This window comes from Kitasatospora sp. NPDC059646 (assembly GCF_042734615.1).
In the GTDB taxonomy this organism is placed as follows: domain Bacteria; phylum Actinomycetota; class Actinomycetes; order Streptomycetales; family Streptomycetaceae; genus Kitasatospora.
The window spans coordinates 55267-111416 of the sequence record NZ_JBHWDS010000001.1 but is presented as its reverse complement, the minus strand read 5'-3'; the positions used below and the strand labels follow the sequence as shown (position 1 = coordinate 111416).

Annotated in this window: 52 protein-coding genes (2 of these 52 only partly in view); 20 read left to right on the top strand and 32 right to left on the bottom strand. The window is 73.9% G+C overall.

What is annotated here, in order from left to right; translation table 11 throughout:
• Nucleotides 1-248 carry the beginning of a DUF6183 family protein gene (locus tag ACFV1L_RS00525; protein WP_380361576.1) on the bottom strand. The gene continues 865 nt to the left of window position 1, outside the view, so the window shows 248 of its 1113 coding nt (coding positions 1-248); its start codon is at nt 246-248; its stop codon lies beyond the left edge, outside the window.
• A gap of 41 nt (nt 249-289) precedes the next feature.
• Nucleotides 290-1741: an aminopeptidase P family protein gene (locus tag ACFV1L_RS00520; protein WP_380361574.1), complete on the bottom strand. Its 1452-nt coding sequence runs from the start codon at nt 1739-1741 to the stop codon at nt 290-292.
• Between the two features lie 218 nt (nt 1742-1959).
• On the opposite strand from ACFV1L_RS00520, the gene ACFV1L_RS00515 reads away from it, so the two are divergent.
• The 6 genes from ACFV1L_RS00515 to ACFV1L_RS00490 all read left to right on the top strand — a co-directional run bounded on the left by ACFV1L_RS00515 (nt 1960) and on the right by ACFV1L_RS00490 (nt 9586).
• The gene (locus ACFV1L_RS00515) at nt 1960-3699 is read left to right on the top strand and encodes an ABC transporter substrate-binding protein (RefSeq protein ID WP_380361572.1); all 1740 of its coding nucleotides are present in this window, start codon (nt 1960-1962) and stop codon (nt 3697-3699) included.
• A 16-nt stretch (nt 3700-3715) separates the two neighbouring features.
• Entirely contained in the window at nt 3716-4687 is a 972-nt protein-coding gene (locus ACFV1L_RS00510; protein WP_380361571.1) for an ABC transporter permease, read from the top strand.
• On the top strand, nt 4684-5673 hold the full coding sequence (locus ACFV1L_RS00505; protein WP_380361569.1) for an ABC transporter permease: 990 nt from the start codon (nt 4684-4686) through the stop codon (nt 5671-5673). The genes ACFV1L_RS00510 and ACFV1L_RS00505 overlap by 4 nt, the downstream gene beginning before the upstream one ends.
• Nucleotides 5670-6656 carry an ABC transporter ATP-binding protein gene (locus tag ACFV1L_RS00500; RefSeq protein WP_380361567.1) on the top strand — a complete coding sequence of 329 codons (987 nt, stop codon included), beginning with the start codon at nt 5670-5672 and terminating at the stop codon, nt 6654-6656. The genes ACFV1L_RS00505 and ACFV1L_RS00500 overlap by 4 nt, the downstream gene beginning before the upstream one ends.
• Nucleotides 6653-7669, top strand: coding sequence for an ABC transporter ATP-binding protein (locus tag ACFV1L_RS00495; protein WP_380361565.1), 1017 nt, complete (start codon nt 6653-6655; stop codon nt 7667-7669). The genes ACFV1L_RS00500 and ACFV1L_RS00495 overlap by 4 nt, the downstream gene beginning before the upstream one ends.
• Nucleotides 7670-7801: 132 nt before the next feature.
• On the top strand, nt 7802-9586 hold the full coding sequence (locus tag ACFV1L_RS00490; RefSeq protein ID WP_380361563.1) for a glycoside hydrolase family 36 protein: 1785 nt from the start codon (nt 7802-7804) through the stop codon (nt 9584-9586).
• A 14-nt stretch (nt 9587-9600) separates the two neighbouring features.
• Here ACFV1L_RS00490 and ACFV1L_RS00485 read toward each other — a convergent pair whose 3' ends face one another.
• From ACFV1L_RS00485 to ACFV1L_RS00450, 8 genes are all read right to left on the bottom strand, one after another.
• On the bottom strand, nt 9601-9975 hold the full coding sequence (locus ACFV1L_RS00485; RefSeq protein WP_380361562.1) for a hypothetical protein: 375 nt from the start codon (nt 9973-9975) through the stop codon (nt 9601-9603).
• Between the two features lie 94 nt (nt 9976-10069).
• Entirely contained in the window at nt 10070-10459 is a 390-nt protein-coding gene (locus ACFV1L_RS00480; RefSeq protein WP_380361560.1) for a roadblock/LC7 domain-containing protein, read from the bottom strand.
• A 79-nt stretch (nt 10460-10538) separates the two neighbouring features.
• Entirely contained in the window at nt 10539-11576 is a 1038-nt protein-coding gene (locus tag ACFV1L_RS00475) for a transcriptional regulator (protein ID WP_380361558.1), read from the bottom strand.
• A complete protein-coding gene (locus ACFV1L_RS00470; protein WP_380361556.1) occupies nt 11576-11959 on the bottom strand; it encodes a hypothetical protein in 384 nt (127 codons plus the stop codon). The genes ACFV1L_RS00475 and ACFV1L_RS00470 overlap by 1 nt, the downstream gene beginning before the upstream one ends.
• Nucleotides 11960-12136: 177 nt before the next feature.
• On the bottom strand, nt 12137-13435 hold the full coding sequence (locus tag ACFV1L_RS00465) for an MFS transporter (RefSeq protein ID WP_380361554.1): 1299 nt from the start codon (nt 13433-13435) through the stop codon (nt 12137-12139).
• The gene (locus ACFV1L_RS00460; RefSeq protein ID WP_380361552.1) at nt 13432-14013 is read right to left on the bottom strand and encodes a winged helix-turn-helix domain-containing protein; all 582 of its coding nucleotides are present in this window, start codon (nt 14011-14013) and stop codon (nt 13432-13434) included. The genes ACFV1L_RS00465 and ACFV1L_RS00460 overlap by 4 nt, the downstream gene beginning before the upstream one ends.
• Before the next feature lie 73 nt (nt 14014-14086).
• Entirely contained in the window at nt 14087-16444 is a 2358-nt protein-coding gene (locus tag ACFV1L_RS00455; protein ID WP_380361551.1) for an immune inhibitor A domain-containing protein, read from the bottom strand.
• 65 nt (nt 16445-16509) lie between these two features.
• A complete protein-coding gene (locus ACFV1L_RS00450; RefSeq protein WP_380361549.1) occupies nt 16510-18594 on the bottom strand; it encodes a prolyl oligopeptidase family serine peptidase in 2085 nt (694 codons plus the stop codon).
• A 53-nt stretch (nt 18595-18647) separates the two neighbouring features.
• Between ACFV1L_RS00450 and ACFV1L_RS00445 the strand changes: the two genes are divergently transcribed.
• Nucleotides 18648-19868 carry an aminotransferase class V-fold PLP-dependent enzyme gene (locus tag ACFV1L_RS00445; protein WP_380361547.1) on the top strand — a complete coding sequence of 407 codons (1221 nt, stop codon included), beginning with the start codon at nt 18648-18650 and terminating at the stop codon, nt 19866-19868.
• A 20-nt stretch (nt 19869-19888) separates the two neighbouring features.
• On the opposite strand, the gene ACFV1L_RS00440 is transcribed toward ACFV1L_RS00445, so the two are convergent.
• From ACFV1L_RS00440 to ACFV1L_RS00425, 4 genes are all read right to left on the bottom strand, one after another.
• Nucleotides 19889-20416, bottom strand: a complete 528-nt coding sequence (locus ACFV1L_RS00440; protein WP_380361545.1) for a Uma2 family endonuclease — start codon at nt 20414-20416, stop codon at nt 19889-19891.
• Nucleotides 20417-20517: 101 nt separating this feature from the next.
• Nucleotides 20518-20847: an ArsR/SmtB family transcription factor gene (locus ACFV1L_RS00435; protein WP_380361543.1), complete on the bottom strand. Its 330-nt coding sequence runs from the start codon at nt 20845-20847 to the stop codon at nt 20518-20520.
• Between the two features lie 44 nt (nt 20848-20891).
• A complete protein-coding gene (locus ACFV1L_RS00430) occupies nt 20892-21266 on the bottom strand; it encodes a hypothetical protein (protein WP_035868922.1) in 375 nt (124 codons plus the stop codon).
• A gap of 624 nt (nt 21267-21890) precedes the next feature.
• Nucleotides 21891-22622, bottom strand: coding sequence for a hypothetical protein (locus tag ACFV1L_RS00425; protein ID WP_035868924.1), 732 nt, complete (start codon nt 22620-22622; stop codon nt 21891-21893).
• A 385-nt stretch (nt 22623-23007) separates the two neighbouring features.
• Between ACFV1L_RS00425 and ACFV1L_RS00420 the strand changes: the two genes are divergently transcribed.
• On the top strand, nt 23008-25857 hold the full coding sequence (locus ACFV1L_RS00420) for a DEAD/DEAH box helicase (protein WP_380361540.1): 2850 nt from the start codon (nt 23008-23010) through the stop codon (nt 25855-25857).
• A 65-nt stretch (nt 25858-25922) separates the two neighbouring features.
• Here the strand turns inward: ACFV1L_RS00420 and ACFV1L_RS00415 are convergent, their stop codons facing one another.
• Together ACFV1L_RS00415 and ACFV1L_RS00410 are read right to left on the bottom strand one after the other, a co-directional pair.
• A complete protein-coding gene (locus ACFV1L_RS00415) occupies nt 25923-26825 on the bottom strand; it encodes a 5'-3' exonuclease H3TH domain-containing protein (RefSeq protein WP_380361835.1) in 903 nt (300 codons plus the stop codon).
• A gap of 135 nt (nt 26826-26960) precedes the next feature.
• On the bottom strand, nt 26961-28067 hold the full coding sequence (locus tag ACFV1L_RS00410) for a cation diffusion facilitator family transporter (RefSeq protein ID WP_380361538.1): 1107 nt from the start codon (nt 28065-28067) through the stop codon (nt 26961-26963).
• 177 nt (nt 28068-28244) lie between these two features.
• Here ACFV1L_RS00410 and chrA point away from each other — a divergent pair, with 177 nt between their 5' ends.
• On the top strand, nt 28245-29435 hold the full coding sequence (gene chrA, locus ACFV1L_RS00405) for a chromate efflux transporter (protein ID WP_380361536.1): 1191 nt from the start codon (nt 28245-28247) through the stop codon (nt 29433-29435).
• A 43-nt stretch (nt 29436-29478) separates the two neighbouring features.
• On the opposite strand, the gene ACFV1L_RS00400 is transcribed toward chrA, so the two are convergent.
• Complete coding sequence (locus ACFV1L_RS00400) at nt 29479-30207, bottom strand: gamma-glutamyl-gamma-aminobutyrate hydrolase family protein (RefSeq protein WP_380361535.1); 729 nt, start codon at nt 30205-30207, stop codon at nt 29479-29481.
• A 218-nt stretch (nt 30208-30425) separates the two neighbouring features.
• Here ACFV1L_RS00400 and ACFV1L_RS00395 point away from each other — a divergent pair, with 218 nt between their 5' ends.
• Nucleotides 30426-31574, top strand: coding sequence for a DUF2510 domain-containing protein (locus ACFV1L_RS00395; protein ID WP_380361533.1), 1149 nt, complete (start codon nt 30426-30428; stop codon nt 31572-31574).
• Nucleotides 31575-31602: 28 nt separating this feature from the next.
• On the opposite strand, the gene ACFV1L_RS00390 is transcribed toward ACFV1L_RS00395, so the two are convergent.
• From ACFV1L_RS00390 to ACFV1L_RS00370, 5 genes are all read right to left on the bottom strand, one after another.
• Nucleotides 31603-32754, bottom strand: coding sequence for an RNA polymerase sigma factor (locus ACFV1L_RS00390; RefSeq protein ID WP_380361833.1), 1152 nt, complete (start codon nt 32752-32754; stop codon nt 31603-31605).
• Nucleotides 32755-32807: 53 nt separating this feature from the next.
• Nucleotides 32808-33218, bottom strand: coding sequence for a YciI family protein (locus ACFV1L_RS00385; protein ID WP_380361531.1), 411 nt, complete (start codon nt 33216-33218; stop codon nt 32808-32810).
• Between the two features lie 132 nt (nt 33219-33350).
• A complete protein-coding gene (locus tag ACFV1L_RS00380) occupies nt 33351-34571 on the bottom strand; it encodes an alanine racemase (protein WP_380361529.1) in 1221 nt (406 codons plus the stop codon).
• Nucleotides 34572-34718: 147 nt separating this feature from the next.
• Nucleotides 34719-35753: an ABC transporter substrate-binding protein gene (locus tag ACFV1L_RS00375; RefSeq protein WP_380361528.1), complete on the bottom strand. Its 1035-nt coding sequence runs from the start codon at nt 35751-35753 to the stop codon at nt 34719-34721.
• A 122-nt stretch (nt 35754-35875) separates the two neighbouring features.
• The gene (locus tag ACFV1L_RS00370; protein ID WP_380361527.1) at nt 35876-36187 is read right to left on the bottom strand and encodes a hypothetical protein; all 312 of its coding nucleotides are present in this window, start codon (nt 36185-36187) and stop codon (nt 35876-35878) included.
• A gap of 161 nt (nt 36188-36348) precedes the next feature.
• Between ACFV1L_RS00370 and ACFV1L_RS00365 the strand changes: the two genes are divergently transcribed.
• Together ACFV1L_RS00365 and ACFV1L_RS00360 are read left to right on the top strand one after the other, a co-directional pair.
• Nucleotides 36349-37083, top strand: a complete 735-nt coding sequence (locus tag ACFV1L_RS00365) for an SseB family protein (RefSeq protein WP_380361525.1) — start codon at nt 36349-36351, stop codon at nt 37081-37083.
• A gap of 142 nt (nt 37084-37225) precedes the next feature.
• On the top strand, nt 37226-37579 hold the full coding sequence (locus tag ACFV1L_RS00360; protein ID WP_380361524.1) for a beta/gamma crystallin domain-containing protein: 354 nt from the start codon (nt 37226-37228) through the stop codon (nt 37577-37579).
• Nucleotides 37580-37637: 58 nt separating this feature from the next.
• On the opposite strand, the gene ACFV1L_RS00355 is transcribed toward ACFV1L_RS00360, so the two are convergent.
• Complete coding sequence (locus ACFV1L_RS00355) at nt 37638-40754, bottom strand: phosphocholine-specific phospholipase C (protein ID WP_380361522.1); 3117 nt, start codon at nt 40752-40754, stop codon at nt 37638-37640.
• A 232-nt stretch (nt 40755-40986) separates the two neighbouring features.
• Here ACFV1L_RS00355 and ACFV1L_RS00350 point away from each other — a divergent pair, with 232 nt between their 5' ends.
• Nucleotides 40987-41688, top strand: coding sequence for a GNAT family N-acetyltransferase (locus ACFV1L_RS00350; protein WP_380361520.1), 702 nt, complete (start codon nt 40987-40989; stop codon nt 41686-41688).
• 246 nt (nt 41689-41934) lie between these two features.
• On the opposite strand, the gene ACFV1L_RS00345 is transcribed toward ACFV1L_RS00350, so the two are convergent.
• Together ACFV1L_RS00345 and ACFV1L_RS00340 are read right to left on the bottom strand one after the other, a co-directional pair.
• A complete protein-coding gene (locus tag ACFV1L_RS00345) occupies nt 41935-42126 on the bottom strand; it encodes a DUF5999 family protein (RefSeq protein ID WP_380361518.1) in 192 nt (63 codons plus the stop codon).
• 349 nt (nt 42127-42475) lie between these two features.
• Nucleotides 42476-43174, bottom strand: coding sequence for a hypothetical protein (locus ACFV1L_RS00340; protein ID WP_380361517.1), 699 nt, complete (start codon nt 43172-43174; stop codon nt 42476-42478).
• Between the two features lie 360 nt (nt 43175-43534).
• Here ACFV1L_RS00340 and ACFV1L_RS00335 point away from each other — a divergent pair, with 360 nt between their 5' ends.
• The 3 genes from ACFV1L_RS00335 to ACFV1L_RS00325 all read left to right on the top strand — a co-directional run bounded on the left by ACFV1L_RS00335 (nt 43535) and on the right by ACFV1L_RS00325 (nt 46274).
• Entirely contained in the window at nt 43535-45034 is a 1500-nt protein-coding gene (locus ACFV1L_RS00335) for a glutamate--cysteine ligase (RefSeq protein ID WP_380361515.1), read from the top strand.
• 105 nt (nt 45035-45139) lie between these two features.
• Entirely contained in the window at nt 45140-45928 is a 789-nt protein-coding gene (locus ACFV1L_RS00330; RefSeq protein ID WP_380361513.1) for a CPBP family intramembrane glutamic endopeptidase, read from the top strand.
• A gap of 43 nt (nt 45929-45971) precedes the next feature.
• The gene (locus ACFV1L_RS00325; RefSeq protein ID WP_380361511.1) at nt 45972-46274 is read left to right on the top strand and encodes a hypothetical protein; all 303 of its coding nucleotides are present in this window, start codon (nt 45972-45974) and stop codon (nt 46272-46274) included.
• Nucleotides 46275-46281: 7 nt separating this feature from the next.
• On the opposite strand, the gene ACFV1L_RS00320 is transcribed toward ACFV1L_RS00325, so the two are convergent.
• The 6 genes from ACFV1L_RS00320 to ACFV1L_RS00295 form a co-directional block, all read right to left on the bottom strand.
• Entirely contained in the window at nt 46282-46800 is a 519-nt protein-coding gene (locus ACFV1L_RS00320) for an HAD domain-containing protein (protein ID WP_380361510.1), read from the bottom strand.
• Between the two features lie 81 nt (nt 46801-46881).
• Nucleotides 46882-48138 carry an MFS transporter gene (locus ACFV1L_RS00315; RefSeq protein WP_380361508.1) on the bottom strand — a complete coding sequence of 419 codons (1257 nt, stop codon included), beginning with the start codon at nt 48136-48138 and terminating at the stop codon, nt 46882-46884.
• 165 nt (nt 48139-48303) lie between these two features.
• Nucleotides 48304-48996, bottom strand: coding sequence for a dienelactone hydrolase family protein (locus ACFV1L_RS00310; protein WP_380361507.1), 693 nt, complete (start codon nt 48994-48996; stop codon nt 48304-48306).
• Nucleotides 48997-49071: 75 nt separating this feature from the next.
• Nucleotides 49072-50433: a sugar porter family MFS transporter gene (locus tag ACFV1L_RS00305; RefSeq protein ID WP_380361506.1), complete on the bottom strand. Its 1362-nt coding sequence runs from the start codon at nt 50431-50433 to the stop codon at nt 49072-49074.
• A gap of 155 nt (nt 50434-50588) precedes the next feature.
• Nucleotides 50589-51236 (bottom strand): FMN-binding negative transcriptional regulator, encoded by a 648-nt coding sequence (locus ACFV1L_RS00300; RefSeq protein WP_380361504.1) that lies wholly within the window; start codon nt 51234-51236, stop codon nt 50589-50591.
• Nucleotides 51230-51895 carry a pyridoxamine 5'-phosphate oxidase family protein gene (locus ACFV1L_RS00295; RefSeq protein ID WP_380361503.1) on the bottom strand — a complete coding sequence of 222 codons (666 nt, stop codon included), beginning with the start codon at nt 51893-51895 and terminating at the stop codon, nt 51230-51232. The genes ACFV1L_RS00300 and ACFV1L_RS00295 overlap by 7 nt, the downstream gene beginning before the upstream one ends.
• 34 nt (nt 51896-51929) lie before the next feature.
• Here ACFV1L_RS00295 and ACFV1L_RS00290 point away from each other — a divergent pair, with 34 nt between their 5' ends.
• Nucleotides 51930-53273, top strand: a complete 1344-nt coding sequence (locus ACFV1L_RS00290; protein WP_380361501.1) for an aminotransferase class I/II-fold pyridoxal phosphate-dependent enzyme — start codon at nt 51930-51932, stop codon at nt 53271-53273.
• Nucleotides 53273-53626 (top strand): hypothetical protein, encoded by a 354-nt coding sequence (locus tag ACFV1L_RS00285; protein WP_380361499.1) that lies wholly within the window; start codon nt 53273-53275, stop codon nt 53624-53626. Before ACFV1L_RS00290 ends, ACFV1L_RS00285 begins: the two co-directional genes overlap by 1 nt.
• Nucleotides 53627-53679: 53 nt before the next feature.
• Here the strand turns inward: ACFV1L_RS00285 and ACFV1L_RS00280 are convergent, their stop codons facing one another.
• Nucleotides 53680-55038, bottom strand: a complete 1359-nt coding sequence (locus ACFV1L_RS00280; RefSeq protein ID WP_380361498.1) for an NAD(P)/FAD-dependent oxidoreductase — start codon at nt 55036-55038, stop codon at nt 53680-53682.
• Nucleotides 55039-55157: 119 nt separating this feature from the next.
• On the opposite strand from ACFV1L_RS00280, the gene ACFV1L_RS00275 reads away from it, so the two are divergent.
• Complete coding sequence (locus ACFV1L_RS00275; protein ID WP_380361496.1) at nt 55158-55913, top strand: HipA family kinase; 756 nt, start codon at nt 55158-55160, stop codon at nt 55911-55913.
• Nucleotides 55913-56150, top strand: partial view of a DUF3037 domain-containing protein gene (locus tag ACFV1L_RS00270; protein ID WP_380361494.1) — the 5' portion only. 158 nt of this gene lie beyond the right edge of the window; the window shows 238 of its 396 coding nt (coding positions 1-238); its start codon is at nt 55913-55915; its stop codon lies beyond the right edge, outside the window. Before ACFV1L_RS00275 ends, ACFV1L_RS00270 begins: the two co-directional genes overlap by 1 nt.

The following is a 56150-nucleotide window of genomic DNA, read 5'->3' as shown; positions in this document are numbered from 1 at the left end:
AGCCGCAGCGCCTGGTGGACGGTCCCGGCGCCGGGCGTGGTGGCGAGCAGCCGGAGCATCCGGTCGAAGACGCTCCGGTACTGCCACACCCGCCCGGTGGGGTCGATCCGTCCGGCGAGGGCGAGGCCGAGGTCGGCGGGGAACGCGGCGTCGCCGTTCCGGAGCCGCTGCTCGGCCTCCTCCTCGATGCCGGTGACGCTCGTCAACTGCGGGAGTTCGGCCACGATGCGGGCGATGCGGTCGGTCATGGCAGCCGAGCCTACGGGCCCGCGGGCCCGGCCTCATCCGGTCATCGGTCCGCCAGCAGCCCGCCCATCCAGGACTCGATGCCGTCCACGGTGCGGGGCAGCGCCCCGGACATCAGCCGGGCGCCGTCGGCGGTGATGACCAGGTCGTCCTCGATCCGGATGCCGATGCCGCGCAGCGCCGGCGGCAGGGTGAGGTCGTCGGGCTGCAGGTAGAGGCCCGGCTCGACGGTGAGCACCATGCCCTCCGCCAGGACGCCGTCCAGGTACGTCTCCGCGCGGGCCTTCGCGCAGTCGTGGACGTCCAGGCCGAGCATGTGGCCGCTGGCGCACAGGGTGTAGCGGCGGTACAGGCCGGACTCCTCGCGCAGCGCCTCCTCGGCGGGCACCGGGAGCACGCCCCACTCGGCGAGGCCCTCGGCGATCACCCGCATCGCGGCGCGGTGGAAGTCGCGGAAGGAGGCGCCGGGGCGCAGCGCCGCGATGCCGGCGTCCTGGGCGGCGAGGACGAGTTCGTAGGCGTCGCGCTGCGCGGAGGTGAAGGTGCCGGACAGCGGCAGGGTGCGGGTGATGTCGGCGGTGTACAGCGTGTCGGTCTCCACGCCCGCGTCGAGCAGCAGGAGCTGGGTCGGGTCGAGCGGGCCGTCGTTGCGGATCCAGTGCAGCACGCAGGCGTGCGCGCCGGAGGCGACGATGGTCTCGTAGCCGGTGCCGTTGCCCTCGGCGCGGGCCCGGGCGTTGAACGCGCCCTCCAGGACGCGCTCGCCGCGGTGGTGGCGCAGCGCGGCGGGCAGCGCCCGGACCACGTCGGCGAAGCCGGCGGCGGTGTGGTCGACGGACAGCTGCAGCTGCTCGACCTCCCAGGCGTCCTTGATCAGCCGCAACTCGGAGAGGGCGGCCGCGAACCGGCCGTCGCGCCCGGTGTGTTCGGCGGCCGGGCGGCCGGCCAGCGCGTCCAGGACGGGGTCGACGTCGGCGAGGACGCGGGTGGGGACGGCGGTGGTGAACAGCTTCGGCAGGTCGTCGAGGTGGGCGGTGCGCAGGCCGGTCAGGCCGGCGGCCTCGGCGAGGTCGGCGCGCCGGCCGACCCAGAACTCGCCGTAGCGGCGGTCCCGGTAGAACTCGGCGGAGCCGCCGGCCCGGTCCGAGCGGGGGCGCAGGTACAGCACCGGCTCGCCGTCCGGCTCGATCACCAGCACGTGGCCGACCTGCTCCTCGCCGGTCAGGCCGGTCAGGTGCGCGTAGGCGCTGTGCGGGCGGAAGCGGTAGTCGCAGTCGTTGCTGCGGACCTTCAACTGTCCGGCGGGGACGAGCAGTCGCTCGCCGGGGAAGGCTTCGGCGATCCGGGCCCGGCGGGCCGGGAAGTACGCGTGGCCGGGCACGCGCTGATCCGCCGGCAGCGGGGTGGCGGCCCACTGGTCGGCCATGAAGGCTTCGAGGGCGGGTGAGACGGGGAGGTCGTGGCTGCCGGTGTGCAGGGTGGGCTGGTCGGCCATCGTCGGGGCTCCTTAGAGCTGGGTCCAGGGACAACGGGCTTGGGGGCAGGGGAAGTTGCACTGCCGAGCGGCAGGCAATGACACGGCTCGGTAACGGTCCGCCCGCCTCATTGCGTAGTGCAATTTCACATTACTATGTTACGGGTCACATCTCAGAGCGGGCCAGTCCCCGGCGGCACGGATCCCCGGTTGAGCGGCCCCCGGTACCGGAGTCGGACATGAACAGGCGTACCCACACCGCCCTCGCGGCGGCCATCGCGGCTTCCCTCACCCTCGGCCTCGGCGCGTGCACCAGCGCCGGCAGCGGCGGCGGTGACAACGCCGGACAGCAGGGCGTCACCACCGCCGGCGACGGCATCATCGGCGGCACGCCCGTCAAGGGCGGCACCCTCACCATCCTGTCGAACCAGGACTTCGACCAGCTCGACCCCGCCCGCAACTGGACCATGCCCGTGATGGACGTCGGCGTGCGCATGCTCTACCGCACCCTGACCACCTTCCGGGCCGCCCCCGGCGCCGAGGGCCTGAAGATCGAACCCGACCTGGCCACCGACCTCGGCACCCCCAGCGACGGTGCGAAGACCTGGACCTTCCACCTCAAGGACGGCCTCAAGTACGAGGACGGCACCCCGATCGTGGCCGACGACATCAAGTACAACGTCGAGCGCTCGTACTCCCCCGAACTGCCCGGCGGCCCGGACTACGCGGTCCGCTACCTCAACGCCCCCGACGGCTACAAGGGCCCGCTGACCGGCGAGCGGCTCGGCAAGGAGGCCATCGAGGTCCCCGACGCCAAGACCATCGTCTTCCACCTCAAGCGCCCCGTCGCCGAGTTCGGCTACACCGTCACCCTGCCGACCTTCGCGCCCGTCCCCAAGGCCAAGGAGGCCGGCGCCAACTACTCCAACCACCCGGTCTCCTCCGGCCCGTACAAGATCGAGAGCTACGACCGCGGCAAGCGCATGGTGCTGGTCCGCAACACCAACTGGGACCAGGCCTCCGACCCGGTCCGCAAGGCCTACCCCGACCGGATCGTGGTCGACCAGACCCTCAAGAGCACCGGCATCGCCGACCGCCTGATCGCCGACCAGGGCGACGACAAGAACGCCATCTCCTACGTCGACCTGACGCCCTCGAAGATCTCCGAGGTGCTCACCAATCCCGAGGTGAAGAAGCGCCTGATCAGCGAGAACGCGGGCTGCACCACCAAGCTGGACATGAACAACACCAAGGCCCCGTTCGACAACGCCAAGGTCCGCCTGGCGATGCAGTACGCGGTGGACAAGGAGTCCTTCGCCGCCGCCATGGGCGGCCCCGCGTTCAACGACATCGCCACCACCTACCTGCCGCCGGTGCTCACCGCCGGCGCCCCCGTCGACCACTTCATGATCAAGCCGGCCGGCGACCCCGAGAAGGCCAAGCAGCTGCTCGCCGAGGCCGGCTACCCGAACGGCTTCGCCACCGAACTCGTCACCTCCACCGGCGGCAAGCCGCAGGCCGAGGCCATCCAGGCCGCCCTGAAGCGGGTCGGGGTGAACGTCACCATCACCACCGTCGACCCCACCGCCGTCAACTCCGTCGTCGGCGACAAGGACAAGCAGCCCGGCCTCACCAGCCTCGGCTGGTGTCCCGACTACCCGTCCGCCGCCACCTTCCTGCCGATGATCTTCGACGGCCGGGCCATCAAGGACAAGGGCAACAACGGCAACATGACCCGGTTCAACGACCCGGCCGTCAACGCCGAACTCGACCGGATCGCCGGCATGGACGACCTGCAGAAGGCCAACGCCGCCTGGCTCGCCCTGGACGCCAAGATCATGGACGCCTCGCCCGCCGTCCCCCTGGTGTGGCAGAAGAAGCCGCTGCTGGTCGGCTCCAACATCGCCGGCGCCTACGCCCACCCGGTCTGGGCCGGCCAGATCGACTACGCGGTCATCGGCCTCAAGTCGGCCAAGTAGAGCGGGAGCTGACACCATGACCACCCCGCTCGCCCCGGCCCCGGCCGGGGGAGCGGGGGCCCCGGAGACCCCCGAGGCCCCCGCCACCGCCCCCGCCTCCCCCTGGGCCCTCGCCCTGCACCGCCTGCGCCGCCAGAAGACCGCCCTCGTCGGCGCCGGCATCATCGCCTTCTTCGTGCTCGCCGCGCTCCTCGCCCCGGTGCTCACCGCGATCAGCGGCACCCGCCCCGACACCGTCGACAAGAAGGCCGTCGACCCCTACCTCGGCGGCCTGCCCCGGGGCTCCCTCGGCGGCATCAGCGCCCAGCACTGGCTCGGCGTCGAACCGCTGCTCGGCCGCGACATATTCGCCCGGCTCCTCTACGGCGCCCAGATCAGCCTGCTCGTCGCCTTCAGCGCCGCCCTGCTGATCACCCTGATCGGCACCGTCCTCGGCATCACCGCCGGCTACTTCGGCGGCCGCGTCGACGCCGTGATCAGCCGGCTGATGGACGTCATGATGTCCTTCCCCAGCCTGATCTTCATGATCGCGCTGCTCTCCGTCGCCCGGGACGTCAACCGCGTCCTGCTGCTGATCGGCGTCATGTCGCTGTTCTCCTGGCCGTACATCGCCCGCCTGGTCCGCGGCCAGACCCTCTCGCTCAAGCACCGCGAGTACGTCGAGGCCGCCCGCGCCAGCGGAACCGGCAGCGCCCGCATCGTGTTCGGCGAGATCCTGCCCAACCTCACCGGCACGATCATCGTCTACGTCACCCTCGCCGTCCCCGGCCTGATCGGCACCGAGGCCGCGCTCAGCTTCCTCGGCGTCGGCATCCGCCCGCCCACGCCGTCGTGGGGCCAGATGATCTCCGACGCGGTGCTCTACTACAAGGTCGACCCGATGTTCTTCATCCTCCCCAGCGCCTGCCTGTTCCTGGTGGTCCTGGCCTTCACCCTGGTCGGCGACGCCCTGCGCGACGCCCTCGACCCGAAGGGCAGCCGGACGTGATCGGATACCTGCTCCGCCGGCTCGCGGCGATGGCCGCCACCCTGCTGATCGTCTGCGCGCTCACCTTCGCCGTCTTCTACCTGCTCCCCAGCGACCCCGCCGCCCAGTTCTGCGGCAAGGACTGCTCCACCGAACGCATCGAACTCGTCCGGCAGCAGCTCGGACTGGCCGACCCCCTGATCGTCCAGTTCTGGCACTACGTCCACGGCGTCTTCGCCGGCCAGACCCTCGGCACCGGCCCGTACGCCGTCCAGTGCGGCTTCCCCTGCTTCGGCTACTCCTTCCAATCCGCCCAGCCCGTCTGGGACCTGATGATGGACCGGCTCCCCACCAGCGTCTCGCTCGCCCTCGGCGCGGCCGTGCTCTGGCTGGTCCTCGGCGTCGGCGCCGGCGTCGTCTCCGCACTGCGCCGCGGCACCTGGATCGACCGCACCCTGATGGTCGGCACCATCGGCATCGCCGCCCTGCCGGTCTACTTCACCGCGATGATCCTGCTCTACCTGGTCGTCAGCGTCACCGGCCTGCTCCCCTACCCCCGGTACATCGCCTTCACCGAGAACCCCGGCCAGTGGGTCGCCAACCTGATCCTCCCCTGGATCACCCTCGCCCTGCTGTACGCCGCCATCTACGCCCGGATGACCCGCAACTCCGTCATCGAGACGATGGCCGAACCCTACGTGCGCACCGCGCGCGCCAAGGGCCTGCCGGAACGCCGCGTCGTCGGCAAGCACGGACTGCGCCCCGCCCTCACCCCCGTCGCCACCATGCTCGGCATGGACCTCGGCGGCCTGCTGGCCGGCGCCCTCATCACCGAATCGCTGTTCAGCCTCCCCGGCATCGGCAAACTCTTCGCCGACTCGCTGAACAAGTCCGACCAGCCGGTGATCATGGGCGTCACGCTGCTCGCCTCCTTCTTCATCGTCAGCGCCAACCTGGCCGTGGACCTCGTCTACGCCTGGATCGACCCGAGGGCGAGGCTGTCATGACCCCCCACCCGCTGCTCGACGTCCGCGACCTCGCCGTCGAGTTCCGCACCGCCGAAGGAACCGTCCGCGCCGTCAAGGGCATCGACTTCACCGTCGAACGCGGCCGCACCCTCGGCATCGTCGGCGAATCCGGCTCCGGAAAGTCCGTCACCTCACTCGCCGTCATGGGCCTGCACCGCGGCGCCGCCGTCACCGGCTCCGCGAAACTCGACGGCACCGAACTCATCGGCGCCCCCGACGAACAACTCCGCACCCTGCGCGGACGCCGGATGGCCATGGTGTTCCAGGACGCCCTCACCGCCCTCCACCCCTACTTCACCGTCGGCGACCAGATCGCCGAGGCCTACCGCCAGCACTTCGGCGGCACCCGCCGGGCCGCCCTCGCCCGCGCCGTCGACGTCCTCGGCGACGTCGGCATCCCCGAACCCGCCCGCCGCGCCGGCGAACACCCGCACCAGTTCTCCGGCGGCATGCGCCAACGCGCCATGATCGCCCTCGCACTGTCCTGCGAGCCGGACCTGATCATCGCCGACGAACCCACCACCGCCCTCGACGTCACCGTCCAGGCCCAGGTGCTCGAACTCCTCATGCGGCTCCAGCAGGAACGCGGCCTCGGCATCGTCATGATCACCCACGACCTCGGCGTGATCGCCCGGGTCGCCGACGACGTCCTCGTCATGTACGGCGGCTCCGCCGTCGAACAGGCCCCCGCCGACACCCTGTTCACCACCCCGCGCCACCCCTACACCCGCGGCCTGCTCGACTCGCTGCCCCGCCTCGACGCCGAGGACGGCTCGGAACTGCGCTCCATCCCCGGCGCCCCGCCCTCGCTGCTCGCCCCGCCCGCCGGCTGCGCCTTCCACCCGCGCTGCCCCGCCCACGCGGCCCGGCCCGACGCCCGCTGCACCGGCGACCGGCCACCGCTGCGCACGGTCGCCGCAGGCCACCGCAGCGCCTGCGTCCTCGATGAGGTGACCGCATGACCACCGAGACCGCCCACCCCGCCGACCGGACCCGGCCCACCGCGACCGACGCCCTGCTGAGCGTCCGCGACCTCGGAATGACCTTCCCCGGCGCCCGCGGCGCGCTGCGCCGCCTCCCCGGCGTCCGGGCCGTCGACGGCGTCACCTTCGACGTCCGCCCCGGCGAAACGCTCGGCCTGGTCGGCGAATCCGGCTGCGGCAAGTCCACCACCGGACGGATGCTGGTCCGGCTGCTCGACCCGACCGCCGGCACCGTCGACTTCCGCGGCCAGGACATCACCCGCACCCCGCAGCGCCGACTGCGGCCCCTGCGCAGCAAGTTCCAGATGATCTTCCAGGACCCGTTCGCCTCCCTGAACCCGCGGCAGACCGTGCAGCAGATCATCGCCGCGCCGCTGCGCGCCCAGGGCGCCTCCGCCGCGACGATCGCCCGAGAGGTGCGCGAACTGATCCACCTGGTCGGCCTCGCCCCCGAACACCTGGAGCGCTACCCGCACCAGTTCTCCGGCGGCCAGGCCCAGCGCATCGGCATCGCCCGCGCCCTCGCCACCCGGCCCGAACTGGTCGTCGCCGACGAGCCCGTCTCCGCCCTCGACGTCTCCATCCAGGCCCAGATCGTCGGCCTGATGGAACGCCTGCAGCGCGAACTCGGCGTCGCCTACGTGTTCATCGCCCACGACCTCGCCGTGGTCAAGCACATCAGCCACCGGGTCGCCGTCATGTACCTCGGCCGGATCGTCGAGATCGGCGACAAGGCGGAGGTCTACGACCGCCCCGCCCACCCGTACACCAAGGCGCTGCTGTCCGCCGTCCCGCTGCCCGACCCGGCCGCCGAACGCGCCCGCGAACGCATCGTCCTGCTCGGCGACCCGCCCAGCCCCGCCAGCCCCCCGCCCGGCTGCACCTTCCACCCGCGCTGCCCCAAGGCGCAGGCCGTCTGCCGGACCGAAGCGCCGCTGCTCACCCTCGACACCCCGAACCGCCAGGTGGCCTGCCACTTCCCCGAGACGTAGCCGCACGCACGACCGAGCCCCCCGCGAACCCGCCCCGTCGCGGGCACCCGAGCACCCGCCCCGGCCGGCCGGCCCCCCACCGCTTCCGCGGCCGGCCGGGGCGGGACCAACCCGCGTGAAAGGAACCACCACGTGACCGCGCTCTCCTGGGACGGCTCCGCGCCGCCCTCCGGCCGCACCGAGACCTCCCGCACCGTCGCCGCCGGCCCGCTCGCCGTCCGGGTGACCGCCGTCGGCAGCGGGACCGCCCCCGCCGTGACCGTCACCGAACCCGCCCCGGGCGTGCTGCTGATCGAGGCCGCCACCGGCGAGCCCGGCGCCCGCCTGCGGACCGAGTGGCAACTGCCCTGCACCGGCGCCACCGCCTACTGGTCGCCCCACACCGACGCCCGCTGGCTGCCGCCCAGTTGGTCGATGCCCCGGGAGGCGTCGCTGCCCAAGGGCGCCCCCGTCGGCAGCCTCGTCGGCGCCGGCGACCGCGCCCTGTGCACCTTCGCCGTCGGCGAGCTCGTCCGGCCCGTGACGATCGGCGAAGGCGCCGTCGAGGAGACCGGCCGGTTCGCCTGGTGGGTCGAGCACGACGGCCCGCGCACCGGCCTGCGCCTCGACCTGACCGGCCGTCACTACGCCGACACCGTCCGGGAGTCCGCCGACTGGTGGGAGACGCTCGCACCCGTCCGCACCGTCCCCGACGCCGCGTTCGAGCCGGTGTTCTGCACCTGGTACGCCCTCCACCTGGCGATGGCCGCCCCCGACGTCGAACGGCTCGCCGCACTCGCCGCCCCGCTCGGCTTCCGCTCCCTGATCGTCGACGACGGCTGGCAGACCGACGAACGCAGCCGCTCCTACGCCACCACCGGCGACTGGCAGCCCGCCCCCACCGACTTCCCGGACTTCGCCGCCCACGTCGCCCGGATCCGCGGCCTCGGCCTGAACTACCTGCTGTGGCACGCCATCCCGTTCGTCGGCGACCGCAGCGCCGCCGCGCAGGAACTGGCCGGCCACACCCTCGCCCACCTGCCGCAACTGGAGACCCACCTGCTCGACCCGCGCAGCGCCACCGTCCGCGCCCACCAGGTCGAACGGCTCGCCGCCGCCGTCGAGCAGCACGGCGTCGACGGCCTCAAGGTCGACTTCGTCGACACCTTCGCCCGCACCCCCGCCCCCGGCGCCCCGCCCCACACCGCCTCGCCCGAGGCCGACTGCGCCACCGTCGCCGAAGGCGTGCGGAAACTGCTCGCCGAACTCGACGAACGGCTCCGCGCCACCCGCCCCGACGTCCTCGTCGAGCACCGGCAGGACTACCTCGGCCCCGGCCTGTGGCCCTACGCCACCATGGTCCGGGCCGCCGACTGCCCGCACAACGCGGTCGAGAACCGGGCCCGCACCGCCGACCTCCGGCTCACCGCCGGACCGCTCGCCGTGCACGCCGACCCGCTGACCTGGCACCCCGACGAGAGCCCCGAACAGATCGCCGTGCTGCTCCAGTCGGTGCTGTTCGCCACCCCGCAGGTCTCCGTCGACCTCGGCGCGCAGAGCCCGGACCGGCTCGCCGTGCTGGCGTTCTGGCTGCGCGTCGCCAAGGAGCACCGCGAGCTGCTCCAGCGCGGCGAACTGCGCCCCCACCGGCCCGAGTTGGCGTACCCGCTGATCGAGGCGGCGCGCGGCCGGCAGCTCGCGTTCGGCCGCTACGCGCCGCTGCCGGTGCGGGCGCACGGGGAGTGGGAGCTGCTGCTGGTGGCCAACGCCGACCAGGACACCCTGGTGCGGGTCGAGTTCGACCGGGCGCCCGGCCCGGTCGAGCTGCTGGTGCAGGACTGCCGGGGCGGCGAGGTCGCCCGGGCGCAGACCCCGGTGGCCGGAACGGAACTCGCCGTCCGGGTGCCCACCGGCGGCCTGCTCACCCTGCGCAGGTAGCCCGGGCCGGCCGGTCAGACCTCCAGGTCCGTCTCCACCTTCTTCAGCTGGTGGCGGGCCATCGCCAGGTTCGCCCGGTTGCGGTCCAGCGCCAGGTACAGGAACAGGCCCTTGCCGGTGCGGGAGGTGAGCGGGCGGATCAGGTGGTACTGCGAGGAGAGGGTGATCAGGATGTCCTCGATCGCCTCGTTCAGGTTGAGCAGCTCCATCGCGCGGAGCTTGGCCCGGACCACGTCGGTGTTGCCGGCGGCGGCGACGTTCAGGTCCAGCTCCGGCCCGCCGCCGATCAGGCCGAGCGCCATCCCGCTGTTGTAGTCGACCAGGGCGACACCGATGGTGCCGTCGATCGACCCCATGATGTCCTTGAGTGCGGTTTCCACGGCTGCCATGATCCAAGTACCTCTTCCAGTAAGCGAATTGACGGAACGTCAGATCGACGCGCCGGGTGGTGCGGAGATGAGATGAGCGTCAAAGGGGGGAGGGTCAGAGCGGGTTGCGGTCGAGGTCCGCGTCGGCGAGCGCCGCTATCCGCGCCCCGGCCCGGCGGGCCTCCAGGTGCAGGCGGCCGACGTTGGCCTGCGCACCCGCCAGCAGCGTCAGCACCGTGTAGGCGCCGGCCGCGTACGTCGCGGTGTAGCCGAACTCGCCACGCGTGATCAACTCCCGGAAGCCGCCCTGCCCGGTGGCCTCGGTCAGGCGCGCGCCGACCCCGAGTGCGGCGGCGGTCAGCGCGGCCACGCTCTCCGCCTCCAGCGCGTCGGCGTCGTGCGCGACCACCAGGCCGTCGGTGGTGGCGACCAGCGAACCCGTCAGGTGCGGGACGCGCGAGCGCAGGCCGCGCAGCTCGGCGCGCACCTCGGCTTCGGGCAGCACGATCGTCCTCCTCGCGGTCAGTTGACGAAAGGTCCGCTTCATGACTCGGACGGCGGGCAGGGGCGGACGGTCAGGACGGTCACAGGGCCTCCAGGGCGGCACGTAGTCGGAGCAGCAGGCCCACCTCCGGGTCCGAGGAGTCGTAGGAGCGCGGACCGGGCGGCAGCAGCACGTCCGGCGGCGCCGGTTGCGGCACGGCGGCCGGTGGCGGGTCGGGAAGGACGGCGGGCCGGCCGGCCGCCAGCAGGCCGGCGGCGGCCAACTGCCGGACGTCCAGCAGGGTGGCGAAGGTGGAGCGGCCCAGCAGCCGGGCCAGTTCGGGCACGCCGCGGGTGCCGTCGGCGGCGGCCAGCAGCGCCTGCCGGCGGTGGCGCGGCACGGCGGTGCGGCGCACCGGGGCGGCGCCGGTCGGCACGGGTGCGGCGAAGTCCAGTTCGGCGGACGGCCAGCAGGAGTCCAGCAGGGCGCGGCGGCGGCCGACCGCGCCGCGCAGCTCCAGTACGGACAGCGGGCGGGCCAGGCGGAAGGCCGGCCGGGCGGCCGGGTCGAAGCGCAGCTCGCCGCCGTGCTGGGCGAGTGCGTCGTGTGCGCCGTCCAAGGTGGCGGCCAGTCGGGCGAGTTCGAGCTCGCCCGGGCCCACCGACCCGGCCGCGAGCAGCCGGTCGGCGCCTTCGGCCGCGCTCTCCTGCCAGGCGCGGAGGGTGATCCGGCCCGCGCCGACCAGCAGGTGGCCGACGGTCGCGCCGCGCGGGGACTCGGCGTGCACCACCAGGCCGGCCGCCAGGTGCACCGCCCCGTCCGGGCCGTGCAGGACGCCGGTCGCGCCGTCCGCGGCGAGATCGGTCAGGGCTGCCTCGAAGGTGGTCGCGGGTGCGCAGCTGGAGCGGCGGCGGCGCGGCAGGGGGGCGGCCCGGGTGGGCCGGGGCCGGGGCGCGGCCCCCTGGACGGTCGGGGCGAGTTGGGGTGCGGAGACCGGGGAGGCGACCAGCAGCGGCGGCACGGTCGGCAGCGGCGGGACCGCGGCCGGGACGAGCCCGGGGGCGAAGCCCGCGGGGGCGCCTGCGGGTGCGTCGGGGCCGAGGGCGTCGAGCGGCGTGAGGGTGTCGGCGGGCCGCATCAGGCGAGCACCAGCCGGTCGGCGATGGCGGCGAGGCGGAGCCGGGCCATCGCCAGGTTGGCGTGGTCCCGGTCCAGCCGGAGGTAGAGGAAGACGTGGGCGTCGAACGCGGCGGGGACGAACCGGATCAGGTGGTAGTTGCCGGCCGAGGTGACGATGACGTCCTCGGCGGGCGGGGCGCCGGAGTCCGGGTCGGCGAACGACGGGGTCTGGGTGACGGCGCGGGCGAGTTCGGTGGCGTCGGCCGCTCCCACCTCGTGGTCGCCGTCGGGGCCGAGTCCGGCGGTGCCGATGGCCAGGCCGTTGGTCCAGTCGACCAGGCTGACCCCGAGCGCGCCGGTGATCCCCATGGCTTCCGCAAGGCACTCCTCGATCCCGGGCACGTACCGCGTCCCTCCCCACCGTGCGGGGCACGGCGCGTCGCTGCCACCGCCTTCACCTGCGGTAGTCTGACCGAAACGCAACGCTACCGGCGTGGCCCCGGGAGGGCGAGACTTTCGGCCATATCCATCGGGCATATGCCCGAATGCGCTATGGTGCCCCGCCCTCCTGACGTGCCGTCAGGCCGCGTGTTCGACCCGTTCTCCCTGGCAGGCCGGGTCCTCCGGGTCCGCCGTGCCGTCCTGGCCGGGCAGTTCGCGCAGGTGCGGGATTGGCGAGAACACCACCCACAACGCGGAGGCCACCGCTCCGACTGCGGCGATCCACAGCGCCGGGCGCAGCCCGAGGGTCGAGCCGAGCAGCCCGCCGAGCAGCGAACCCAGCGGCCTCACACCGTAGTTGACGGCCTGATAGGCGCCGAACACCCGGGAGCGCAGGGCGTCGGGGATGCAGGCGGCGAAGATCGTGCCGGCCGAGATGTCGAGGACCATGACACCGATTCCGGACAGGAACTCGGCACCGAACAGCAGCGCGGCGGCGGTCGTGACCGGGCCGCCGGCCAGCGGGACGAGCAGCAGCGGCGCGGGGAACAGCACCAGGCCGAACAGGAACGCCGGACCGACGCCGATCCGGGCGGCCAGCCGTCCGGTGAGCGCCGCGCCGATCAGAGTGCCGACCGCGGCGGCGGCCAGTACGGACCCCAACAGGCCCGCGCTGAAGCCGAGTTCACGGGTGGCGTAGAGCACGAACAGGGCGCCGATGACGAAGGTGAACAGGTTGACGGTGGCGGTGCCCAGCAGCGCCGCCCGCATCACGGGGGAGTGCCGGATCCAGCGCAGTCCCTCGCCCGCCGAGCCGCGGCCGGCCTCGGCGGGCGGCGGCTCCGCGGGGCTGATCCGGTGCAGGAACAGCGCGGAGGCCGCGAACGACAGCGCGTCCAGCACCAGGGTCAGCGGAGCGGCCAGCAGTTGGACCAGCAGCCCGCCCAGGCCCGGGCCCGCCACGTAGGTGGCGGCGCGGCTGCCGTTGATCAGCGCGTTGCCGCGCAGGTACTGGTCGGCGGGGACCAGCGCGACGAACAGCGGCGGGTTGCAGACGTTGAAGAACACCGACAGCGCGCCGACCGCCAGCACCACCAGGTACAGCTGAACCAGCGTCAGCACGCCCGCCGCCCAGGCGAGCGGGACGGTCAGCAGCACCGCGGCGCGCCCGAGGTCGGTGGCGATCATCACCCGCCGGCGCCGCCCGTAGCGGTCCGCCCAGCCGCCCGCGTGCAGGGACAGCAGCAGGTACGGCAGGTAGCCGGCGGCGGCCAGGTAGCCCATCTGCGCGGCGTCGGCGTGCAGCGCGGAGACCGCGATCAGCGGGATCACCAGCAGGGTGATCTGGTCGCCCAGCGAGGAGATGGTCTGGCCGCTCCAGTAGCGGCGGAAGGCCGGTTCGCGCAGCAGCTCGGGTATCCGGGGGCGGCCGGTCACGGTCGCACGTCCGTCGGGACGGCCAGCTGCATCAGCTGGACGGCGCGCACGCCCTCGGGCGGCTCCGCCCCGGCGGACCGCCGCTCCACGAAGGGGCGGGTCAACTCCTCGATCCGCGCCTGGAGTTCGAGGAGTTCCCCGGCCGTCACGTGCACCACCGTGTCGCCGAACCCGGCGGCCTCGTTCCACTCCGGCGCCTCCTCGGCGCGGTGCGCCAGCCAGGCCGAGGCGCGGGCGAAGTAGCCGTCCAGGACGGCGCGTTGCAGGGTGTCGACGGCGGCGGCCTGCTCCGGGTCGGCGGGGGAGGAGTCCCAGCTGGTGAACGCGGCGGTGGCCTGCCAGGGCTTCTCCCGGCCGCGACCGCCGCCGGCCTCCTCCACCAGCCCGTACTTGGCGAGCTGGCGCAGGTGGAACGAGCAGCTGGCGACGGACTCGGTGCCGAGCAGCTCCGCGGCCCGGGTCGCGGTCAGCGGCCCGTGCACGCGGAGCAGGCCCACCAGGGCCATCCGGGTCGGGTGGGCGTAGGCGCGCAGGGCGCGCGGGTCGGTCAGCCGGACGGACGGCGGCGGTTCGCTCATGTGTCTAAAGCTATCTTTCGAAAGAAAGCTTTACAAGCGGGCCGCCGCCGTCCGTCCGCTCGGACGCGGGGTGTCAGGAGGCCGGGCCCACCCGCACCGTGGTCAGCCTGCCGCCCTGGGTCTCACGGACCACCTCGATCCGGGTGTTGGTGTCCGGCACCTTCACCCCGAGCTGCGGGATCGCCGGGTCGCTGTACACGCCGGAGTGGTCGTCGAACACCGGCACCGCCGGCTTCGAGGCCACCTTGGTCGCCACGCCCGCCTTGTGCAGCGTGAACGCGTCGGTCTTCTTCAGCGAGAACGTCGCGTCGTACGACTGCGAACGCCCGTTGGTGAGCGAGCCGTCCGCGAACCGCAGCGCCTGCGGGTGCGCGTCCACCGGCAGGATCAGCCCGCCGCCCAGGTGGTCGACGGTGTTGTTGTCGCCGTAGGAGGTGTCCCACAGCCACACCAGGACGCCCTCCTGGTACGGGTAGTTGTCGATCACGTCGCCCTTGCCCGGCACGCCCGAGTACCCGAAGTTGTACGGGCCGGTCTTCAGGTACGCGCCGTAGCCGGCGTAGCGGCGGTTCTCCACCAGGTACGCCCGCGGGTGCTGCTTGACCGCGTCCTTGCCGTGCAGCACCGAGAACCCGACGGCCGCCCAGTCGCCCGGGCCGCCCTCCGCGCCGTCGGCCAGCAGCACGGCGCCGTCGGCGGTCAGCTGCACGGCGTCCACCAGGACGCCCTTGCCGTGCGTGTTGGTGTCCGAGGTGACGTGGAAGCGCACCTGCACCTGCTGGCCCAGGTAGGCGTCCAGCGGGATGTGCAGCTGCCGGTAGCCGCCCGAACTGCCGCTCAGGCCGGGGGTCAGCGCGGTGGTGTCGCCGATCGGCTGCCCGTCGACGGTGCCGTGCAGCGGCGTCCAGGTCCGGCCGCCGTCCGCCGACGCCTCGACGGTGAAGAAGTCGTAGTCCTGCTCGGTGTCCCACCAGGCGGCGGCGTCCAGCGCCGCCGAGGTGCTCCGGCCGGTCAGGTCCACGGTGCGCGCCAGCGAGGCGTCCATGTTGTCGCCGGTGTCGCTCCACCACTGCGCGCCCCCCTCGAAGGGCTCGGCCAGCGTGGTCGTGGTCGACCCGGGCGGCAGGTGCACCAGGACGGCCTGCGCCTGGTCGGTGTTGTACCCGGAGACGCCGAGGGTGTGGCTGGAACGGGTCGCGGCCTGCGCCTCGTCGTAGTTCAGCCAGCCCATCTGCAGCTTGCTCCAGGCGTCCAGGTCACCCGGGAACTCGCCGGTGGTGTTGCGCCCCCTGCCCAGGTACGAGCCCGAGGACATCAGCGACCAGAAGCTGACGGAGTTGTCGCCGCCGTTGGTGGAGTACAGGTCCGGCAGACCCAGGTTGTGCCCGAACTCGTGGGAGAACAGGCCCACTCCGCTGTTCTCGCCCGCCTGCACGTAGTCGTACACGTACAGGCCGGTGTCGCCGACCGGCGCGCCGCCGATCCGGTTGCCCGCCGGGCCGGTCTGCCCCGACGGGTCGGGGAAGGTCCAACTGCGGTGCGCCCACAGGGCGTCGCCGCCCTGCGCGCCGCCGCCCCAGGTCTCGTCCACGCCGGCGTGCACCACGATCACGTTGTCGAGGTAGCCGTCCGGCTCGTCGAAGTCGCCGTCCTTGTCGTAGTCGTAGCGGTCCTGGACGTCGTACTGCGCCAGCTCCGCCCGGACGTCCGCCGCGGTGCGGCCCTTGGCGATCTCGCCGTCGTACCAGGCCTTGGTGGCGTCCCGGACGAACTCCTGCGCCTGCGTCCAGGCGCCGCCGCCCTGCGGGCCCTTGTTGGACCCGTAGCGGGCCTCGTTCCACGGCAGGGTCACCCAGTCGGTGACGGTGCCCTCGATGTCGTACCGGCCCGAGGACTGGGTGCGGTAGAAGTTGCGCATCGAGTTCGCGCCCGGCGCGTCGTCGAAGAACATCTTCTGGTAGAAGCCGCGGTCGAAGTCGCCCTGCCAGTAGGTGTGGGTGTCGTTCGAGCCCGGCTTCGGGATCTGGTTGTGCTGCGGGCCCGGGGTGCCGCCGTAGCGCGGCTTTCCCTGGTACAGCGTGGAGTTGTCCACCTGGTCGCCGAACTGGGCGAGGATCACGAAGACCTTGTCGGTGCGCTGGTGGGCCAGCTGGACGTAGTCGTTGCCGATCTTCACCTTGGCCGGGGTGGTGCCCTTGTCGCTCCTGGCGATCCGGCCCTGGTTGACCTGCTCCAGGGCCTGCGCCTTCAGCGCCTGCCGGGCCTTCTCCTGCGGCGGCACCGGCGACGGCGGGGCCTCGCGCCCGTCGGGCGCCTGCTCGGCGGTCAACTGCTGCGCCGGAGTAGTGGGTCGGGCGGAAGCCGGGACGGCGGTCAGGGCTATCGCGCCGGTGGTCAGCGCAGCCAGAACGGCTGTGGGGAGTCTGCGCAAAGAGACCCGCTCCTTAGTGGAAGGAAGGGTAAAAGGATGGTCGGTAATATTTCACATGTGATCCTTCACGCGGAAGGGGTCAGGCCCAACTCCCGACGCAGGAAGGCCAGTTCCACGGCCGCCAGCCGCTCCAGCGCCCCGTCCGGCAGCATGTGGGTCAGCCCCGGCAGCGGCAGCACCGCGTGCGGACGGCCCGCCCGGGTGAGTGCCTGCGACAGCAGCAGCGTGTGCGAGGGGTGCACGTTGTCGTCCGCCAGGCCGTGGATCAGCAGCAGCGGCCGGCTCAGTGACGGCGCGTCGGGGATCAGGCAGTCCGCCTCGTACCCCTCCGGGTTCTCCTGCGGCAGGCCCAGGTACCGCTCGGTGTACGCCGTGTCGTACAGCCGGAAGTCGGTCGGCGGCGCGCCCGCGCTCGCCGCGTGGAACACGTCCGGCCGGCGCAGCACCGCCATCGCCGCGAAGTACCCGCCGTACGACCAGCCGCGCACGCCGACCCGGGACAGGTCCAGGTCCGGGTGGTCCGCGCCCAGTGCCCGCAGCGCCGCCACCTGGTCGTCGATCGCCACCTGCGAGAAGCGGCGGAAGATCGCCCGGGTGAACTCCGGTGACACGAACGGCGTTCCGCGGTTGTCCACGGTCACCACCGCGAAGCCCTGGTCGGCCCACCACTGCTTCGCCTGCCAGCGGCGCGGCTCGTTCGCCACCGCCTGGTAGCCGGGGCCGCCGTAGATGTCCACCAGCACCGGCAGCCGGGTGCCCGCCACGTGCCCGCGCGGGTACAGCACCGCCGTGGGCAGCCCGTGCTCCGTCACCCGGGCCAGCAGCGGCTCGGGCCGATAGGGGAGGTCGGCCGACAGGTCGGCGAACGCGGTGCGCACGCCGTGCTGCCGCCACTCGCGCCGGACGCCGTCCGGGCCGGCCGAGGTCAGCAGCAGCACGCCCTCGCCGTGCGCGGCCACCGCGTGCACGCCCCGGCCCCCGGTCAGCGGCTCCGGGTCCCCGCCGTCCGGGTCCAGCAGGAACACCTGCTGGTCGGCCGGGTCGCCGTCGCCCGCCTCGACCAGCAGCCGGCCGTCCTGCCACGGCCCGACCACGCGGCGCACCTGGAGGCGTTCGTCGGTGAGGGCCTTCCCGTCCAGCGCCAGCCCGCGCGCCGCCGGGGTGTCCGCCGAGGTCAGCACCCGGCCGTCGGGCAGCCGCAGCGGCGTGCCCGGCAGCGGGTCCACCCAGAACTCGTCCTCGGTGCGGGAGAGTTCACGGGTCTCGCCGGTCGCCGGGTCGGCGCTCAGCAGCAGCACCCGCTGCTGCAGCCGGTCCGCGACGGTCAGCAGCACCTCGCCGTCGCCCGCCCACTCGGCGGCCGTCAGGTACGGGAACTCGGCGTCGTCCCAGCGCAGCCGGGTCCGCCCGCCGGCCGGGCGCAGCACCCACAGCTGGACGTCCGCGTTCGGGCCGCCCGCCTGCGGGTAGGCGAACGACTCGGGCTCGCGACCCGGGTCCGCCGGGTCGGCGAAGTGCCGCAGCGGCAGCGCCGATTCGTCCACCCGGGCGGCCAGCACTGCGGAGCCGTCGGGCGACCACCAGTGGCCCCGCGAGCGGCCCAGCTCCTCCGCCGCGGCGAACTCCGCGACGCCCCAGCGCGCCCCGTCCGCCGGGCTGAGCCGGCCGCCCGGGGCCAGGTGCAGCGCGTCGTCCGCGACGTACGCGACCAGCGCGCCGTCCGGGCTCGGCCGGGGGTCGAACGCGGGCCCGCAGACCGGGAGTTCGGTGCAGGCGCCGGTGGCGGTGTCGCACCGGAACAGGCGGCCGTCGAGCGCGAACACGGCGGTGGCGAGGTCGGCGGTGGCGGCGAAGGAGCCGATGCCGGGCGCCCAGACCCGGATCCGCTCGCGCAGCCGGCGCTCCACCGGGGGCAGGTCGGCCGCGGCCCCGGTGCGCTCCGGGGCGAGGGCCGACGGGTCGGCGACCAGACGCTCCTGATGGGTGGTCAGATCGAGGATCCACAGGCGCTCGACCGGATCGGTCGGGCCGGTGGAGCGCAGGAACAGGGCGCGGCCCGCATCGGCGGCGAGGGTGACCGCGCGCGGCGAGCCGTAGCTGAAGCGGCCGGTGGCGGCGCTCAGGGCGAGAAAGGGGTCGGTGTGAGTCACCCGCCGATGGTTGCCGCAGCCACCCCTCTTCGGCTAGAAGTATGACGTGTGAAATGTCACACAGCATCGAAGGGGCGGACGGCCGAGTGAACACCCAGCAGCACCCACCGCATCCCGGCCCACCCGCCGCCCTGCCCGGCAGCACCACCCTGTTCGCCCTCGACCCGGGCACCGCCCACCTCAACCACGGCTCGTACGGCGCCGTCCCGGTCCCCGTCCAGCGCCGGCAGGCCGAACTGCGCGCCGCACAGGAACGCGACCCCGACGCCTTCCTGCTCGAAGCCCCCGACCGGATCGCCCGCGCCCGCGCCGAGATCGCCGCCGCCCTCGGCGGCAACCCGGAGCGGCTCGCCCTGCTCACCAACGTCACCGAAGGCATCGCCGTCGCCCTCGACTCCGTCCCGCTCGCCCCCGGCGACGAGATCCTGGTCACCGACCACGGCTACGGCGTCGTCACCCGCGCCTGCGAACGCCGCGCCGACGAGACCGGGGCCAGGGTCCGCTGCGTGCGGATCTCCCCGCACACCCCCGACGAGGACGCCGTCGCCGACCGCGTCCTCGACGCCGTCACCCCGCGCACCAGGCTCGCCGTCCTCGACCTGATCACCTCGCCCACCGTCCGCGCGATCGCCGGCCCCGCGCTGCTCGACGCGCTGCGCGAACGCGGCGTCACCACCGTCGTGGACGCCGCCCACGCCCCCGGCGCCCTCCCCGTCGACCTGGGCGGGCAGGCCGGCGGCGCGGACTTCTGGATCGGCAACCTGCACAAGTGGGCGTTCGCCCCGCGCCCCACCGGGGTCCTCGCCGTCCACCGCCAATGGCGCTCCCGGATCCGACCGTTGACCTACTCCTGGGAGCACGACCGGGGCTTCCCCCGCAACGTCGAATGGCGCGGCACCTGCGACTACACGCCCTGGCTCGCCGCCCCGACCGGCTTCGGACTGATCCACCGGATCGGGGCGGAGCGGCTGCGCGAGCACAACTCCCGGCTCGTCGAGCACGGCAGCCGGCTGCTCGTCGAACACGCCGGCCTGCGCCCGCTCCCCGGCCACCCCGGCCTCCCGATGCGGGCGCTGCGCCTGCCGCGCGGCACCGCCGAGCACGAGCACGCCGCGAAGGCCCTGATGGCCGCCGTCCACCTCACCCTCCGCACCCGCATCGCGGTCCGCCCCTGGCCCGGCGGCGGCATCCTCCGCATCAGCGCCCAGCTGTACAACCGGCCCGAGGAGTACGCGCGACTCGCCACCGGGCTGCCGCGCCTGATCACCCACTGAGCGGGGCCGCAGCCCGCGCCTCACAGCCGATCGGTCTCCCGCACCACGTCGAACGGCTCGGGCAGCCGGACCGGCGCCCCGAACGGGTGCGGGCCGTCCGGAACGGCGCAGCCGAGCCGGCCCGGCTCGCTGGACAGCGTGCAGGCGCGGTCCTGACGGTCCACCAGAAGGCGGAGCGGAGCGCCCGTCTGCCCGTGACGACGGCGCTCGACCGCGCGATCGGTGTCGGCGTTGCTCGGCGAGGTGACCTCGACGATCAGCAGGGTCCGATCGGGGACGAGCGCGCCCTCGGTCTTCTCCGCGAGGTCGGCCGGTGCGAGATCAGGCGCGTACCAGTTCTCGCTGCCCGGCGGATCGGGGTTGCCGGAGAGCCCGACACCAGGCCGGGGGCGTCGAGCCCCGGCGCGAGCCGGCGGCGCACCACCTCGGCGGCCCCGCGCGCCCAGGGCCGGGACATGGGCGTGGTGACCCCCTCGACGATCCTCGGGCCGGGCCGGACGCCGCCGGGTGGCGGGGCGGGGTCGGTGCGACCGATGCCCTCTCGGCACCGGACCGCTCCGATCCGGTGTTCAGCTGCGCACACCCCGTTCGGTGTCGACGCCGCCGGGGCCGTCCGGCGGTCCGGCGTGTCCGGTGCCCGCCGGGGCGGTCAGCGGGAGGCGCGGAGTTCCTCCAGGAGCATGCCCTGGTCGGCGAGGAGTTCGGTGAGTATCCGGCGGGCGGTGCGCAGGAGTTCGGCGACGTCGGCGCCGGCCAGGGCGTAGACGACGGTCGAGCCCTCGCGGGTGGCGGTGACCAGGCCGGAGCGGCGCAGGATCGCCAACTGCTGGGAGAGGCTGGACGGTTCGACATCGAGCGCGGGCAGCAGGTCGCGGACGGGCGTCGGCCCGGCCTGGAGCAGTTCGAGCACTCGGATCCGGATCGGGTGGCCGAGCATCCGGAAGAACTCGGCCTTGGCCTGGTACAGCGGTACGGGCATGCTTCCTCCCCTTGTTCCTCGGCGGCGCGCGGGCCGCCGCCGGCTCAGACCTCCAGGGACGACTCGATCCGCTTCAACTGGTGCCGGGCCATCGCCAGGTTGGAGCGGCTGCGGTTGAGCGCCAGGTACAGGAACAGGCCGCGCCCGCCGGCCGTGGTGAGCGGGCGGATCAGGTGGTACTGGCCGGTGAGGGTGACCAGGATGTCCTCGATGCCGTCCTCGTGCAGGTTGAGCAGTTCCATCGCCCGCATCTTGGCGCGCACCAGGTCGGTGTTGGCGGCCGCGGCGACGTTCAGGTCGATCTCCCCGCCGTCGCCGAGGGTGCCCAGGGCCATGCCGCTGCCGTAGTCCACCAGGGCCACGCCGATGGCGCCTTCGATGGTCATGGCTTCCTTGAGCGAGGTTTCGAGATTCGCCATTGCGCTGTCCTCCGGTCGTGGCGGGGTCGGTCGGTCGGCACGACTGTAGGAACCGGATCGACCGGCGGCCGACTGTTGACCGCAATCCTCCGAAGCTGGGCGACAGATGACCGTTCGTCAGCGGATCCGCGACCACATGAAGACATTTGCAACTCCGGATGTGAGCAGTTCACGCAAGCGCGATTTCCGCGGCCGCTCCCGGGGAACGCCCGTCCCGATCGGGCCCCGGAACGTGACGGGGCCCGGGAGCGGTATCCAGCTCCCGGGCCCCTGAGGTGCCACCCAATTGCTCTGCGCCGGCACGTTTAAGGCCGAGGGTCAATCTCACAACGTCGTGCTTTGCCATTGAAGCTACCGTGCCGCGGAGAGGCACAGGCGGGAGTCGAACCCGCATCCGACGTTCCAGGCCCTCGGCCGGTCGATCCGGCGCTCGGCGGCGAATGCTGAGTCTGGAGCGGGAGTCTGAGATTCACGGGGCTGCCTCTGCCGTGTTGGGCCACCCCGGCGTGTGCGTGCCGGGGGGAGGACTCGAACCTCCACCGTGTACCCCGAAGTCAGCTTCAACTTCAGTGTCAGCTTGCGCTTCTCGCGCCCACCCCGGTCTCACCCGAGGGGATCGTGGGGCTACCCGAACAGGTAGCCGAAGACGGCGTCGCCGACCCGACGGTCGGTGACCTCCGCGGCGTTCGCCTCCTCGCGGGCGAACTGCACCGCCTGCTGGAGCTTCTCCACCCGCTCCAGCAGCTCGTTCACCCGCCGAGCGGGCAGCGCGCCGGAGAACTTCACGGTCGTCCAGTACCCGATCGCGACGTCCTCGTAGTAGACCTCGACCTGCGCCGGGTGCTTCTCCGTCGCCTCCGCCTTCACGTGGTTGCGCGGCACCTTCTTGGTGCGGATGGTGCGCACCGCCTCGGTCTTCCAGGCGTCCGACGACGGGTCGTGCGACCAGGACTCGGCGGCGTCCAGCACCGGCAGCTTGCGGACGAACGTCCGCAGGTCGGTGAGCTGCTTCTCCAGGAACAGCAGGTAGGTGACCGGGGCGCCCGCCACCAGCGTCCGCCCGTCGACCACCACGTCGGCCCGGGCGTCGGTGTTGGCCCAGTCCTTGGTGGCCGTCACGTCGAACAGCCTGGTCAGCGTCGCGGCCGTGGCGCGCAGCACGTCCTCCGCCTTGACCTGGACCCGGGTGGACTCCGGAGGCAGCTGCTCGCCCTCCTCGTCCTTCGGCTGGTACGTCCGGGAGATGCCGGCCAGCAGCGCGGGCTTCTGCAGGTCCTGGTGAGCCTGCGTCAGCTCCTGGAACGACTTCGACTTGACGCCTTTTTCCACGGCGATGATCTGGTTCAACTTGGCCACGGCGAGGACGCTAGCGGAACGCCCGTTCGACCGTCACGCGGTTATTCGCCGCCCGGCCGGCCCGGTCGGCGATCCCGGTGCCTGCCGCCCGAGCCGCCACCCCCGTCGCCACCCTGGTCACCACCCCCGCCGCCACCCCGCGGCGATCACCCCCGGCAGCCGTCCGCTCACGCTTCGCGCCCCCGCCGGGCACCCCTTTTCAGCTGCCGGAAAAGTCTGATGTTGATGTCACTCCGGACGGGTAATCTCAGGCTGAGATGCTCGATCACCACACCCCACGCACCCGCTGCGCCCCGTCGCCCCTCCGGGCCACGGCCCCGCAGCCGCAGGCGTCGCCGTCTGCGCCCCCGTCCAGCCACACCCACGGGAAGAAAAGGTGACGCCAGTGCACGGCAACCCCACGCCCGAAGAGCAGCTCAGCCCCGCCGAGCGGTACGCGGCCTCCCGCGAGCGCGCCAAGGAGCAGGCGACGGCCCTCTACGGCTTCCAGCAGTTGTACGACTTCCCGCTCGACGACTTCCAGGTGCAGGCCTGCGAGACGCTGGAGAGCGGCAAGGGCGTCCTGGTCGCCGCGCCCACCGGCAGCGGCAAGACCATCGTCGGCGAGTTCGCCGTCCACCTGGCGCTCGCCGCCGGCCGCAAGTGCTTCTACACCACGCCGATCAAGGCGCTGTCCAACCAGAAGTACGGCGACCTGGTCAAGCGCTACGGCGCCGCCAAGGTCGGCCTGCTCACCGGCGACAACTCCGTCAACGGCGACGCGCCGGTGGTCGTGATGACCACCGAGGTGCTGCGCAACATGCTGTACGCGGGCTCCAGCGCCCTCGACGGCCTCGGCTACGTGGTGATGGACGAGGTGCACTACCTCGCCGACCGCTTCCGCGGCGCCGTCTGGGAGGAGGTCATCATCCACCTCCCCGAATCCGTGACGCTGGTGTCGCTGTCCGCGACCGTCTCCAACGCCGAGGAGTTCGGCGACTGGCTGGACACCGTCCGCGGCGGCACCGAGGTGATCGTCTCCGAGCACCGCCCCGTCCCGCTCTGGCAGCACGTGATGGCCGGCAACCGGATGTACGACCTGTTCGCCAGCCCCGACCGGGACGGCCGCCCCAAGGGCAGCCTGAAGAACCCGGCCAAGGCCGTCAACCCCGAACTGGTGCGCCTGGCCCGCTCCGAGGCCGACCGCGGGCGGGACAGGTTCGCCCGCGGCCGCGGCCGCTCGATGCCCGCCGGCCGCCCCGGCCGGGTCTGGACGCCGAGCCGCGTCGACGTCATCGACCGGCTCGACGCCGAGGGCCTGCTGCCCGCGATCACCTTCATCTTCAGCCGGGCCGGCTGCGAGGCCGCCGTCCAGCAGTGCCTCAACTCGGGCCTGCGCCTGAACCGGGACGCCGACCGCCTGAAGGTCCGCCAGTTCGTCGAGGAGCGCTGCCGCGACATCCCCGACGAGGACCTCAACGTGCTCGGCTACTTCGAGTGGCTCGACGGCCTGGAGCGCGGCATCGCCGCCCACCACGCCGGCATGCTGCCCAGGTTCAAGGAGGTCGTCGAGGAACTCTTCGTCCAGGGCCTGGTCAAGGCGGTCTTCGCGACCGAGACGCTCGCCCTCGGCATCAACATGCCCGCCCGCTCGGTGGTCATGGAGAAGCTCGTCAAGTGGAACGGCGAGACCCACGCCGACATCACCCCGGGCGAGTACACCCAGCTCACCGGCCGGGCCGGCCGCCGCGGCATCGACATCGAGGGCCACGCCGTCGTCCTGTGGCAGCGCGGACTCGACCCGGAGGCGCTGGCCGGCCTGGCCGGAACCCGCACCTACCCGCTCAAGTCGTCCTTCCGCCCGTCCTACAACATGGCCGTCAACCTGGTCGGCCAGTTCGGGCGGCACCGCTCCCGCGAACTGCTGGAGACCTCCTTCGCGCAGTTCCAGGCCGACCGCTCGGTGGTCGGCATCGCCCGCCAGGTCCAGCGCAACGAAGAGGGCCTGGACGGCTACCGCGAGTCGATGACCTGTCACCTGGGCGACTTCGACGAGTACATGAGCCTGCGCCGGCAGCTCAAGGAGCGCGAGAACACCCTCGCCCGCGAGGGCTCCACCCAGCGCCGGGCCGCCGCCGTCGAATCGATCGAGCAGCTCAGGCCCGGCGACATCATCCACGTCCCCACCGGCAAGTTCGCCGGCCTCGCCCTGGTCCTCGACCCCGGCCTGCCGCCGGACGTCCGCGGCCGGCACGGGCGCACCGGCCCCCGGCACCCGGACTACCAGGACGGGCCCCGCCCCGTCGTGCTCACCGCCGAACGCCAGGTCAAGCGCCTCGCGATGATCGACTTCCCGCACCCGGTCACCGCCATGGACCGGATGCGCATCCCCAAGTCGTTCAACCCGCGCAGCCCGCAGTCCCGCCGCGACCTCGCCTCCGCGCTGCGCACCAAGGCCGGCCACCTCGAACCCGAGCGCTACCGCAAGGGCCGCGCCGCCGCCGCCGACGACCCCGAGATCGGCCGGCTGCGGGCCGCCCTGCGCCAGCACCCCTGCCACGGCTGCGACGAACGCGAGGACCACGCCCGCTGGTCCGAGCGCTACCACCGCCTGCACCGCGACACCGAACTGCTGGAACGCCGGATGCGCTCCCGCACCCACACCATCGCCCGCACCTTCGACCGGGTCTGCGGCCTGCTCGCCGACCTCGGCTACCTGCGGGGCGACACCGTCACCGACGACGGCAAGCGCCTCGCCCGGCTGTACGGCGAACTCGACCTGCTCGCCTCCGAATGCATCCGCGAGGGCGTCTGGGACGGCCTCGCCGCCGCCGAACTCGCCGCCTGCGCCTCCGCGTTGGTGTACGAGGCCCGGCAGTCCGACGACGCCACCGCGCCCCGGGTCCCGGAGGGCGGCGCCAAGGACGCGCTCGGAAAGATGGTCCGGATCTGGGGCCGGCTCGACGCACTGGAGGAGCAGCACAAGATCTCCACCGCCGAGGGCGTCGGCCAGCGCGAACCCGACCTCGGCTTCGCCTGGGTCGCCTACCGCTGGGCCCTCGGCCACGACCTGGACTCCGTCCTCCGCGACGCCGACATGCCCGCCGGCGACTTCGTCCGGTGGACCAAGCAGCTGATCGACGTCCTCGGCCAGATCCAGGACGCCGCCGGCGAGAACCTCGAACTCCGCCGCACCGCCCGCAAGGCCGTCGACGGCATGCGCCGCGGCATCATCGCCTACTCGTCCGTCGGCTGAGCAGCCCGGCCCACCGGGCCCGGCCACTTCCGCGAGAAGTCGCCGGGCCCGGTGCGGGTGCGCCGCTAGCGGGCGGCCAGGGCCTCCAGGAGGCGGGTGAGGGAGGTACCGAGGCCCCAGCGCTCCGCGAGGGCCTCCAGCGCCATCGGGTCGCGCGGCTCGCGCGGCAGCGCCGGATCGAAGGGCGGGAGCCGGACGTCGCGGGCGACCCGGACCACGGTCGGGGCGACGTCCAGGTAGGGCGCCGCTTCGAGGAGGTTCTTGCGACGGGCCGGGGTCAGCTTGGACGCCGGGTCGGCGGCGGCGGCCCGGACGCCCGCCAAGTCGCCGTAGGTCTGGATCAGTTGGGTGGCGGTCTTCTCGCCGATGCCCTTCACCCCCGGCAGACCGTCGCTCGCGTCGCCGCGCAGGGCCGCCAGGTCGGCGTAGGCCGCGCCCGGGACGCCGTACTTCTCCAGCAGCGCGGCGTCGTCCATCCGCAGGGCCGAGCCGATGCCCTTCGCCGGGTACAGCACCGTCACCGCGCGGGCGTCGTCGACGAGTTGGAACAGGTCCCGGTCGCCGGTGACGATCTCGACCGGGCCGGTGGCGCGGGTGGCCAGGGTGCCGATCACGTCGTCGGCCTCGTAGCCGGGCGCGCCGACCCGGGCGATGCCCAGGGCGTCCAGGACCTGCTCGATCACCGGGACCTGCGGGGCGAGGGTGTCCGGCACCTCCTCCTCGCCGGCCGTCGCGGTCTCGGCCACCCGGTGGGTCTTGTAGGTGGGGATCAGGTCGACCCGCCACTGGGGGCGCCAGTCGGCGTCCATGCAGGCCACCAGGTGGTCCGGGCCGTGGTCCTGGACGAGGCGGGTGATGAAGTCGAGGAGCCCGCGGACCGCGTTCACCGGCTCGCCCTGCGGGGAGCGCAGCGAATCCGGTACGCCGAAGTAGGCACGGAAGTAGAGGCTCGCGGTGTCGAGCAGCATCAGGCGCGGTGCGTTCGTGGCGGTCACCCCCCGATCATGCCGCATGCCGCCGACAGAACGGCTGACGCGGTGTCAGCGCGGGCGGACGCGTGAACGGACGGACGCGCAGCCCGGCGGGCCGGCGGTGCGGACCGGTCAGTGCGGGTGCGGGCCGGAGCGGTGGACCGGTCCGTGCGCGTCGGCGCAGTGCTCGCGGGCCTCCTCCCCGGCGGCCGCCGCCTCGCTGCTCGGCGCGATCTGCAGCAGCCCGTCCGCGTCGCTCTCGCCGACGTGGTCGACCTGGAGCGTGGCGTGGGTGATCCGGTACTCCTCGCGCAGCTGGCGCTGCAGCGCGCGCTGCACGGCGTGGCAGTCGCCGCCCGGGGTGACCAGGATGTGCGCCGACAGCGCGGGCTGGTTCGAGGTGATCTCCCAGATGTGCAGGTCGTGGATCTCCTCCACCCCCGGGGTGGCCACCAGCCGGTCCGCCACCCGGTCCGGGTCGATCCCGGCGGGCGCGGCCTCCAGGAAGATCCGCGCCGAGTCCCGCACCAGCCCGATCCCGGCCCGCAGCATCAGCGCGACGACCACCAGCGAGGCGATGGCGTCCGCCCGCACGAACCCGGTGAACAGCACCACCGCACCGGCCACCGCCGTCGCGACGAAGGCGTACAGGTCGGTCAGGACGTGCTGGAAAGCGCCTTCCACGTTCAGCGAGGACCGGTTCGCCTTCGACATGCACCAGGTCGCGGCGATGTTCACCACCACCCCCACCAGCGCCGTCACCAGCACCAGCGATCCCGTCACCGCCGGCGGCGAGATCAGCCGGGCGACCGCCTCGTAGCCCAGCCACGCCGACAGCACCAGCAGCGTCACCCCGTTCGCCTGCGCGGACAGGATCTCGGCCCGCTTCAGCCCGTAGGTGTAGCCGCCGCGCGCCGGACGCGCCGCCAGCCGCATCGCCACCAGGGCCAGCGCGATCGACGCCGCGTCCGTGAGCATGTGCGCCGCGTCCGAGATCAGCGCCAGCGAGCGGGCCGCGAAACCGACCACCACCTCGCCGGCCATGAACACCACCAGCAGCAGCAGCGCGCTCCACAGCCACTTCCGGTCCGCGTCCGCCGCCACCGCGTGGCTGTGCCCGGCGTGCCCGTGACCGCCGGGCCCGTGGCCGTGCGCGTCCCCGTGCCCGCGGCCGTCCCGGTGCTGGGCCTCGTGGTCGTGGTCGTGGTCGTGCGTCTGCCCGTGGTCGTGATCGGACATCGAGGTCCCTCCGCTCCGGTCTCCGAACCCGAAGTGAACCCCAATTCGGAGGAAGATCCAAAGGCTGCACTGGTGACCGTTGTCGTTCCCCATTACGCCATTCGGGTCAGGTAGGGTGCGGCCCGCATCCGCGCAGGTCGCGCGGGTGCCCGGGACGTCGATGCGGAAGTGGGCGGGATGACGGAGCAGGTGCCGCTGGCGGTGATCGCCAAGGAGTGGGGCCGGATCGGCGTGCTCGGTTTCGGCGGTCCGCCCGCGCACATCCTGCTGCTGCGCCGGCTGTGCGTGGAGCGGCGCGGCTGGCTGGCGGCGAGCGAGTTCGAGGACGGCATCGCCGCCACCAACCTGCTGCCCGGACCGGCCTCCACCCAGCTGGCGATCTTCACCGCCTGGCGGGTGCGCGGCACGGCCGGGGCGCTGGTCGGCGGCGCGGCGTTCATCCTGCCCGGGCTGGTACTGATCCTGCTGCTGGCCGCGCTGTTCCTGGCCGGCGACCCGCCGCGCTGGGTGCTCGGCGCCGCCGCCGGGGCGGGCGCGGCGGTCGCCGCCGTGGCCGTCCAGGCCGCGAGCGCGCTCGTCCCGGCCAGCCTGCTGCGCTCCGGCGCCGGCCCGGCGCGGGTCCGCTGGGCGTGCTACCTGCTGGCCGGCGCGGCGGCGGCGATCCTCACCGGCCCCTGGCTGGTGCTCGTCCTGGTGGGCGCCGGCGCGGCCGAGATCGCCTTCCGGCGCCGCGGCCGCCGAATCAGCCGAACGGGGGACACCGCGCCGCCCCGCGCGGAGGGTGACCCGCCGCGGGCCGCGCTGCCCCTGCTGGTCCCGGGCCTGGCCGCGACGGGCGGCCTCGGCGCGCTCGCCTGGGTCGCCTTCAAGGTCGGCGCGCTCTCCTACGGCGGCGGCTTCGTGATCATCCCGCTGATGCAGCAGGACGCGGTGCACCGCTACCACTGGATGACGGACGGCCAGTTCCTGAACGCCGTCGCCCTCGGCCAGATCACCCCCGGACCGGTCGTGCAGACCGTCTCCGTGGTGGGGTACGCCGCCGCGGGCGTGCTGGGCGGACTGCTCGCCGCGGCGGTGGCGTTCGCCCCGTCCTTCCTGTTCGTGCTGTTCGGCGCCGCGCACTTCGACCGGCTGCGCGCCAACACCGCCGTCCAGGACTTCCTCACCGGTGCGGGCCCCGCCGTGATCGGCGCGATCGCCGGCTCCGCGCTCCCGCTGGCCCTGGCCCTGCACCACCCGTGGCAGTACGCGGTCCTCGCCCTCGCCGCCCTGTGGCTGTTGGCCCTGCGCCGCGCCGTCGTCCCCTGCCTGCTGGGCGCCGGCGTCCTCGGCGTGCTGGCCGTCCTGTCCGGCCTCCCGCTCCCGTAGCGACGTAGCGACGCAGCGATGCAGCGACGCAGCGAACGGAGCGTCAGGCGGAGGGGACGAGGGCGGGGGAGAGGCGGGCGGCGTGGACGAGGGCGCGGGGGATGCGGAGGTCCTCGCTCTGCTCGGGGTGCCACTGGACGCCGAGGGTGAAGCCGGGGCCCTCGACGGCCTCGACGGTGCCGTCGGCGTGCAGCGCGCTGACGGTGAGGCCCTCCCCGAGGCGGGCGACGGCCTGGTGGTGGTAGGTCGGGACGACGACCGCGGGCTCGGGGAAGAGGTCGGCGAGCAGCGTGCCGGCCACCGGGTGGATCGGGTGGCGGCCGTACTCGGTGGGGGCGCCGAGGTGGTCGTGCTGTTCGCCGACCAGGTCCGGCAGGTGCTGGACCAGTGAGCCGCCGCAGACCACGTTGAGCAGTTGCATGCCCCGGCAGACGCCCAGCAGCGGGGTGCCGGCGGCGAGTGCGGCGCGGATCAGCGCGGCCTCCCACTGGTCGCGTTCGGGTGCGGTGGCGACCGTGCGGGGGTGCGCGGGCTCGCCGTACAGCGCCGGGGCGACGTCCTCGCCGCCCGCGACGATCAGGCCGTCCAGGCGGGCGACCGCGGCCGCCGCGTGTTCGGGCGCGTCGGGCGGGAGCATGACGGCGATGCCGCCGGCCTCCCGGACCAGGGCCGGGTAGCGCTCGGGGAGCAGCACCGACCGCATGGTGTCCCACCGTCCCCAACCGGCGTCGAGGAGGAAGGTGCTGATGCCGATGACGGGGCGAGGGGTCATGGCGGGCATTCTGCCGCTCCGCCGCGCGCCCGGTGGCGCGACCCACCAGCCGCACGCGCCCCGTCAGGCGCGTGGAGCACACCGCGCGCCCGTGGGCGGCTCCGCGGGCCCCGCGGGGCGGCCGTCCGCGCGATTCTCACCCGAATCTCATCGGCGGACGGGCGTTTCCGGCCCTGCGCTGATTTCCCGCTTATCCGCGGCCCCCTAGGGTCGTGGGTGTGAGCGAGCAGCAGATTCCGGCCGGGTGGTACCCGGACCCCGTCGACACCGACAGCGACCCCCGCCCCGAGCGCTGGTGGGACGGCAAGGGCTGGACCGCCAGCACCCGCCCGGCCTCGGCAGCCCCCGCGGACGGGCCGTCCGCCGCGACCGCCCCCGCCGACGCACCGTCCGACGCGCCGTCCGGTGCGGCCTCCGCGCCCGGTGCCGGGGACACCACCGTGCTGGAGGGCACCGTGCTGGACGCGGCCGGGCAGGCCGTCCACTACCCGCCGCTGCCGCCGTACGCCGAGCAGCCGGCGCCGCCGGCCAAGCCGCGCCGCCGCCCGCCCACGCCGGTGCTGGTCGCGGCCTCGGTGGCCGCGGTGCTCGGCCTGGCGGTCGGCTCCGGCGCCACCTACCTGGCGATGGACGGGCGCGACGGCAGGTCCGCCTCCGCCCAGCCGGCCCAGGACGGCCGGTTCGGCCACAACGGCAACCCCGGCGACGGCTTCGGCGGCAAGAACGGCCAGAACGGCGAGAGCGGCAAGAACGGAAAGAACGCCCCGGGTGACGGGCTGCCGAGCTTCCCCGGCCAGGGCGACGGCGGCAGCGGCGGCGGGAACGGCAAGGGCGGCGGCAGCGGCAAGGGCGGCGCCAACGCGAACCTCGCCGTCGACATGGTCAACGGCGTCTCGGTGCCGATCCCCAGCGGCTGGAAGGGCGGCACGACCACGCAGGGCTACGCCAGCACGTACGTCGGCGAGTACACCTGCGTCGACGGGTCGGACACCTGCACCCTGGCCGGCGTCACCACCACCCGGATCAGCGGCAGCGACGCCAAGCAGGCCGCGCTGAAGGACATCGAGACCGCCGCGAAGGACTCCTACGGCGACATCACCGGCCACAAGGAGCTGAAGAGCGAGGCCGTCACGGTGGCCGGCCGGGCGGGCTACCTGGTGCGCTGGCAGGTGGACGCGCCCAAGGGCAACAACGGCTACGTGGAGACGGTGGTCTTCCCGACCGCGGACGGCAAGGCGCTGACCGCCGTCCACCTGGGCTTCGACATCGCGGACAAGGCCCCGGGCGTGGACCAGATGGACACCATCGTCAAGGGCATCGCCGCCTACCAGGGCGGCCCGGGCGGCGTCCCCGGCACCACCACCTGAGCCCGCCTCCCGCAAACCCCCCTGAGGCTCAACACCCTTCGCGCAGAAGGGTGTTGAGCCGCGCGGCCTGCCGCACCAGATGGTCCCGCTCGGCCACCGCGCCGGCCTTCGCCGCCGCCTCCGCGTACAGCCGGGCGGCCGTCGGCAGGTCGCCGGAGCGCTCGTGCAGGTACGCGGCGACGGCGGTGTACCGGGGCAGCGCGTCGTCCAGCGCGGAGAGCGCGGCCAGGCCCGCCCGGGGCCCGTCCGCCTCGCCGACGGCGACCGCCCGGTTCAACCGCACCACCGGACTGTCCGTCAGGGCGGCCAGTTCGTCGTACCACTCGACGATCTGCACCCAGTCCGTCTCCTCGGCGGTCGGCGCGTCCGCGTGCAGGGCCGCGATCGCGGCCTGCGCCTGGAACTCGCCCAGCCGGTCGCGGGCCAGCGCCGCCTGCAGGACCGCCACCCCCTCCTGGATCAGCGCGGTGTCCCAGCGGGTCCGGTCCTGCTCGGCGAGCGGGACGAGGCTGCCGTCGGGCGCGGTGCGCCCGGCCCGGCGGGCGTGGTGCAGCAGCATCAGCGCCAGCAGGCCGGACACCTCGGGATCGTCGATCCGGGCGGCCAGCTGCCGGGTCAGCCGGATCGCCTCGGCCGCCAGGTCGACGTCCCCCGAGTAGCCCTCGTTGAACACCAGGTAGAGGACCCGCAGCACCGTCGCCGGATCGCCCGGCCGGTCCAGGCGCACCCCGCTCACGGTCCGCTTGGCGCGGCTGATCCGCTGCGCCATCGTCGCCTCCGGCACCAGGTACGCCTGCGCGATCTGACGGGTGGTCAGCCCGCCGACCGCGCGCAGCGTCAGCGCCACCGCCGAGGCCGGCGTCAACGACGGGTGCGCGCACAGGAAGTACAGCTGCAGCGAGTCGTCGACGTCCGGCACCGGACCGGGCTCCGGCTGCTCCTCCACCAGGTCCTCGCGGCGGCGCCGGGAGGCCTCCGAGCGGGCCGCGTCCAGGAACCGCCGCCAGGCGACGGTGACCAGCCAGCCCTTCGGGTCGCGCGGCGGATCGGCCGGCCACGTCCGGACGGCCTCCACCAGCGCCTCCTGGACGGCGTCCTCGGCCGCCGCGAAGTCCGCTCCGCGACGGACCAGGACCGCCAGCACCTCGGGAGTGAGGACGCGCAGCCGTGCCTCGTCCATCGCGTTCACCGGCGGCCGGCCCTCCCCGGGCCGGCCGTCCGTCCGCCGCTCGTTCACTCGGAGACGGTGTCCGGCATCTCGGTCAGGAACGGGCGCAGCTCCAGCCACTCGTGGATCGGCTCGCCGTTCGCGCCCGGCGCGGCGGACAGCTCGGCGGCCAGCTCGAGCGCGCGCTCGTAGGAGTCCACGTCGATCGCCATCCAGCCGGCGATCAGGTCCTTCGTCTCGGCGAACGGCCCGTCGGTGACCGGCGTGCGGCAGTCGAGGTCGGACCGCACCCAGGTGCCCTGCGGGGCGAGCGCCTGCGCGTCGACGAACTCGCCGCTCGCCCGCAGCCGGTCCGCGAAGTCGTTCATGTACTTGATGTGCGCCGAGACCTCCTCCGGCGTCCACTGGTCCATCGGCACGCAGTTCACCGCTTCCGGGTTGCCCCGGTAGTGCTTCAGCAGCAGGTACTTCGCCATCGCTCTCACTCCTCGGTGGTGATGCGACCCATTGTGGCCGCCTTCACCCCTGGGACGGAGACGCTGCCGGGTTCTCGACACGGTCCGGGAAGAATTTTTTCCGGACGTTCCGCGGACGTGTTCGGACGGGCGTCAGAGGAAGGTGTGGCCCTCGCCGCGGTACGTCGGGACCGTGTCCACCACCGCGTCGCCCTCGATCAGGTGCAGCTGCGGAAAGCGCTCGCACAGCTCGCCGGCCTTCGCGTGCCGGAACCACACCCGGTCGCCGATCAGCAGGTCGTCCGCGGCCGAACCCAGCAGCGGCGTCTGCACCTCGCCCGCGCCCTCCTGCGGGTCGTAGCGCAGACCGGCCGGCAGGTACGGGACGGGCGAGCGGTCCGCGCCCGCCGGACCGGACGCCGGGTAGCCGCCGCCCAGCACCGTCACCACGCCGACGCCCGGCCGGCGCACCACCGGCTGCGCGAACAGCGCCGCCGGCCGGCCCCGGAACGAGCGGTAGTGGTCGAACAGCCGGGGCACGAACAGGCCCGACCCGGCCGCCACCTCGGTCACCGCGCGCTCCGCCACCGTGGACTCCACGCTGCCCGTCCCGCCGCCGTTGACGAACTCCAGGTCCGCGACCTGCCGCACCCGCCGCACCACCTCGGCCCGGCGCTGCGCGAGCTCCGCCCGCGCCTTCGACTGCATCAGCCGGATCGCCGCCGAACGCAGCGGACGACCCGGCAGCGCGTCCCCGACACCCGCGACGTGGCCCTCGTACGCCATCAGCCCGACCACCTCGAAGCCGCGGCGGGCGTTGACCGTCCCGGCGAGGCGGCCCAGCTGTTCGGGCGTCCGCAGCGGCGAACGCCGGGCGCCCACCCGGACCCGGCCGCCCAGCAACTGCAGCGAGGTGTCCAGCTCCAGGCACACCCGCACCGTCGCCGAACCCCCGCGCGCCGCGTCGATCAGGTCGAGCTGCGCGACGTCGTCCACCAGGACGGTGACCTGCCGGGCGAGTTCCTGATCGGCCGTCAGCTGCCCGAACCCGGCCCGGTCCGCCGACGGGTACGCCAGCAGCACGTCCCTGAACCCGCTGCGCACCAGCCACAGCGACTCGGCGAGCGTGAAGCTCATCACCCCCGCGAAGCCGTCCCGCGCCAGCACCCGCTCCAGCAGCGCCCGGCAGCGCACCGACTTCGACGCCACCCGGACCGGCTTCCCGCCCGCCCGGCGCACCAGATCCGCGGCGTTGGCGTCGAACGCCGCCAGATCGACGATCGCCAGCGGCGCCTCCAGATGCGCCGTCGCCCGGTCGTACCGGGCCCGGTCGGACACAGCGCCGCCGATCGCGGCGGTTTCAGCGAGAGCCATGCGCGCAGACTGCCACATCGCCCTACCGGGCGGTAGACACCCGGGGCCGTTGTGCGCCCGTCACCGGCCCCCAGGGCCGCCCCGGTCGGACCGGCCGACACCGAGGGCCGGGCCGCCGTGAGCGGGGCCTCCCGCCGGGCGGGCGGCTCAGCCGGCGTGCAGGACCCGGAACCGGTCCGGCGACGCCGGGTCGCGGTCGACGACCTGGACCGGCGCCCAGGCCCACTGCCACACGCCGATGCCCGGCACCCGCTCGAAGCGGATCGGGCCGCGCGTGCCGGCCACCCGCACGTCCGACCACCTCCCGGAGGCCGAACCGAGCAGCGCCGCCAGGACGGTGACGGTGTCCCAGCCCTCGAAGGCGACGAACGACGGCTCCCGGCCGAACCGTTCGCGCAGCGCCGCCGCGACGCGCACGCCGAGCGGGTCGAGGCGCTCGGGCAGGTAGCGCAGGAACGGCACCCCGGCGCCGGCCGGGCCGAGCAGCGCCGCCCACTCGGCGAACTCGGGCTGCCCGGCCGGGGCGCCGATCAGGACGCCGGCCAGGCGCGGGTCCCGCCGGACGGCGCGGACGACCGGGACGGCCGGCTCCGGGAAGCCGGTGAGCAGCAGGACGGCGCTGGCGCCGGCCGCCGCGAGCCCGTCGCACACCTCGGCCGGGTCGAGTTCGACCACGCCGCCGCCGTGCGCCGCGAGGTGCGAGCGCAGGATGCGGGTGCCGGCCTCCCAGTAGGCGCCGCCCTGGGTGGCGACGGCGATGTTCCGGTGCCCGGCGGCGAGCAGGTGGTCGGCGTAGATCCGCCAGCCGTGCGACTGGGCCGGGGAGAGGCGCGCCACCCGGTCCGTCGGATGCTCGCTCAGGGCGTCCAGGACCGCCGACGAGCAGAGGAACGGCACTCCGAGTCGGTCCGCCCGCGCCGCGACCGCCCGGGCCACCACGCTGTGGTACTCGCCCGCCAGCGCCGCCACCCCGAGCCCGGCCAGTTCGGTGGCCGCCGCGGCCGCGCGGGCCGGGTCCGCCGCGGTGTCCCGCACCACCAGCTCCACCGGCCGGCCCGCCACGCCGCCCGTCGCGTTGACCTCGCGGGCCGCCAACTCCATTCCGGCCAGCAGCTGGTGACCGGCCTCCCGCCACCCGGGCCGGCTCAGCGGAGCCAGTACACCGATCCGAACCGTCCCCATCGCGCCCCACCACTCCCGTCCGACCAGCCGCCCGGCGAACCGGGCCGCCCGACGGGCCGTCCGGCGACCCGCCCGCGTCCGGCCCCGACCGGCCGGTCGGATCATCATGGCGGACGCGAGGATCAGCGGACGTCCCGGGCCACGCCGCCAGCCTTCCGGAGCTGCTCCACCAGCTTGTCGGCGGTGACCGCCGCCTCCGAGACCAGCCCGGCCGCCTGCACCGCCTGCGGATCGGCGGTCAGCTTCGGCAGCGCGTCGGCCTGCCGGCGCAGCAGGTCCGTGAGCGCCGAGACCAGGTGCTCCATCTGCTCCAGGGAGTTGACGGCGTCCGCCGGCCGGTCCCACGCGGCGCGGCCGCCGGCCACGTCCTTCGCCGCGACGGTCACCGCCTCGGCCGCGCCCCGCACCGCGAACATCGGGTCGTACGTTCCCACGAGCTCCCCTTCCACCGGCAGGTATCCGACCAGCGTGCCCCACCCGCCACCCGCACGGCAGGAAATCCGCTCCGCCGCGCCGCGCCGCCCCCGCTCTTGCGAGCGTCGGCCCGCGACGGACCGCCGACCGCCCCGAGGTAAACGTGGCATACGCTCGACGGGTGGAGCGCAAGAACATCCCCGACCCCGGGTTCGCCGCGGACGACGGCAGTGCCGACCCCGTCCTCGCCGCGGCCCTCGCCGCCTGGCAGCAGGACCCGTCCGCCGAGGGCGAGTTGCTGGCCGCGTTGACGCCGAGCCGGCTGATGGTGCCGATCGTCGCCGTGCTGGGGGAGGTGGAGTACGACGAGAACGGGCACAAGCACGAGAAGACCAGCGACATGGCGGTGCCCGTGCTGGAGGCCGCCGACGGCCGGCGCGCACTGCCCGCCTTCACCTCGATGGAGACCATGACGCGCTGGCGCGCGGACGCCCGCCCCGCGCCGGTGGTGGCCCCGCAGGCCGCGATGGTCGCGTTCTCCGAGCGCGCCGACATCCTGCTGGTCGACCCGGCCGGCCCGGTCACCTACCAGCTCTCCGGCGCCCGGCTGCGCGCCGTCGCCGAGAACCGGCCCTACCTGCCGCCGCACACCGACCCCGAGGTGCACCGCGCCCTGCGCGAACTGCTGGCCGCCGAGCCGGAGATCGCCGCCGCCCACCTCGCCCCGGCCGCCGACGCGGACGCCACCCTGGCCCTGGTCCTCACCGACCCCGCCGCCGACCCCCGCCCCCTCGCCACCCGCCTCGGCCACGCCCTCGCCGGAGACGACACCCTCCGCCTGCGCCTGGACCACGGCCTCCAGCTGGCCTTCCTGGCCCAACAGCTCGGCCAGAAACCGTTCTTCACCCGCTCATGACGCGAACGGATGAACTCGCGCGGGGGCGGTTCGTGTTCGGAGTGTTGCGGCCGAACGGGGGACCGCCCTCGCTACGTTGAGGCTCCCGGAACGGGCGGCGGTCGGGCCGTCCGCCGGTCGGCTTCGCGTGTGAGGGGAATCCGTGTTCTCGAGGAGCAAGAGGGCCGTCTGTTCGCCGGCGACGGCGTTCGCGGCGGCGGTCGCGTTCACCGTCAGCGTGCCCGGCGGCCACGCGTTCGCCATCGACCACGTCGAGTGCGTCGGCGGCGCGGACTACCTGAAGATCTGGTCGCACCTGGACGGCCGGGAGAGCGTCGACTGCTACGCGAACGGCGGCCGGACCGACTTCGGCAACTGGTGGGTGGACCGGATCTCCACCGGCAACAACGACCTGATCTACTACGACGCCAACGGCGACTCGGTCCGGATCGACCGCTGGACGGACATCACCTTCCCGAACAACCCGCCGAAGGTGCGCTCCCTCCAGATCGTCTGAACGACCGCTTCGGGCCCCGCTCCTGACGGCCGGTCGGGAGCGGGGCCCGGGGGTGGGGTCAGCCGGTGATCGGGCGGACGTCCAGGCGGATGTGGTCGACGGCCCAGTACCAGTTGTTGCCCGCGTCGTACATGCGGAACTCGAGGGTCACCGACTTCGCGCCCGCGGGGACGGCGAACTGCCGGGCGACGAAGGTGTTCTGGACGTCCTTGCCGGCGTTGTCGTTGCCGGTGGCGTCGCTGCTGTAGGCGAGCAGGCGGGTCCGCAGGCCGGTGTCGAAGACCGCGGTGACGGTCGCCTTCTGGGGGGCCTCCTGCCGGTAGTGGGAGTCGAAGCCGAGGTGCAGGGTGGTGGCGCCGGCCGGGACGGGGACGGCGGGGGAGACCAGGGTGGAGTCGAACCTGCCCTTGGCGGACGGGGATCCGGTGTCGTCCCAGTCGTCGGGGTCCGCGACCGCGAGGATGCCGAGGCCGCGGGTGAAGTTGCCGCGGTCCTGGCCGGCCGGGGCGGACCACTCGCGCTTGGTGTGGAAGGTCCAGCCCTGCAGCCGGGCGGTGCCCTGCGGCATGCCGGGCGCGTTGACCACGGACCAGCCGGCCGGGGCCTTCGCGGTCCAGCCGAGCACGCCCGAGACGGCGGCGAGTTGCGGGGCCAGCGACTCGAAGTCCTCGCCGAGCAGGTACCCGGCCATCGACGGGGCGGTGCGCGCCGTCACCTCGCCGTCGGCGACCGCGTACCGCTCGCCGGCGGTGGCGCGCGCGGTGACCAGCAGGCGGCCGGTCGCGGTCGGGGCGAGCGTCGCGGGCGGCAGCACCTCCCATTCGGCGTCGGCGACCTGACCGGCGGTCAGGTTCGACGGCGGCGCGGTCACCACGGTCGGCGCGGGCCAGCCGGCCGGCAGCAGCGGCCGGGCCTCCAGCGCGGTGACCTCGGCGGTGGCGGTGAACCGGGCCTTCAGCCGGGCCGGCCGGCCGGGCAGCAGCAGCGGCTCGTCGATGGTGGTGGACGCGGAGCCGAGCGACACGTCCAGGGTCAGCGGGTCGGCCAGGCCGATCGCCGGGTCGGTGACGCCGACGGCCTGGTCGGGCAGCCGGCCGGCCCGGCGGAACCGGTACCGGGCGTCGTCCCGGGCGGTGACCACCACGTCGTACCACCCCTCCTTGCCCACCGGCAGGTTGACCACCGCGGACTCGCCCGCGCCGAGCCGGACCTCGCGCCGGCCGCCGCCGTAGGCGAGGTCGCCGATGGTCACCACCCGGCTGACGTCGGTCCGGTTGGCGACCTCGACGGCCAGCTGCCGGCCGCCGCCGTCCTCGGAGACGGACGCCTCGTAGGAGCCGGCCGCGTCGCCGCGCAGGTGCCAGAGCGCGCCGTTCGGGCCGTGCAGGCGCAGGTCGTAGCCGTCCGCGCCGACCTGCCAGCTGTCGGAGAGCCTGTCCTTGACGCCCACCGTGTAGTGCCGTGGCGCGGCGCCCGGCTCCGGGTAGGCGGCGATCACCGCGCCCTGCCGACCGGGGTTGGCGAGGTCCAGGGTGAGCACGCCCTTGCGGACCCGGGCCTTGACCTGAAGGTGGTAGGGGACCGGCCGGGCGGTGCGGGTGCCGCGCGGCTGCTGCGGGAAGGCCTGCGGCCTGGGGACGGTCGGCGCGGGCAGCTTGCCGGTGTCGGTGACCTTCTGCCGGTTGCCGGAGGTGTCGGGCAGCGCGGGCCACACCGGGTCCTGGCCGGAGAAGTCGAACAGGTTGGTGAGGTCGCCGGTGATCGCCCGCCGCCACGGCGAGATGTTCGGCTCGGCGACGCCGAAGCGCTTCTCCAGCAGCCGGATCACCGAGGTGTGGTCGTAGACCGTGGAGTCGACCACGCCGCCGCGGGTCCACGGCGAGACCACCACCATCGGCACCCGCACGCCCAGGCCCATCGGGAACGGCCCGGCCACCAGGGTCTCCCCGGCGGGCAGCGCGGCCGACCAGCCCAGGCTGCCGTCCGCGTTCCGGACCCGGTACCGGCCGTCCTGCCCGACCACCCGGTGGTAGGTCGAGCCGTCCTTGGACACCCGCACCACCACCTCGCCGTCCACCGGGACGGTGGACGCGCCGCGCCCGGCGGCCAGCGGCGGGACGGGCGGCAGCTGGTGGTCGAAGAAGCCGCCGTGCTCGTCGTAGTTGAGGATGAACACGGTCTTCGCCCAGACCTCGGGCTTGGCGGCGAGCGCCGCGAGCAGCCGGGCCGTCAGGTGCTCGCCGTTCGGCGGCGCGTAGTTGGCGTGCTCGGACAGCGCGGCGGGCGCGATCAGCCAGGACACCTGCGGCAGCCGGTCGGCCTGCACGTCGGCGGCGAACGCGTCCACCAGGGCGTCGCCCATCGCGAACGGGTCGTCCTTCTTCGCCGGGTCGCCGACCTGCCGCAGGCCGCGCTCGTACAGCGGCGAACCCGGCTTCGCGTGGTGGAAGTTCGTGAACCAGGCCAACGCGTTGTCGTCGAAGTTGTCGAGCGCCTGGTAGGTCCGCCAGCTGACGCCGGCCCGCTCCAGCCGCTCCGCGTAGGTGGTCCACTCGAACCCGGCGGCGGGCTCGGAGTTGTCGGTCACCGGGGTGTCGCGGACGGTGCCGCCGCTGGTGCCGGTCATCAGGTGCTCGCGGTTGGTGTTGGTGTTGCACTGCACCGAGGCGTAGTACGCGTCGCAGGTGGTGAACACCGAGGCCAGCGCGTGGTAGAAGGGCATGTCGGCGCTCTCGTAGTAGCCCTGGCCGAGCCAGCCGGACGAGCGCCGGGTCACCGAGCCGTCGGCCCGGCCCTCGTTCCAGGCGTTCATCGAGTCGACGAAGCCGAACGCCGGTGCGCCCTGCTGGTACGCGCTGGTGTGGGCGGCGTTCATCGGGTACGGCAGCAGGTAGCCCTCGGCCCGGGACGGGTCGGGCTGGTGGAAGACCGAGCGGCCGTTGACCCCGCGCACGGCCGCGCGGTCGCCGAAGCCGCGCACGCCGGGCAGGGTGCCGAAGTAGTGGTCGAACGCCCGGTTCTCCTGCATGAAGACCACCACGTGCTGGATGTCCTCCAGCCTTCCCGGGCGGGCGGGGGCGGCCAGCGCCTGACGGACGCTCAGCGGCAGCGCGGACAGCACGGCCGCGGCGGCGGCGCCGCCCAGCAGGGTACGGCGCGACAGTTCGGGACTCATCGGGGGCTCCTCGGGCACGGTGCCGGGCTTCGCTCCGCCCGGCCGCGACCATTCGTAGGCGGCGCAGGTGGACTGGACCGGTGCGGCGGATGACGGGCGGATGACGCGCTCGGCAACCTGTACAGACATCTCGCCCGGACCGGCCCGGGCCGGAAATCCCGTGACGTCCCGCGCCGACGGAAGGTAATATCCATAAGCGACATTGGACCCTTACCTAATGTGGAGCGCGCCCATGCCCGACGACCCGACCGTCCCCGCCCTCGTCCGGGCCTGGATCAGCGGCTGGACGGTCTCCCGCGGCGCCGCCGACCCCCGCCCCGAGCCGTGGGGCTGGACCATCGACGTCGGCCGGGAGCGCCACCCCTGGCGCCACGTCCTGCCCGCCCCCGCCGAAGCGGACGTCCGCAAACTCACCGAGGGCACCACCGTCCCGTGGACGTGGCTCAAGCTGTTCGACGTCGACGAGCACGCCCTGCCGTGGATCGGCCCCGGCTGGCACCTGGACGCCCCGGGACACCTGATGACCCGTCAGCTGCACCCGGACGCCCCGCCCGTCCCGGCCGGCTACCGGATCACCACCTGGAGCCGGGGCGGCGTGATCCACGGCCTGGTCCGCACCGCCGACGGGGAGTACGCGGCCGGCGGGCAGATCGGCCTCGGCCCGGCCGACGCACTCGGCACCGGCGCGCCGCTGCTCGCCGTCGCCGACCAGATCGAGACCGCCCCCCAGCACCGCCGCCGCGGCCTCGGCTCACTGCTGATGCGCACCCTGCAGAGCGAGGCGCACGCGGCCGGCGCGCGCACCGGCCTGCTGGTCGGCACCACCGAGGGCCGCGCCCTCTACACCGCCCTCGGCTGGCAGTGGCACGCCCCGATGCTCAGCCTCTGGTACGACCCGTCCACGCCGGGCGAGTTCCCGGTCGGCGGCTCCTGACGGGCCGTCCGCGCACAGCCGCCGGCTCCTGACGGGCCGTCCGCGCAAGGTGGCCCGGCCGGCTCCTGACGGGCCGTCCGCGCAAGGTGGCCCGGCCGGCTGCTGGCGGGTCGTCCGCTGCCGGGGCGGCGCAGGCGGCCGGTCGGCGGGATGCCCGGGAGCGCGGGATGCCCGGGAACGCCGACGCCCGCCGGGAGGGCGCACTCCGGGCGGGCGGGCGGTGATCGGTGGGGGATCGCGGCCGGGTCAGGCGGCGATCAGCAGGCTCCGGCGCGGGGCGATCACGCGACCGTCCGGCAGCAGCTCGCCGGTGTCGTCGAACAGCAGCACCCCGTTGCACAGCAGGCTCCAGCCCTGCTCGGGGTGGCGGGCGACCGGCTCGGCCGCCTCACGGTCCGGAGACTCGGCGGACGGGCAGTCGGTTCGGTGCTGGCACATCGTTGTACCTCGCTTCGCTCGGAATTCGCGCCGCCGTACGGCCACCCCCGGGGCGCCGGCCTGCCGACGGACTTTCTCGCCGCCTCAGGTGTGAAACGGCGTCAGCCGGGTAGGAGGTGTGGTCCCCTCCCCGACCGACACCAGTGTCCGACTCCTCGGGCGCTCGCGCAGGCATTTGGTGACATGCGCCACAGAAGATCGGGCGAGATCACCCTCCCGGGCGGCCCGGCGCCCGATCCGCGCACGGACGGGCCATGCCCGACCGATCCGGGCGGACCAGTCGGGCATGGCCCGTCCGGGTGGTACGGAGGAGGCGTCGGCCGATCGGCGCGGTCGGCCGGCGGCGACGTCAGCCGATCAGCGCGGTCGGCCGGGCCGCCGGGGCGTTCGCCAGCCGGGCCAGCAGCTCCGCGGCGGGCAGCACCTGATGGGCCGCCACCCCCAGCGGGGCCGGCGCCAGCGGGATCAGCAGGTCCTCCCCGGGCAGTTCGCCGTGCAGCCACAGCGCGGACGCGTAGTGCTCGGGCAGCGGCAGCAGCCGCGGCTCGTACCGGGCGGGGGAGAGGTGCACCAGCTGCCAGGCCTGCCGCAGCGCCCGCACCGTGGAGTCCAGGAACGGCCCGGCGCTCAGGTGCGAGAACACCGGCCCGTCCGCGCCGGCGGCGACCTCGGCGGCGGCCACCACCTGTTCCAGCCCGTCCTCGGTGAACTCGCCGGTCGTCAGCGGGCGGTGCTGCTCCGGCCGGTGCTGCCCGGGCCGGGCGTCCGCCGCGGCCGCCGCGTCGCAGGACTCGTGCGGGCACTGCGGGCCGGCCGCGGGCGGGTGGGCGGCGCGCAGCAGGAACCGCCAGCCGGTGCAGTCCGCCTCCGCCAGCCGGGGTGCGGGCCCGCGCAGGGTGTGCACCGGGAGGGCGAGCAGCGGCTCCGGGCGGCCGGCGCTATGGCGCAGCACGGCGGCCGCGGACGGCGGGAGGGCCGCCCCGGGCGCGAGTGCCGAGCGCACGGCGTTGAGGGCGCCGGCCGGGGGCTGGGACAGGTGCAACGTCATGGTGAGTCGCCTCTCCGTGCGAGATCGGCGTACTGCGGCATACCGGCATGGCATCGACATGAGGGGTCTGGCCGTGTCCGGTTGGGCAAGATCGCCGAGGGGGTGGGCGGGTCGTCGACGAGGCCCTCGACGGTGGGGGTTCCTCGGACGGCCCTGACCTGGCCTGAGCGGCGTGCGAATGCTATTCGAACAAGTGCGCAGGGTGACCTTCATATCACGTTCCGTGTCGCGACGCAAGTCGGTCCGAACTGACTGACCGTCAGAAAGCCTGTCTCGTTCGGGTGTTCACATCGTGGGCTAGAAATCTTCGCGCTGGGCAGAATGCACAGGCACTGTCGACCGAGAGGAGGGAAGGCACCCGTGGGCGAGAAAGTCGTCGCGACCCGGGCGGAGCTGGCCGACCGGCAGCTGTACCGCCGCAAGCTCCAGTCCTGTCTGGACGTGCTGGGGCGGATGCTCAGGGAGGAGCGGTTCGACCGCCCGAAAGCCATGATGGGCCTGGAGATCGAACTCAACCTGGTCGACGAGCAGGGCGTGCCCATGCTCGGCAACGAACAGGTGCTGGACTCGATCTCCTCGACCGACTTCCAGACCGAGCTCGCCCGCTTCAACATCGAGCTGAACATTGCCGCCCGGCGCCTGGGCGGGCACGTCTTCGAGGACCTGCGCGAGGAGCTCGACACCGCCCTGCGCTACGCCGAGCGGCGGGCCGAGCAGGTCGGCGGACGGATCGTGATGGTCGGCATCCTGCCCACCCTGGACCTGGAGCACGCCGGGCTGGAGGCGATGTCCAGCAACGACCGCTACACCCTGCTCAGCGACCAGATCCTGGCCGCCCGCGGCGAGGACATCGCGCTCGACATCGAGGGCGTGGAGCGGCTCACCATCGACTCCGTCTCGATGGTCGCCGAGGCCGCCGCCACCTCCCTGCAACTGCACCTGCAGGTCACCCCCGCCCGGTTCGCCTCGGTGTGGAACGCCGCCCAGTCGTTCTGCGGCGTGCAGCTGGCCCTCGGCGCGAACTCGCCGTTCCTGTTCGGCCGCGAGCTGTGGCGGGAGACCCGCCCGGTGCTGTTCCAGCAGGCCTGCGACACCCGCACGGCCGAGCTCAAGGCCCAGGGCGTGCGCCCCATCACCTGGTTCGGCGAACGCTGGGTCGACTCCGCCTACGACCTGTTCGAGGAGAACCTGCGGTACTTCCCGGCGCTGCTGCCGATCTGCGACGACGAGGACCCGGTCAAGGTGCTGGCCTCCGGCGGCGCCCCCCGGCTCGGCGAGATGCGGCTGCACAACGGCACCATCTACCGCTGGAACCGCCCCGTCTACGACGTCGCCGACGGCGTCGCCCACCTGCGGGTGGAGAACCGCTGCCTGCCCGCCGGCCCGACCGTCGCCGACATCCTCGCCAACTCCGCCTTCTACTACGGCCTGGTCCGGGTGCTGGCCGAACAGCCCCGCCCGATCTGGACCAGGCTGCCGTTCGAGAAGGCCGACGAGAACTTCCGCAACGGCGCCCGCCACGGCATCGACGCCGTCCAGTGGTGGCCGCGCTCGGGGCGCGGCGCCCGCGGCCTGGTCGAACTGCCCGCCACCGACCTGGTGCTGAACGAGCTGCTGCCGCTCGCCCACCAGGGCCTGGACCGCTGGGGCATCGCCGCCCGCGACCGGGACCGCTACCTCGGCATCATCGAGCAGCGCTGCCTGCGCCGCACCAACGGCGCCTCCTGGCAGGCCGCGGTCGTGCACCGGCTGCGCGAACGCCACCACCTCGCGCCGAACGCCGCGATCGCCGAGATGACCCGCCGCTACATCGAGTACATGCGCACGGGCGAACCCGTGCACACCTGGCCGGTGGACTGACATTCCGGCGCCCGCGAGTCCAGGAACGCCTCATCTTCCTGTGAAAGGATGATCGGCCCGGAGACGGCATCGAGCTCCGGGCCGCATCCGCCCTCGGGGAGACCAGTGACCACCGCCTCGGCCGAGCCCGCCACCACCAAGACCCCCTCGCGCCGGCTGCTCGCCGCCGAACTGCTGATCGTCCTCGGACTCTCGCTCGGCGCCAGCGGCGTCTCCGCACTGATCAGCTTCGTCGGCTCGCTCACCGAGCCCGTCGCCCTGGGGCACCAGGTCGCCACGCTCAACGCCTCCCGGGCGCCCGGCCGCCCCTGGCTCGACCTCGCCTGGCAGCTGTACTACGTCGCGCGCGGCCTGATGCCCGTCGTGCTGGTCGGCTACCTGCTGGTCCGCGAGGGCGCTTCGCTGCGCACCCTCGGCTTCGACCTGCGCCACAAGCTCTCCGACCTCGGCCGCGGCACGCTGCTCGCCGCCGCCATCGGCGGCTCCGGGCTCGCCCTCTACCTGGCCGCGCAGGCGGCCGGCTTCAACCTGACCGTCGCCCCCTCCGGCCTGCCCGAGGTGTGGTGGCGGATCCCGGTCCTGATCGCCTCCGCCTGGCAGAACGCGATCCTGGAGGAGGTCGTGGTGGTCGGCTACCTGGTGCGCCGACTGCACCAGATAGGCTGGACCTGGCCCGCGATCATCACCGCCAGCTCCGTGCTGCGCGGCTCCTACCACCTGTACCAGGGCATCGGCGGACTGGTCGGCAACATGGTGATGGGCGTGGTCTTCTGCCTGCTGTACCGCCGCTGGCGCCGGGTCGGCCCGCTGGTCGCCGCGCACGCCCTGATCGACACCGTCGCCTTCGTCGGCTACGCCCTGCTCGCCGGGCACGTCAGCTGGCTGCCGTCCTGAGGCAGTCCTGACGGGCGGTCAGCTGCCGGTAGGGTGACGGCCGGTGGAGAGCGCGAGCGGGCAGGGGAGCGGCATGGGCGGGCAGCAGAGCTGGCACGGCGACCGGGCGCGGGCCCGCCGGATCGCGGACGCCCTGCACAAACTCACCGGGCACCCGCCGGTGGTCGACCGCACCCGCACCGGCGGGACCAGGGTCAGCGTCCGGGTCGCCGAGCGCGCCGACGGCACGCAGACGCTGGCGGTGCTGCGGGTGCTGCGCCAGGGCGACAGCTTCGGCCACGACCGGACCGCCCGCTGGGAGAAGGTCTGGGTCGAGGTGGCCGACCCGGCGGCCCCAAGGGGCTGACGGGCCGTCAGCAGGCCCACGGGTTCGGCCAGGCCCGCGACGGCGGGCGGCGCAGCAGCCGGTCCACGTGCTCGCGCTGCAGGCCCTGCGCGGGGTCGATCGGCAGCAGCAGCCGGTCCGGGCGCAGCACGGTGCGGCGCACCAGGCGCGGCGGGATGCAGTCGTCGACCCAGGCGAACGGGCGGCCCTGGGCGTGCCGCAGGATCGGCGCCCACTTGCGGGCGGAGAACAGCTCCATCAGCGGCACCCGCGGGTCGCCCGGCTGCGGCACGAAGCCGCTGAACTCGACCACCGGCAGCTCCGGCAGGCCCAGCAGCGGGGCGATGTGCCGGTTGGCCTCGGACTCCCAGGTGGTCGCCCAGACCAGTTCGTACTGCTCGGCGAGCTCGCGCAGCCAGTCGCCGTGGCGCGGCGAGAGCAGCACCGAGTAGCCGAGCAGGGTGTGCGAGTCGAAATCGCCGTCGGGGTGCGGGAACACCGGGTTCAGCACCCCGTCGACGTCGAGGTACAGCAGTGGCTTGCCCATTCGGTTTCCTCCCCCGGGTCGCGGCCAGTTACCGAGTCGGACGACTTCCGGCTGCCCGGGGTTGCAGACCGGCAGCGGCTGTCACCCGGAAGTGGCCGGTTCCGGTTCCGCAGCCCTGGAGCGCGCCTCGGGGACCTTGCGCTCCAACTGCCGCACCTCCGGCACCAGGAGCACCGCCGCGGCCAGGCCGAGACAGGTCAGCGCGCAGGCCCACAGCGCACCGGACAGGCCCAGCGCGTCGGCCACCGGCCCGGCCAGCGCGGTGCCGGCCGGCATCAGCGCGAAGGAGCCGAAGCCGTCGTACGCGGAGATCCGCGACAGCAGCTCCTCCGGGATCTCCTGGCGGAGCGTCACCAGCCAGCCGACCACGAACACGGTGACGCCGACGCCGGACAGGAACATCGCCACCACCACGGCCGGCAGCGGCAGCCGGAGCGCCAGGGTGAGCGCGGGCAGGCCGAACAGGAACACGCCGCCGTTGCCGACCAGCAGCACCCGGCGCGGCTGCCAGCGGGCCATCAGCGCGGCGCTGACCACCATGCCGATGCTGAGCGCGGCCATCGCGGTGCCCCACGCGCCGGCGCCGCCCATCCGCTGCTTGGCGACGACCGGGCCGTACACCGCCTCCACGGCGAGCACGCAGGCGTTCATCAGGGAGAACTGCACGACGATCGCCCACAGCCAGCGGCGGGAGATGAACTCCCGCCAGCCGACCCGCAGTTCGTGGACCAGGCTCTCCCCGGAGGACTTCCGCCCGCCGACCTGGACGAGGCCGGTGCGCATCAGCGCGGCCACCGCGAAGCACCCGGCGTCCAGGGCCAGCACCCAGCCGGGGCCGGCCACCGCGACCAGCATGCCGCCGAGCGCCGCACCGGCGATCTGCGAACCGTTCAGGCCCATCTTGAAGACCGAGATCGCCTTCGAGGAGTGCTCGGCCGGCACCGCCTGGAGGATGACGCCCTCGGCGGCCGGGGTGTAGAACGCCTGCCCGGCGCCGCCCGCCGCGGACAGCACCAGCAGCGCCCACAGCGGCGGGTGCCCGATCAGCACCAGCGCGGCCAGGACCGCCTGCGACACCGCGTTGAAGACGTTGGCGCTGACCATCACCACGTGCCGCGGCCACCGGTCGGCGACCGCTCCGCCGATCAGCATCAGCACCACCAGCGGCACCGTCCGGGCCGCCGTGACGTAGCCGACCTCGGTGGTGTGCCAACCCGCCTCGAGGACGGCGAACGCGGTGGCGATCGGCGCTCCGGCGTTGCCCAGTGCGCTGACCACGGTGGAGGCGGTCTGGATCCGATAGTTGCGGCCGGCCCATGCCGGAAACGTTATTCGCACTGCCTGACGATGGACCGTCAGCAGCCGTTCTGTAAAGGGGTTTCAGGGATTCCGGGCCCCCGTCGGCAGACCCGTCGGCGCCTCGTCCACGAACCGCCCCGGCACCCGGGCGACACCGCGCAGCGCCCCCTCCGCCAGGACGCGGCATCCGCCTCCGACGGGGCGTCAGCCGAGGTGGCCCCGGAGGAAGCTGAGGGTGCGGCGCCAGGCGATGCCGGCCTGCAGCGGGTCGTAGCTGCTGGGGGTCTTCTCGTCGTTCATGAAGGCGTGCCCGGCCGGGTAGAAGTGGATCTCCGGGCGGCGGCCGGTCGCCTCGCCGATCCGGATCGCCGCCTCGTCGACCACCGCCGCCGGCAGCGAGGCGTCCTGCTCGCCGAAGTGGCCCAGGACGTGCGCGGTCAGGCCGCGGTAGTCGTAGTCCGGGTCGCCCGGCAGGCCGTAGAACGGGACGACCGCGGCGACCCGGTCGCCCTCCCGAGCGGCCAGTTGCAGCGCCAGGCCGCCGCCCATGCACAGGCCGACCACGCCGATCGCGTCGCCGACCACCGCCGGGTGGTGCAGCAGCCGCACGACGGCGGCGGACAGCTCCTGCGCGGCCAGCTCGGCGGGCAGTTCGCGCTTCATCCGGGCGGCCTCCGCCCGGTCGTGGGTGACGGTCCCGCCGTACAGGTCCGGGGCGAGCGCGACGAACCCCTCCTCGGCGAGCCGGTCGGTGAGGTCGGCGATGTGCCGGGTCAGCCCCCACCACTCCTGGATCACCAGGACGCCGGGACCGACCCCGGCGGGCGGCACCGCCAGGTAGCCGTGCAGGATCCGGCCGGGGCCGGCGAAGCTGAGGTTCTGGCGGGCAGTGCCCATGGCCTCTCCGTCGGGGTGGCCGCGCGCGGGCAGCTCGCGGCGGGGGCAGCGGTGGGTCGGGAACGCTCGGGGCCCTCAGCCCATCTCCTCCAGCGCCTTGCCCTTGGTCTCCTTGATGCAGAACGCCACGAACGGGATCGACAGCAGCGCGAAGCAGGCGTAGATCACGTACGTGGCGGACAGGTTCCAGTCCGCCAGGTTCGGGAAGGTGACGGTGATCGCCCAGTTGGCGATCCACTGCGCGGACGCGGCGACCGACAGGGCCAGCGCCCGGATCGCGTTCGGGAACATCTCGCCGAGCAGCACCCACACCACCACGCCCCAGGAGAACGCGAAGCAGAACACGAAGACGTGCGCGGCGACCAGCGCGACCGTGGCGTGGGCGTTGTCCAGCGTCGCGGTGTCGCCGGTGCCGTGCCGGTAGGAGAACGCCCAGGCGGCCAGCGCCAGCGAGATCGCCATGCCGATCGAGCCGGCCAGCGCCAGCGGCTTGCGGCCGATCCGGTCCACCAGCACCATCGCCACCACGGTGCCGATGACGTTGACGATCGAGGTGGACAGCGAGATCAGCAGCGAGTCGGACTCCTTGATGCCGACCGACTGCCACAGGAACGACGAGTAGTAGAAGATCACGTTGATGCCGACGAACTGCTGGAACACCGACGCGCCGATGCCGATCCAGACGATCGGCAGCAGCCCGAACCGACCGCCCAGCAGGTCCTTCAGGCGCGGCTTGTGACGGGTGTTCAGCACCCGGCGGATCTCCGCGACCCGGGCGTCCAGGTCGACGCCCGCGCCCTCCACCTCGACCAGCACCTTGCGGGCCTGTTCCTCGCGCCGGTCGGCGATCAGGTAGCGCGGCGACTCAGGAATGGCCAGCGCCATCAGCCCGTACACCAGCGCGGGCACCGCCTCCACGCCGAGCATCCACTGCCAGGCCTGGATGCCGGCCAGGTGGTTGGTCGACTCGCCGCCCGCCGCCTGGTTCAGCGCCCAGTTGGCCAACTGCGAGACGGTGATGCCCAGCACGATCGCCATCTGCTGGAACGAGGCCAGCCGGCCCCGGTACGCGGTCGGCGCGACCTCCGCGATGTACGTCGGGGCGATCACCGAGGCGATGCCGATCGCGATGCCGCCCAGCACGCGCCACACCCCGAGCACCTGGATGCTCGGCGGGAACATCGACCCGATGCCGCTGACCGCGAACAGCGCGGCCGCCAGCAGCATCGTCCGCACCCGGCCCAGGTGGTCGGCGAGCCAGCCGGCGATCACCGCACCGGCCGCCGAGCCGAGCAGCGCGATCGCCACCACGAACGCGGTCTCGCCGTTGCCGACGCCGAAGTGCTTCTGGATGCCGGTGACCGCGCCGTTGATCACCGCGCTGTCGTAGCCGAACAGGAATCCGCCCATCGCGGCGGCCGCGGAGATGAACACCACATGGCCGAGGTGCTCGTCCCGGACGGAGGAGTGGGTAGCCAGTGGTCTCTCCCTACGTGACGGTCCGTCCGGTCACGGACGGACATATCCGGAGGTAATTCGACCAGCGGCTACCCCGCCGGGCGGCTTCGACACGCCCAGAAACCGACGACCCGTCAGTCCGACCGCTCCGTGAGGGCCGGCCGCCGCGAGCGCCGCCGCAGCAGCTGCGCCCGGGCCGCCGCGTCCTGCGGGTTGCCGGTCGCCGCGTGCCGCTCGGCCAGCCGCCCGGCGATCTCGCCCTGCAGCTCCACCGGTTTCTTGTCGTCGTACTTGAACTTCGCCCGCACCCGGCGGACCGTCAGCCGAAGCCCGCGCAGGCCGGTCAGCAGCGGCCCGTACGGCGCCGCGCCGACCGCCACCCGGTCCTCGGGCCACTCCGGCTGGAAGTGCGCCAGCTGCCGGTTGAGGATCTCCGCCTTGCCCTGCGGATCGTCCACCACCTCGGCGGTGCAGGAGAACTGCACCGAGGCGTAGTAGCTGGTCGGCGTGTACGGCGCGTCCCGCCAGCGGCCCGGCGCGAACGCGTAGTCGTCGGTGACCGCCAGCGTCACGTGCGGGTCGGCCAGCACCGCCGCGAACAGCGGGTTGGGGGCGGCCAGGTGCAGCAGGACCTCGCCCGCGTCGGCGTCCAGCAGGAAGTGGGTCGGCACCAGGACGGGGCCCTGCGGACCGTTGGCGGCGAGCGTGCCGAAGTCCCGCCCGGCGGCCAGCCACTGCCGCCACTCCGGCTCGGTGCCGCGGTCCCAGCCGCGGATCAGCATGCCGGCCCCGCCAGGTAGCCGGGCAGTGCGGCGTCCGAGTGCGGCGCCGCCACCGGCGCGCCGTGGGCCGGGGCGACCGGCACCACGCCCGCCCAGTAGGGCAGTTCGAGGTCCGCCGGGTCGTCGCTGACGCCGCCGGTTCGGCTCTTCGCCGACACCTGGTCCAGCTCCAGCCGGATCACCGCCGTCGCCGCCAGCTCCTTCGCGTCGGCCGGCCGGCAGTCCGCGGACCGCCCGGGCACCGCCTGCTCGACGATCGCGTCCAGTGCCGCGCGCAGCTCCTCCGGGTCGGTGACCTGGTACGCGGTGCCGTGCGCCACCACCGATCGGTAGTTGACGGAGTGGTGGAACGCCGACTTCGCCAGCACCAGGCCGTCCAGGTGCGTCACCGTCACGCACACCGGCAGGCCCTGCTCGTCGCGGGCCGCGCGCAGCGGGCGGCTGCCGGTCGAGCCGTGGATGTACAGCCGGTCGCCGACCCGTGCGTACAGCGTGGGCAGCACCACGGGCGCGCCGTCCCGGACGAAGCCGAGGTGGCACAGGAAGCCGGCGTCCAGGATCGCGTGCACCGCGTCCCGGTCCCAGTCGGCCCGCTCCCTGTTCCGGGTGGGGGTGGTGCGGGCGTTCCTGGTGTACGAGCCGGCCGGCGTGTCCGACATGACAACCCCTCTGCACTAGTGCATACTTGTGTTTGTGCTAGGAGAGTATCGGATCACCGGTCGGCGGGCCAGCGAGATCGCCGCCGACGTCGAACGCGCGGTCGCCGACGGCCGGCTGGCGCCCGGAGCCGCCCTGCCGCCGCTGCGCGACCTGGCCGGCGAACTCGGCGTCAACCCCAACACGGTCGCCGCCGCCTACCGCCTGCTGCGCGAACGCGGCGTCATCGAGACCGCGGGCCGCCGCGGCAGCCGGATCCGCCCCCGCCCTGCCACCACCCCCCGCGACGAAGTCCGGTTGCCCGTCCCGCCCGGCGCCCGCGACCTCTCGGCCGGCAACCCCGACCCGGCCCTGCTGCCCCCGCTCGGCCCCGCCCTCGCCGCCGCCGCGGCCGGCCCCACCGTCCTGTACGGCCACCCCGTCGCCGAGCCCGGACTCCTCGACGGATTCCGCGCCGAGTTCCGCGCCGACGGCTCCCCGGACGGCGAACTCGCCGTCTGCTCCGGCGCCCTGGACAGCATCGGCCGGGTGCTGTCCGCCACCCTGCGCACCGGCGACACCGTCGCCGTCGAGGACCCGGGCTGGGGCTCCGTCCTCGACCTGGTCCCCGCGCTCGGGCTGCGCACCGCCCCCGTCGCCGTCGACGACGAAGGCCCGCTGCCGCACGCCGTCGCCCACGCCCTGGACGCCGGCGCCCGCGCCCTGGTGGTCACCAGCCGCGCCCAGAACCCCACCGGCGCCGCCCTCACCCCGGCCCGCGCCGCCGCCCTGCGCACCGTGCTCGCCGCCCGGCCGCGCACCGTGCTGATCGAGGACGACCACGGCCACGGCATGGTCGACCAGCCTTTTCAGTCGCTCGCCTCCGACGGCCGCGGCGGCACCACCGTCACCCACTGGGCGCTGGTCCGCTCCGCCGCCAAGGCCCTCGGCCCCGACCTGCGGGTCGCCGTCCTCACCGGCGACGCCGACACCGTCGCCCGGGTCCTCGGCCGCCAGCGCCTGGACGCCGGCTGGGTCAGCCACCTGCTGCAGCGCGCCGTCCTCGAACTGCGCCGCACCGACGCCGCGCCCGCCGCCACCGTCGCCGCCGCCTACCGGGCCCGCCGCGACGCGCTGCTCACCGCGCTCGCCGCGCACGGCGTCCGGGCGCACGGCGAGAGCGGCGTCAACGTCTGGGTGCCCGTCCCCGACGAGACCGCCGCGGTCGCCGCCCTGCTGCACCGCGGCTGGGTGGTCGCCCCCGGCGCCCGGTTCCGCCTCGCCTCCCCGCCCGCCGTGCGGATCGGGATCGCCGGCCTCGACCCCGCCGAGGCGCCCGCCCTCGCCGCCGCGATCGCCGCCGCCCTCGGCACCCCGGGCCACGGCTCCCGGGTCACCTGATGCGGATCCGCCTGGGCGCCCTGCACCCCGGGCCGCCCCTGCTCGCCGAGGCGGACACGCCGTACGGCCGGGCCGTCGCCCGCTGGCGCGGCGGCCCGGCCGACCCGCCCGGCGACCGCACCGTCGAATGGACCGTCGACGAGGACCGCGCCGCCGTCCGGCCCGCCGACCGGCCCGGCCCGGAGGTCCGCGCCGAGGGCGAACTGCTCGTCCTGATCGGCGACTTCGACGGCGACGGGGTGCTGCGGCTGGGCGACACGCCGATCCTGCTGGACCTGCCCGGCCGCCCGCCCGGCCCGCTGGAGCTGACCGTCCCCCGGGAGCACGTCGAGCTCCACCCGTACGACGTGTGAGGAGCCCCCCGCCCGGAGGTCCGGGCGGGGGCTCCTCACACGTCGCGGGGGCGTCAGCCCTTGGCCAGCAGGGCCTGGGCGTGTTCGCGGACCTGGTCGCGGGACAGGTACGCGTCGGTGTACTCGAAGTCCCGCAGGCGGGCGGGCTGGCGGGCCAGGAAGCCGGTGCGGACGAAGTCGTCGCCGGCGGTGGCGTTCAGCAGCCAGTTCGCCGTGGTGCGGTACTTCGCGCTGTTGGTCCGCATCGCCATCACGTGGTAGCCGCGCGCCACCAACTGGGCGGGCATGCCGTGCAGTTCCACGCCCAGCGGCTTGGACACCGCGTCCTTGCCGCCGAGGTCGACGACCAGGCCGAGGTCCTTGTGGAAGTACGGCTGCAGCGGCTGGTTGCGCAGCGCCGCCACCAGGTTCTCCGCCAGCCGCTTGCCCTGCCGGGCCGAGTGCTGCGCGGTCGGCGGGCACACCGCGCCGTCGCCCTTGGCGAGGTCCGGCACCGCCGCGGCGTCGCCGAGCGCGAACACGCCCTCGAACTGCGGCACCCGCATCTCGGCGGTCACCGCGAGCCGCCCGCGCACCGTCTCCGCGTCCAGCGTGCCGATCAGCGGCGACGCGGCCACGCCGGCCGTCCAGATCAGCGTCCGGCACGGCAGCGTCCGGCCGTCGGTGAACTTCACCGTCTCCGCGCCGACCTCCGCGACCGACACGCCCAGCGACACGTCCACGCCGCGGTTGCGGAGGATCTCCATCGCGGTCTGCCCGAGCTTGTCGCCCAGCTCCGGCATCAACTTCGGGGCGATGTCGATCAGGTGCCACTTGATCAGGTCCGGGTCCAGCCGCGGGTAGCGCTTGATCGCCGCCGTGGTCAGCCGCTGCAGGCAGGCCGCGGTCTCGGTGCCCGCGTACCCGCCGCCGACCACCACGAACTGCAGCCGCGAGGCCCGCTCGTTCTCGTCCATCGACGCGGACGCCAGGTCCAGCTGGGCGATCACGTGGTCGCGGATGTACGTCGCCTCGGCGAGCGTCTTCATGCCGCGCGCGTAGTCCGGCAGGCCCGGGATGTCGAAGGTCCGGGTGACGCTGCCCGGCGCCAGCACCAGGTAGTCGTACTTCTCCGCCACCACCTCGTCGGTGATCTTGCGGACCACGGCGACCTTCGAGCGCGGATCGATGCCGATCGCCCCGCCCGGGACGATGTGGGTGCGCCGCAGCGTGCGCCGCAGCGAGATCGCCACCGACTGCGGGGTCAGCACCCCGGCCGCGACGTGCGGCAGCAGCGGCAGGTACAGCTGGTAACTGAACGGCGTGACCAGGTAGATCTCCGCCTCGGAAGGGGCGAGCTTGCGCTCCAGGCGGCGCGCGCACTCCAACCCGGCGAAGCCGCCGCCGATGATCAGGATCCGAGGTCGTTCCATCGTTCATCCCCTACGTTGCGAGTCCGGTGACGAGTCCGTGAAGCAGCAAGGACGACTGCTGGCCACACTCGCACGGGGTAACGGAGAGTGCATCCGGAAGAGACCGATAGGCTGTCGGGATGCTCTCCGAGGTGACGGCCGTCCGCTACGCGACGCCGCTGCGCGAAGGCGGCTCGATGCCAGGCCTGATCGAGGCCGACGACCGCCGGCTGTACGTCCTGAAGTGGGTCGGCGCGGCCCAGGGCCGCAAGGCGCTGGTCGCCGAGGTGCTGGCCGGCGAACTCGGCCGCCGGCTCGGCCTGCCGGTGCCCGAACTCGCCCTGGTCGACCTCGACCCGGTGCTCGCCCGCAGCGAGCCCGAGGTGCAGATCCAGGACCAGATGCGGGCCAGCGGCGGCGCCAACCTGGGCATGGCGTACGTCTCCGGGGCGCTGAACTTCGACCCGCTGTGCTTCGAGGTGGACGCCGACACCGCCGCCCGGGTGCTCTGGTTCGACGCCCTGATCGGCAACGTCGACCGGTCCTGGCGCAACCCCAACCTGCTGGTCGCCACCGGCGGCCTGCGGCTCATCGACCACGGCGCCAGCCTGATCTTCCACCACAGCTGGTCGCGCGCCGAGGCCTGGCGCCGCAAGCCCTACGACGCCGGCGACCACGCCCTGCGGCACGCCGTCCGGCACCTGCCGGAGGTCGACGCCGAACTCGCTGCGCTGGCCGGGGCCGCGCTGCCCGCCGCCGTCGCCGCGATCCCCGACGTGTGGCTCGCCGACGAGCCCGGCTTCGACACGCCCGACGCCGTCCGCGCCGCCTACACCGCGCAGCTCACCGCCCGCCTGGCCGGGCCCCGCGACTGGCTCCCGGAGGTGGCCGCCTGATGGACCCGCACGACCAGCACCCCAAGGACTACGAGTACGCGGTGATCCGTGCCGTCCCCCGTGTCGAGCGCGGCGAATGCGTCAACATCGGCGTCCTGCTGTACTGCCGCGACTCCGGCTACCTCGGCGCCCGCACCCACCTCGACCAGGGCCGGCTGCTGGCCCTCGACCCGGTCGCCGACGTGGTCGGCGTGCGGCGCGCGCTGCGCGGCATCGAGGCGGTCTGCGAGGGCGGCG

What these genes read in the sequence shown, in the direction of transcription:
- ACFV1L_RS00520 (WP_380361574.1), bottom strand. Translation starts at nt 1,741, where the DNA reads ATGGCCGACCAGCCCACCCTGCACACCGGCAGCCACGACCTCCCCGTC.
- ACFV1L_RS00515 (WP_380361572.1), top strand. Translation starts at nt 1,960, where the DNA reads ATGAACAGGCGTACCCACACCGCCCTCGCGGCGGCCATCGCGGCTTCC.
- ACFV1L_RS00510 (WP_380361571.1), top strand. Translation starts at nt 3,716, where the DNA reads ATGACCACCCCGCTCGCCCCGGCCCCGGCCGGGGGAGCGGGGGCCCCG.
- ACFV1L_RS00500 (WP_380361567.1), top strand. Translation starts at nt 5,670, where the DNA reads ATGACCCCCCACCCGCTGCTCGACGTCCGCGACCTCGCCGTCGAGTTC.
- ACFV1L_RS00495 (WP_380361565.1), top strand. Translation starts at nt 6,653, where the DNA reads ATGACCACCGAGACCGCCCACCCCGCCGACCGGACCCGGCCCACCGCG.
- ACFV1L_RS00485 (WP_380361562.1), bottom strand. Translation starts at nt 9,975, where the DNA reads ATGGCAGCCGTGGAAACCGCACTCAAGGACATCATGGGGTCGATCGAC.
- ACFV1L_RS00475 (WP_380361558.1), bottom strand. Translation starts at nt 11,576, where the DNA reads ATGCGGCCCGCCGACACCCTCACGCCGCTCGACGCCCTCGGCCCCGAC.
- ACFV1L_RS00460 (WP_380361552.1), bottom strand. Translation starts at nt 14,013, where the DNA reads ATGAGCGAACCGCCGCCGTCCGTCCGGCTGACCGACCCGCGCGCCCTG.
- ACFV1L_RS00445 (WP_380361547.1), top strand. Translation starts at nt 18,648, where the DNA reads ATGTCACACAGCATCGAAGGGGCGGACGGCCGAGTGAACACCCAGCAG.
- ACFV1L_RS00435 (WP_380361543.1), bottom strand. Translation starts at nt 20,847, where the DNA reads ATGCCCGTACCGCTGTACCAGGCCAAGGCCGAGTTCTTCCGGATGCTC.
- ACFV1L_RS00430 (WP_035868922.1), bottom strand. Translation starts at nt 21,266, where the DNA reads ATGGCGAATCTCGAAACCTCGCTCAAGGAAGCCATGACCATCGAAGGC.
- ACFV1L_RS00415 (WP_380361835.1), bottom strand. Translation starts at nt 26,825, where the DNA reads ATGCTGCTCGACACCGCGAGCCTCTACTTCCGTGCCTACTTCGGCGTA.
- ACFV1L_RS00410 (WP_380361538.1), bottom strand. Translation starts at nt 28,067, where the DNA reads ATGTCCGATCACGACCACGGGCAGACGCACGACCACGACCACGACCAC.
- chrA (WP_380361536.1), top strand. Translation starts at nt 28,245, where the DNA reads ATGACGGAGCAGGTGCCGCTGGCGGTGATCGCCAAGGAGTGGGGCCGG.
- ACFV1L_RS00400 (WP_380361535.1), bottom strand. Translation starts at nt 30,207, where the DNA reads ATGACCCCTCGCCCCGTCATCGGCATCAGCACCTTCCTCCTCGACGCC.
- ACFV1L_RS00390 (WP_380361833.1), bottom strand. Translation starts at nt 32,754, where the DNA reads ATGGACGAGGCACGGCTGCGCGTCCTCACTCCCGAGGTGCTGGCGGTC.
- ACFV1L_RS00385 (WP_380361531.1), bottom strand. Translation starts at nt 33,218, where the DNA reads ATGGCGAAGTACCTGCTGCTGAAGCACTACCGGGGCAACCCGGAAGCG.
- ACFV1L_RS00380 (WP_380361529.1), bottom strand. Translation starts at nt 34,571, where the DNA reads ATGGCTCTCGCTGAAACCGCCGCGATCGGCGGCGCTGTGTCCGACCGG.
- ACFV1L_RS00375 (WP_380361528.1), bottom strand. Translation starts at nt 35,753, where the DNA reads ATGGGGACGGTTCGGATCGGTGTACTGGCTCCGCTGAGCCGGCCCGGG.
- ACFV1L_RS00355 (WP_380361522.1), bottom strand. Translation starts at nt 40,754, where the DNA reads ATGAGTCCCGAACTGTCGCGCCGTACCCTGCTGGGCGGCGCCGCCGCC.
- ACFV1L_RS00350 (WP_380361520.1), top strand. Translation starts at nt 40,987, where the DNA reads ATGCCCGACGACCCGACCGTCCCCGCCCTCGTCCGGGCCTGGATCAGC.
- ACFV1L_RS00345 (WP_380361518.1), bottom strand. Translation starts at nt 42,126, where the DNA reads ATGTGCCAGCACCGAACCGACTGCCCGTCCGCCGAGTCTCCGGACCGT.
- ACFV1L_RS00340 (WP_380361517.1), bottom strand. Translation starts at nt 43,174, where the DNA reads ATGACGTTGCACCTGTCCCAGCCCCCGGCCGGCGCCCTCAACGCCGTG.
- ACFV1L_RS00320 (WP_380361510.1), bottom strand. Translation starts at nt 46,800, where the DNA reads ATGGGCAAGCCACTGCTGTACCTCGACGTCGACGGGGTGCTGAACCCG.
- ACFV1L_RS00310 (WP_380361507.1), bottom strand. Translation starts at nt 48,996, where the DNA reads ATGGGCACTGCCCGCCAGAACCTCAGCTTCGCCGGCCCCGGCCGGATC.
- ACFV1L_RS00300 (WP_380361504.1), bottom strand. Translation starts at nt 51,236, where the DNA reads ATGCTGATCCGCGGCTGGGACCGCGGCACCGAGCCGGAGTGGCGGCAG.
- ACFV1L_RS00295 (WP_380361503.1), bottom strand. Translation starts at nt 51,895, where the DNA reads ATGTCGGACACGCCGGCCGGCTCGTACACCAGGAACGCCCGCACCACC.
- ACFV1L_RS00285 (WP_380361499.1), top strand. Translation starts at nt 53,273, where the DNA reads ATGCGGATCCGCCTGGGCGCCCTGCACCCCGGGCCGCCCCTGCTCGCC.
- ACFV1L_RS00280 (WP_380361498.1), bottom strand. Translation starts at nt 55,038, where the DNA reads ATGGAACGACCTCGGATCCTGATCATCGGCGGCGGCTTCGCCGGGTTG.
- ACFV1L_RS00275 (WP_380361496.1), top strand. Translation starts at nt 55,158, where the DNA reads ATGCTCTCCGAGGTGACGGCCGTCCGCTACGCGACGCCGCTGCGCGAA.